Here is a 57,671-nt window from a genome sequence, read left to right as displayed (position 1 = left end):
TAACAGTTACTTTAAGTGAATTGGTAAATCATCCGGCAGAATTGGTACGTATTATTAATCCTGCTTTTCCTAAACCAGGAGATATATTGTTTGGAAATTCTAACTACACTATTACAGATGCATCTGGTAATGGATCACTTCGTATAGATAATGATGTAGAAGCAATAGTTGGTTTAGGTCAGCCTAATACTTGTACAGAAATTACAGGTGTAGTTGGTCGTTTTTATGAAACATACCAATTGTTACCAAGATCTTCAGAAGATATGCCTTGCGCAGGGGAGTATGTGCCACCAACAATTCCAGTAGAAATAGGAAAAGACAAAACGTTAGATGTGGTAGCCTGGAATATAGAGTGGTTTGGAGATGAAGCAAACTCGCCAGCAGCTGGTAGCCCAATGTCTGATGCTATACAAAAAGATAGTACAAAGGCTATAATTGCAAAGTTAGATGCAGATATTTATGCTGTAGAAGAAATTGCAGATGAGACTTTATTTGCTCAAATGGTTAGTGAACTTCCTGGGTATGATTATGTACTTTCACCAGCGGTATCTTACCCTAATGACCCTGGAGTTAGTCAAAAACTAGGATTTATATACAATACAGCAACTGTAAATGTGGTAAATACTAAGGTGTTGTTGCAAACAATTCACCCAATGTATAACGGAGGAGACGACTCTGCCTTGGTTAATTATCCAAGTGCAACAGATCGTTTTTATGCAAGTGGACGTTTACCATTTTTAATGACAGCAGACGTAACTATTAATGGTACAACAGAACAAATAAATGTTGTTGCCTTGCACGCAAGAGCAAATAGTGGTACAGATGCACAAGGCAGGTATGATATGCGTAAGTATGATGTTGAGGTATTAAAAGACACTTTAGATGTGCAATATGCAGACAAAAAACTTATTTTGTTGGGTGATTATAATGATGATGTAGATACAACAGTTGCAGATATTACAACGACTACAACGTCTAGTTTTAATGCTTATGCTACAGATGAGGTTAACTATAATATAGTTTCAAAAACATTAAGTGACCAAGATTTTAGATCGTATGTTTTTAGAGAAAATATGATAGACCATATTACAATAACAAACGAGTTAAATGACAACTATATAGCAGAATCTGCTCGTGTACATTATGAGTTTTATGATAGTGACTATCCAAACACAGTATCAGACCACTTTCCGGTATCTGCACGTTTTCAGTTAAAAGGTTTAGAGTTGGTAAATATATCTACAACAGATGTTACTTGTAGTACGGCTACAGATGGTACAGCTACAGTAGTTGTAGAAGGTGGCGCAAAACCATATGCTTATGAGTGGAGTAATGGCGATACAACAGAAACTGCTACAAGCTTAGAAGCTGGTACACATAGCGTAATTGTTACAGATGCTTTAGGCAATGAGGTTACGGAAGAATTTATAATAACAGCTCCAGAGGCAATAAACATTTCTGTTTCTGATAACACTAAGGTTTACTTAGGCTATGACTCTTGTACAACTTTAAGTGTAACTAGAGTAGAAGGTGGTGTTGCTCCTTATAGTTATGAGTGGAGTAATGGTGAAACTACACAAGACATTAAAGCGTGCCCAGAGACTACAACAACATATACCGTCACTGTAACAGATGCTAATGGTTGTTTTACAACAGCAAACGTTACTGTAGATGTAGAAGATGTTAGGTGTGGTAACGCGTACAGACCAGGAGTTGAGGTTTGTTACAAAGGAAAATCGTATTGTATGTCTAAATGGGCAGCAGCAGTTTTTGTAAAGTATTACGGTGCAACATTAGGTGCTTGTGATGCACAAGATCAGGTGTCTATTACAAATTTAAGACTGTATCCAAATCCGTTTAGAAATTATTTAAATATTCAATTAAATAGTAATTTAGATACAAATGCAGATTTTGTTATCTATAATTTTTATGGAAGAAAAGTATTTAGTTCAAAAGAGCAGTTAACAGCTGGTAAGTCTAACTTAACGTATAACTTAAGTTATTTAAGACGCGGAAAATACTTTTTAAAAGTAAGAGTAAATGGTGTAACGCAAAAAGCAAGACTGCTTATTAAGCGTTAAGCTAATAATAAAACAAATAAAAAACCCATCAATTTAATTATTGATGGGTTTTTGCTTTTTACAAGCTATAAAATAAACAGTTACTAAATACCAGTATAGTTACTTGGTGTAATAGCTTTTAGTTCAGTTTTAATAGCATCAGATACTTCTAAAGTATCAATAAAATTAGCTATAGATTTCTGATTAATTTTTTCGTTTGTTCTAGTTAAACCTTTTAATGCTTCATAAGGGTTAGGGTAAGCCTCACGACGTAAAATAGTTTGTATTGCCTCTGCAACAACAGCCCAGTTATTTTCTAAATCTTGTTCAAACTTTTCCTTATTAAGTAATAGTTTGTTTAATCCTTTTAATGTAGAGCTAAAAGCAATAATAGTATGTGCAAAAGGTACACCAGCGTTTCTAAGTACTGTACTATCTGTTAAATCCCTCTGTAACCTAGAAATAGGTAATTTAGCAGATAAGTGCTCAAAAATGGCGTTAGCTATACCTAAGTTTCCTTCAGAGTTTTCAAAATCTATAGGGTTAACTTTATGTGGCATAGCAGAAGAGCCAACTTCGCCAGCTTTAATTTTTTGTTTAAAGTAATCCATAGACACGTATGTCCAAAAATCCCTATCTAAATCTATAATAATAGTATTTATACGCTTAAGCGTATCAAACAAAGCAGCCATATGGTCATAATGCTCAATTTGCGTAGTAGGGAAAGAGTGCTGTAAGTCTAACTTTTCTTGAACAAATTTTTGTCCAAATGATTTCCAATCAATGTTAGGGTAAGCAACTTTATGCGCATTAAAATTCCCAGTTGCACCACCAAATTTAGCGGCACTTGGTATATCATTTAATAAATTAAATTGTTCTTTTAAACGAACCACAAAAACATCTATTTCTTTACCTAAACGTGTAGGAGAAGCTGGTTGTCCGTGAGTTCTGGCAAGCATAGATACTTCTGCCCACTCTTTAACCAATTCTTCTAACTTTTCAATAACATCAAAATACATAGGAACGTAAACCTCGTTCATAGCTTCTTTTATAGAAAGCGGTATAGCAGTGTTATTAATGTCTTGTGATGTTAAACCAAAGTGTATAAACTCTTTGTATTCCTCTAAACCTAACTTGTCAAATTCTTTTTTAATAAAATACTCAACAGCTTTAACATCGTGGTTTGTAACTTTTTCTATTTCTTTAATTGCTTGCGCATCATCAGTAGTAAAGTTTTGGTAAATAGCACGTAAGTTTTCAAACAATGCAGTATCAAAATCTTTTAATTGCGGTAACGGAATTTCGCATAATGCAATAAAGTATTCAATTTCAACTCTAACTCTGTATTTTATCAAAGCTTCTTCAGAAAAAAAAGAACCTAGAGCATCTACTTTGTTTCTGTATCTACCATCTATAGGAGAAATGGCATTTAATTGGTTTAAAGACATCTGTTTTTGTGTTGATTTTTAAAAGCTGCAAAGGTAGTTAAAAGTATGTTTATATGCCTATTAGTTAGCTTGTTTTATGTGCTGTTTTTTAAGAAATAGAATTAATAAAAAGTTAAATTTTTATGCAATTTTATCTAATGTTAATCTAGCTCTTGCCTTATATGCAGCAGTGCCGTAAGGGTAATTTTTTTCTAATATGCTACGTAGCTCTGGATGTATCCAAGCATACTTTTTGCCTAATGCATAGAGACCTGTCATAGAATACGCCTGTGTAGCTACTTTATGGTTGCCAATAAGCCAATCAAAACAAACGGTAGTAATTAGCTCTAAATGTTTTTCTTTTAAGTTTTTCTGAACTTGGTTTTCTTGTTTAGAGAAATATTGAAGCATTAAAATTTCGCAAATTTTAGCACAAGGTCTAATGCTAGACTCTATGGTTAACAACTTTAGTCCGTTTAAAAATTTATCAATTACAGGAAAAATAATACTATTATTTTCTTTAAAAGCAAACTCTAATACCCAAGCTGCTTTACAAGAGATAGGATCATTTACAGTAAGTACAATGTCTAGTAAGTTAGGAACTAAACCTTGTTCTTGTAAAATAACATTAGCTATTTGTTGTCTTTTTTCTCTAGAGTGGTTAACGCTACTTTGTAGCCACAAATGTAATTCTGTTTTTGTCACAAAAAGTTGTATTTTGCTTATACTAAATTGTAAAGATGAAAATACTAAAAAAAATACTACTAGCTTTATTAATTATTTTAATAGCAATGCAATTTTACAGGCCAGAAAAAAATAACGCAGAAACCGATTTAAAAACTGCCTTTTTAACAGAAACAAATCCTTCTAAGGAAGTTAAAAAAATATTAGAAACTAGCTGTTATGATTGTCATAGTAACACAACTGCGTATCCTTGGTATAACAATATAGCACCGGTATCATATTGGTTGGCTGACCACGTTAAAGATGGTAAAAAACATTTAAATTTTTCTGAATGGGAAAATTATTCAGTTAAGAAAAAAGATCATAAGCTTGATGAGGTAATGGAAACCGTAGAAAGTGGAGAAATGCCATTAAAGGAATATACGTGGACCCACAAAACGGCAAATTTAAGCAGTACACAAAAGGAAGCGCTAATAGAATGGGTAAAAAATACTAGAGCATTGTATCAATTAAATCTTTTACAAGAGTAGGCAAACCATTAACGGCAGTTTTATTTATAATTGTAAGGTTATTAAAATCACTTTGCTTAATACTAGGGTTAGGGTCTATAAAGTAAATAGGAGTGCCATTAGTAACATAATGTACCAAACTAGCAGCTGGGTATACTTGCATAGAGGTGCCAATAATTATTAAAACATCTGCTGTTTCAGTTATTTTTGCAGCTTTTTCTAATAAAGGTACTTCTTCACCAAACCAAACAATATGCGGTCTTAGTTGGTTTTTACTTTTAGATAAATCTCCTAAGTTTAAGTCTTTTGTCCATTCTAATACCTCGGTTTCATTTTGGGTACAACGTGCTTTTAAAAGTTCACCGTGTAAATGAACCACATTTTTGTTTCCTGCGCGCTCGTGTAAATCATCTACATTTTGGGTAATTACAGTTACATTAAAGTGCTCTTGTAATTTTGTAATAGCTAAATGTGCTTTATTAGGTTTTACAGTTAATAATTGTTTTCTTCTTTGGTTGTAAAAATCCAATACAAGCTCTGGGTCTGTAGCAAAACCTTGCGGAGAAGCTACTTGCATAACATCATGACCTTCCCATAAGCCATCTGCGTCTCTAAATGTTTTTATGCCGCTTTCTGCACTAATTCCGGCTCCAGTAAGGAGAACAATATTTTTCATTCGCACTAGTTTTTTATAAAATTAAACTTTTCTTTTTATATTGGTCTTTATGACAGACATTAAACTATTAACTTATTTAGAAAACATAATAAGTGAAGAACGTAAAACGCGTTTTTTAGATATTTTAAAAGACAGAACTAATTATATTACCGTTGCTATAGAAGATGTTTTTCAAATGCATAATACTAGTGCAGTTATTAGAAGCTGTGATGCTTTTGGTGTACAAACTGCTCATTTAATAGAAAGTAAATACAGTGAGCCTTTAGATAAAAATATAGCAATGGGAGCCCAACAATGGGTAACTACGCCAAGGTATAATACAACAACAGAGTGTATAGATACGCTGCGTAAAGATGGTTATAAAATTATAGCAACATCTCCGCATACAGATTCTTATTTACTAGATGATTTTAAGATAGATGATAAAATAGCGTTGTTTTTTGGTACAGAAAAAAGCGGTTTAAGTCAAGAAGTGCTAGACAAAGCAGATGGTTTTGTAAAAATACCAATGGTTGGTTTTAGTGAGAGTTTAAACATATCTGTTTCTGCAGCAATATTATTACAACACTTAACCACAGAATTAAAAAAAACAACTAAAAATTGGCAACTTACAGCTGAGGAAATATTAGCTATTAGACTAGATTGGACTAAAAAATCTATAAAAAGTATAGATGATATTTTAGAGCGTTATTATAAGGAAAACACATAGCTATAACAGAAGTATTACTTACATAAAGTTTTATTATTTTTTTGTAAATTTAAGAACCAACCAAACCTCAAAAAAAATGATGATAGCTGTTTATATACTAGCAAGCTTAGTAGTACTTGTTGTAATTTTAGCTGTAGTAGCTCCCAAGAGTTTTAATGTGTATAGGTCTATAGATATCACCAAATCTAAAGACGAAGTTTTTAACTATGTTTTGCTTGTTAAAAATCAAGAAATTTGGTCTCCTTGGGCTAAAAAAGATCCTAATATGGCTCGTAAATATACCGGTACAGACGGTACAGTAGGCTTTACTAGCTATTGGAACGGAAATAAAGAAGTAGGTGAAGGCGAGCAAGAAATTACCAATATCATTAACGGAGAACGTATAGATGGTGAGTTAAGGTTTTTTAAACCTTTTAAATCCACATCAGACTGTTACTTTAAATTTTATGACTTAGAAAATAACACTACAAGAGTAACTTGGGGTTTTTCTGGTAAAAACACATTTCCTATGAGTATTATGATGCTTTTTATGAATATGGATAAAGCTGTTGGCAAAGATTTTGAAGAAGGTTTGCTGGCATTAAAATTAGCATTAGAAAACTAAAGTTATTTTGCTTTAGCACAATCTTCAAGCTTCTTCATAGTCTTTTTTGCAATTTCTATACTTCGTAAATGATAGTATTTTTTAGCTTCAGTTAATGACTCATCCATTAGTTTAAGTTCATTTTTTTCGTAAATAGCCAAAGCAGTAGCATAAGCTTCTTTACAGTTGTCTTTTTCTACTGTCATTGCTAACATAGACTTTTCTAAAGGTATCAGAATACTATCCACAGTAGCATATACTTTTGCGTTTTCTGCACTAATTTTTTTATCAGTATTGCTAGTTGTTTTTTTACTGTAGGTAGCAATTTTATCTATACCAGAACTAATACTTTTTCTAGCATCTTCTAACATTAACTTAGCTGTAGATAAAGATGTACTGTGTGTAATATCTTTAAGTAAGTTTAGGCCTTCTGTAATTTCTTTATTAGCAGTAGAACAACCACAATCTTTTAATTGCTTATCTAATTTTTGTACTATTTTAATAGCCTTGTATGTATGAAATTTAACTGTGTTTATATCCTGAGATTTCTCAGCATTTTTAGTCTGTTTTAAAGCAAATTCTAAGTTAGAGTTTACCAAATCGCACGCGGTATTGGTAACAAAAGAAAACAACAATAAAGCTGCTAATAGTAGGGATGTATTTTTAAGTTTTTGTATCATTTTTAAGGTTTTGGGGCACCCTTAAGTACAGATTCTGTTGCAATATAGTTAGTAATGTTATCATAACCTTTTATTATCGTTAAAGCGGCAAAAAATCCTATTGATGTGCTATAAAACAAGGAAACATCAATAAAATATAGTATATTCAAGCTCTTAAAAAATAAAATAGAATAAAGTGCGTAACGTAGATATAAAAAAATATAAGGTTTTAGAAAATGTACAATTGTCTAGCAAACCAACATTAGAAACTTTTAATGAATCTGATAAGAAATTAAAAAAGGAATTAGAAAAGATTAGAGAGGAATTAGGTGATTTTCAAGACACGTTATATGCTCACGGAAAATATAGTGTTTTAATCTGCTTACAAGGTATGGACACTGCTGGGAAAGACAGTCTAATTCGAGAGATTTTTAAAGATTTTAATGCTCGTGGTGTTGTGGTGCACAGTTTTAAAGTACCAACAGAATTAGAGCGTAAGCATGATTATTTATGGAGGCACTATATAGCATTACCAGCAAAAGGAAAATTTGGAGTGTTTAATAGAACACATTATGAAAATGTTTTGGTAACGCGTGTTCACCCAGAATATATAATGGGAGAACATATACCGGGTATACACAGTGTAGATGATATAGATGATGCTTTTTGGGCAAAAAGGTTTGAACAGATTAATAATTTTGAAAAGCATATAGCAGAAAATGGCACTTTAATTTATAAGTTTTATTTACACTTATCTAAAGAAGAACAACGCCAAAGGTTATTACGTAGATTAGATTTAAAAGAGAAAAACTGGAAATTTTCTCCGGGAGACTTAAAAGAACGTAAACTTTGGGATACTTACCAAGAGTGTTATGAAGATGCTATTACTAAAACGTCTAAAAAGCACGCTCCTTGGTATGTGGTACCTGCAGACAATAAAAAGGGAGCCAGAGTAATTGTAGCATCAATTTTATTGCAAGAATTAAAAAAGTATAAAGACATAAAAGAGCCAGAGTTAGATGATGAAATTAAGGCAAACTTAAAAATGTATAAAACCCAATTAGAATCAGAATAAAAGATGAAAAAAATAACTGTAATATTCCTATTAGTTTGCACAACTATTTTTGCGCAAACAGCTGATGAAAAACAACTTAGATCAATTTATGACGCTGCATTAACAGATGGTATGGCCTACAATTGGTTAGACCATTTATCCAATCAAATTGGTGGGCGTTTATCTGGCTCTGTAGAGGCACAACAAGCTGTAGATTATACCAAAAAAGAATTAGAAAAGTTAGGAGTAGATCGTGTGTATTTACAACCAGTAATGGTGCCAAGATGGGTGCGTGGTTTACCAGAGTATGCAAACATTTTATCTGAAGACGGAACCACTACAAGTGTGCCTATTTGTGCATTAGGAGGTTCTGTTGCAACTTCTGCCTTAGGGTTAAAAGCTAATGTAATAGAAGTAAAGAGTATTAAGGAGTTAGAAGAGTTAGGTAAAGAAAAAATAGAAGGTAAAATTGTATTTTTTAACAGACCAATGAACCCTAAAGACATTGTAACTTTTACTGCTTATGGTGGGTGTGTAGATCAGCGTTACTCAGGAGCTGCAGAGGCTGGTAAGTTTGGTGCAGTAGGTGTAATTGTAAGGTCTGTTAATTTACGTTTAGATGATTATCCGCACACAGGCTCTATGAGTTACGGAGATACTCCTGTAAAAAACAGAATTCCTGCTGCGGCAATTAGTACAAATGGAGCAGAGTTATTAGCTACAGCTTTAAAGTTAAACCCAAACACAAAATTCTTTTTTAAGCAAAATTGCAAACAGTATGATGATGTACAGTCATACAACGTTATTGCAGAGATAAAAGGAAGTACTTACCCAAATGAGATTATAGTAGTAGGTGGCCATCTAGATTCTTGGGATTTAGGAGACGGGTCTCATGATGATGGAGCAGGTGTAGTACAAAGTATGGATGTATTACGTTTAATTAAAGCATCTGGTTACAAGCCTAAAAGAACTATAAGAGCTGTGCTTTTTATGAATGAAGAAAACGGTTTAAGAGGAGGTAATAAATATGCACAGGTGGCTAAAAGTAAAAATGAAAATCACATTTTTGCTTTAGAGAGTGATGCCGGAGGTTTTTCTCCTAGAGGTTTTTCTTTTGATTGCTCTACAGAAAATTTTGAACAAGTAGAAAGCTGGAGAAATTTATTTAAACCATATTTAATTCATTTGTTTGAAAAAGGTGGTAGTGGAGCAGATGTTGGTCCATTAAAAAAAGATAATATAGTTTTGGCAGGTTTAAGACCAGATTCTCAACGTTATTTTGATCACCATCATGCAGCCAATGATACTTTTGAACACGTAAATAAAAGAGAGTTAGAATTAGGGGCAGCTACAATGACAAGTTTGGTGTATTTGTTTGATAAATACGGTATTGTAACCTCAAAAAAGATAAAAGGATAATAACAAATTCTTAAACGCATTGGGTTTTGTGAACAAAAAACAATGACTATCTTTGCGGCTCATAAAAAATAAGCGATATGCAAGACGGAATTTACGCAAAATTCAATACTACTAAAGGAGAGATTTTAGTAAAATTAACGCACGATAAAACACCAGGTACAGTTGGTAACTTTGTTGCCTTAGCAGAAGGTAATTTAGAGAACTCTGTAAAACCACAAGGAACACCATATTATAACGGATTAAAATTTCATAGAGTTATTCCAGATTTTATGATTCAGGGTGGATGTCCTTTAGGAACTGGTACAGGTGATGCTGGTTATAAGTTTGATGATGAATTTCATCCAGAGTTAACACATTCTGGTCCTGGAGTTTTATCTATGGCAAACGCTGGTCCTGGTACAAACGGTAGCCAGTTTTTTATAACACACATTGCAACACCTTGGTTAGACAATAAGCACACGGTATTTGGACACGTAGAGAGTGGACAAGATGTTGTTGATGCTGTAGCACAAGGAGATACTATTGAGACTTTAGAAATTGTAAGAGTTGGTGAAGAAGCAGAAAAGTGGAATGCTGTTGAAGCTTTTAGAACTTTTGAAGGATCTAGAGAAAAAAGATTAGCAGAAGAAAAAGCAAAGGCAGAAGCACAAATGGAAAAATTAGCCGCTGGTTTTGATGCAACTGAGTCTGGTTTACGTTACAAAATTATTCAAAAAGGTAATGGAGCTAAAGCAGAAAGTGGTAAAACTGTTTCTGTACACTATGAAGGATCTTTAGTTAGCGGTCAGGTTTTTGATTCGTCATACAAAAGAAACCAACCAATAGATTTTCAATTAGGAGTAGGACAAGTAATTCCTGGTTGGGATGAAGGTATTGCATTATTACAAGTAGGAGACAAGGCTCGTTTTGTAATTCCTTCTAACTTAGCATACGGTAGTGCAGGTGCAGGTGGTGTTATACCACCAAATGCAACACTAATTTTTGATGTAGAATTAATGGATGTAAAATAGTTTGTAAAAACTACTAAGCATAATTTTTTTTAAGACCTCTCTTTTCTAAAGAGAGGTTTTTTCGTTTAGAGAAAAAACTACCATTTACACTTACAGTAAGTAAAATAATATTTACAGCAATTAGTACAGACAAAATAAGAAAAAAAGTAATCATATTTATATAGGTTAAATGTGTTTAAATTAAGGTTCTACTTACATAACAATTATGTTAACAAAAACCCTACCAACTTTTTTCATATAACTATGGGGGCACTAAATTATATGCGCTTTTACCTACTAGACTCTTATTTGTTAAAAGGGTTGCGTTAAAAGTTAATTAAATTATAAATTTTATGTACTTTAGTGCTTAACTGTAAGTAAATTAGATATTTAAAATAGCATTTGTTGGTATGAAAAGTAGTACGTTAAAATCATTGCAATATCCTATAGGTGATTTTATTTGTCCAGAAGAAATAACTAAAGAACAAATTAAAAAGTGGATTAAAACGTTGGAGTCTTTTCCTGTAAAACTCACCAACATTGTTTTAAATTTAAATAATGAGCAGCTAAATACACCTTATAGACCAAATGGGTGGACTGTAATACAATTGGTGCATCATATAGCAGATAGTCATCATAATAGTTATACTCGTTTTAAATGGGCGCTTACAGAAGAAGCTCCTATAATAAAAGCTTATGAAGAAAAAGATTGGGCCAATTTGGTAGATGCCTCTACATCACCAGTTATATTATCTTTAAATTACATAACTGCGTTACACGCAAAATTGGTTTATTTACTAAAGGGATTAACAGATGAACAGTTAAACAGGTATTTTATTCACCCCTCAGGGGAAACCAAAGTTACAGTAGCAGAAAATATAGGTAGTTATGCATGGCATAGCAATCACCATTATGCACACATAAAAAACTTATGTGAAAGAGAAGGTTGGCTTTAAATTACTTCCATTTAATATTACAACCTATGCTTGGTTTTTGCTCAGGATTCACAATTTTACCTTGTTCTAAAGCATCTAATGCACTTTTTAAGTCTTTTCCGGTCACAGGTATGCCATTTCCTGGTCTAGAGTCATCTAGTTGTCCTCGATAAACAAGTTTTAAATCAGAATCAAAAACATAAAAATCTGGTGTGCAAGCAGCATCATATGCTTTTGCAATATCTTGCTTTTCATCATACAAATAAGGAAAGCTATAGTTGTTTTCTTTTGCAAATTTAGTCATTAACTCTGGTGCATCTTGTGGGTAGTTAATAATATCATTACTAGAAATAGCAATAAATGAAAACCCTTTATTTTTGTAAAAATCTGCAATTTTTACAAGCTCTGGATTTACGTGAATTACAAAAGGACAATGGTTACAAATAAATGCTATTATTGTGCCCTTATCACCTTTGTGGTTTTCTAAACTTACCATAGTGTTTGTAGTAGTATCTAAAAGGGTAAAAGAAGGAGCAACGGTTCCTAAGGGTAACATATTACTTGGTGTGCGTGCCATTATTTTGTTATTTAAATTTAGTTGTAAAATTAACTATATCTTTGAGAGTGTAAAGGTAAAAATAATAGATATGAAACAGCAAATTACGTGGTCAGATTTTTCTAAGGTAGATATGCGTGTTGGCACTATTGTAGCGGTTAATGATTTTCCGGAGGCACGTAACCCTGCATACCAATTAAAAATAAATTTTGGTGAAGAAATAGGAATTTTAAAAACGTCTGCTCAAATAACAAAGCGTTACACAAAAGAACAATTGTTAGAAAGGCAAATTGTTGCAGTCGTAAATTTTCCAAAAAAGCAAATTGCTAATTTTATGAGTGAGTGTTTAGTTATGGGGGCAGTAGAAGATAAAGATGTTATTTTATTAAGTCCGGAAGCTAAAGTGCCGAATGGATTAAAAATAGGCTAGTAAAAAATAATAAAACCTGAGTTTAAAAACTCAGGTTTTAAATATTTACTTTTTGTTTTAATTACATTATTTTACCAAAGTAAATGGCATTCATAAGTAATTTGTTTGTGCCAAACCAAAATGCTCTAAAATTGGTATTGTCTGTAAATAAAATAACTTGCCCTTTGCCATAACCTTGAGTTTTAAATGGTACACTTTTTTTTAATACAGCTAAATTCTCTTCAGAAATATAACCACTTAACAATGGGTTACTAGTATATTGTATTGGGTTGTTGTAGCTGTTTTTGTCTGGCGTTATATATATATTGGTATTTCTAAATAATGGTAATTTATCATTTTTATACCCATAATTAATAGGATGAGAACGATCTAATTTGGCTTCAAAAATAGCACCACCAGTAACTTGTGCACCTCTAAAATCTCTACGTTTATCAAAAGGAATATTTTTGGCAACAATTGCAGAGTCTTTTTTAAAGTTAATTTTCATAATTTCATTAGAGTTTAGCCAATAAGCAGCATTTCTGTATGCAATTAAAGTACCGCCAGCTTTAACCCAATCTTTAATTTTTGCAACAGAGTTTTTATCTAAAGCATTACCGTAAATACTAGGAACAATTAGTGCTGTATACCTGCTTAAATCAACTCTAGAAAAGTAGTCTGTGTCTAACTTCGTAATTTTCATATTGTAGCGCTGATCAAATAAATGCCAAATTTCACCAGCATCTGCATAGGTTACTCCATTACCTACTAGCAAGCCTACTTGTTGTTTTTTAATAGGATCAAACTCATTACTACCTAAATCTATACCTTTGGTTAAACCAGTACCCACAGCAGTTACTTTTAAATTGTTTTCTTCTGCTATTTGAAGCATAAACTGTTGTAATTCTGCTTTGTTAAGACGTTGATTTTGTACCGGAACCATAATAGTTCCATAATCATAACTTTTACCCTCTACCGTAAAAGGCTCTTTACCAACTTTAGCTCTAAGTCCAGCTTCTAAAATAGTATTTAGTGCTCTGGGGCTATAGTACTCATTCCACTCAAATAAATAAGCATAATTACTGCTGCCAGTTAGGCTACCCGTTAAGGGTTTAAGTACTTTAACTTCTTCACCCAAATTACTTAGACTAGTAGTTTCTGTGTAATCTAAATTAAATGCTAAAGGAAATGTCCAAGCAGAAATATCATAAAATAAGCTATCTGTAAAGGTTGTTCTTTTCTCGAACATAGCATTTATAAGTTGATAGTTTTTCTGATTCATAGGAACAACATAACTAGCTCCTTTTTTATATTTCTTACCATTTAAACTTACATCGTTTTTAAGTTGATTAAATTTTATTTTATGTCTACTTAAAATTTCTGCTAAGTGCCAAGTTTTAGAGGCATCTTTACTATCGCCAAAAATTATAGCCTTTGTTTTACTTTTAGCAGCGTTAGATTTTGCATTTTTATAAAACTGCTGTTGGTAGTTTAAAATTTTAGAGCGCATATTGTAAGCAGCTTCTATAGTAGATAATGCTGCCGTAAACTGGTTTCTTATAGTAAAAGGGAAGGTAAGTATACCATTTTCACTTTCTTGAACGTGACCACGAGAGCTACCTTGCTCAAATAAAATACCAATACTACCATTAACATCTGGGAAAGTAGAACCTTTACCATAGTAGTAATCATCATAATTTTCTTCAGAATAATATAAAGATCCTATCTTGTCAAAAGCTTTAGCATGATATGTGCCAATTTCTGCTGTTAACTCTTGGTTTATACTAGGGGTTAAAGGGTGTACTCTTGTAGGTTCTCCAGGTTGAAAAAAGAATGTAGAGTTTGTACCCATTTCATGGTGGTCTGTTAAAATATTAGGCAACCATTTATGAAACGTATTAATTCTGGCTTTGCTTTCTGGTAGCTGCACAGGTAACCAATCACGGTTCATATCAAACCAATAATGATTTGTACGTCCGTTAGGCCAAGTTTCATGGTATTCTCTATCATTACCATCTGGGTTTAAATTTTTACTTTTATTGCTGTTTGCCCAATGTGCAAAGCGTTGTATACCATCTGGATTAAAAGCAGGGTCCATTAGTATAACCATATTGTTTAACATCTTTTCTATTTCTGCACCTTGTGCAGCAGCTAAATAATAGGCGTAAGCTAAGCCTGCATTTGCACCACTAGGCTCATTACCGTGAATAGAAAAACCTTGGTAAACTACTATGGGCTGGTTACTAGTGTCTACATTAGTACTTGTGTTTGCAATATGCGTTTGTCTAATACTTTCTATATTAGTCTGATTTTTAGCAGAAGTAATAGTAAGTAATAATATTGGTCTGCCCTCATAAGTTTCTCCTCTGTTTTCTATAGAAATACGGTCACTAGCTTTGGCTAGTGCTTTCATATAAAATTGTAATTTATCATGAGATACGTGCCACTCACCAACTTCATGGCCTATAATATCTATAGGCTTAGGAATATTTGGGTTATAAGTTACATTTTGTGGTAAATAATAATTTAAATCTAGTTTTTCTTGTGCTTGTATAAATTGAAGCATTAGAAAAGCTAGTAAAAAAAATCTTTTTTTCATAGGTAAGTTAGTTTTTGAAAATAAAAAAAGCGACTCTTTTTAGAGTCGCTTAAAGATACATTTTTTTTATAATTTAAATGTCGTCAAAGCTTACGTTAGTAAAGCTATTTGTAGTTGCAGTTTCTTGTACTGCATTGGTGCGTTCTTCTTTTTTAAAGTCTTTTTGGTGCCTGTCAGAAATTACTTCCTCACCTTTTTCTTTAATAATGTAGTCCATCATTTCGTTTAAAATCTCTTTAAAAGGAGTAAAATCTTCTTTATATAAATAGATTTTATGCTTTTTGTAATGGAAAGATCCATCATCATGTGTAAATTTTTTACTCTCAGTAACTGTTAAATAATAGTCTCCTGCCTTAGTGCTTCTCACATCAAAAAAATAAGTCCGTCTACCGGCTCTTAATACTTTTGAATAAATCTCTTCCTGATCCATTAATTCTTTTTCACTCATTGTTATAGTTATCTCGTTAGTGTAATGTTATCATAGTATACTTCAAAAATGAAAAAAAAATAACTAATTGACAACATTTTTCTAACTTTCTTTCTCTGAGAGTTGACTATTATAAAGAGCTTTGTAATAGCCATCTATCTCAAATAATGAGTTATGTGTACCTTCTTGAACTACTTTTCCGTTATCTAAAATAATAATTTTGTCTGCATTTTTGGCAGAAGATACTCTGTGACTTACTATAAGAGTTGTTTTGTTTTTAGAAGCAGATTTTAGGTTGTTAAGTATCTTTTCTTCAGTTTCTGTATCTACTGCAGAAAGGCAATCATCAAACAAGTAAATTTTAGGATCTTTTAATAGTGCTCTTGCAATAGATACACGTTGTTTTTGCCCTCCACTTAAGGTAATACCTCTTTCTCCTAAAACAGTGTCATATTTTTCTTTAAAGTTCATAATATTTTTATGAACCACTGCTTTTTTAGCAACAGCTATAATTTCTTCATCAGTAGCATCTTCTTTACCAAATTTGATATTGTCCTTAATAGAGTCAGAAAATAAAAAAGCATCCTGTGGTACAGCACCAATGTTTTGTCTTAGGCAATCTAAATTAACTTCTTTAATAGGAGTATTATCTATAGCAATATTACCAGAGGAAACATCATATAATCTTGCAATTAAATCTAGTATGGTAGATTTTCCGCTACCAGTTTTACCAATTATAGCTACAGTTTCTCCAGGGTTTATGGTAAAAGATACATTTTTTAAAGCTGTAATATTAGTATCATCATAGGTAAAACTTACGTTTTTAAACTCTATTTTACCATTAATCTCCATAGGAGTAGTAACAGTATTTTTAATCTCTGGTTCTTCTTGTAAAAACTCGTTTATACGCTCTTGTGATGCTTCTGCTCTTTGTATAATAGAGGTTAACCAACCTACAATTGCAACAGGCCACGTAAGCATATTTACATAAATAATAAACTCGGCAATTAATCCAATACTCTCTATTTGTCCGTTTAAGTACTGCTTGCCGCCAACATAAATAACAATAATATTACTTATACCAATTAATAGTACCATTAATGGAAAAAACCACGCATTAATACGAACAAGAGACATACTTTTATCTTTACCTTCATTAGCTAAAGACACTAATTGACTGTTAGTTTTTTCTTCAATACCGTAAGCTTTTATTACAGATATTCCAGAAAAAGATTCTTGTGCAAACGTAGAAAGCTTACTTAAAAACTGTTGTACTACAGTACTACGTTTGTGTATAACTTTACTAATGTTATAAATTAATACAGATAATATAGGTAATGGTATAAGCGTATAAAGAGCTAGAGTGGGAGCTTTAGAATACATTATAGGTATAATACAAGCAAATAATGTAAAAGTATTCATCCCGTACATTAAAGCTGGTCCGCAATACATTCTAACCTGACTAACATCTTCGCTAATCCTGTTCATTAAATCACCTGTTCGGTTTTTTTTGTAAAAGTTTAAACTTAACTTTTGGTAGTGGTCATAAACCTCATTTTTTAAGTCGTACTCTATGTGTCTAGATACATTAATTATGGTTTGCCTCATTAAAAAGGTAAAAAAACCAGATAAAAGGGCAGCACCTAAAATAATAAGAATATAATCTAGCAGGTGTCCTTTAACCACATCAATAGGTACGTTTCCTTGAGAAATAAATTCTTTTACTACGTTAATAGATTTGTTTACGTAAGGCGGCATTACTAATGAAAATACTCGCGCAACAACTGTTATAATAATACCTATGGTAAGTTTAAGCCAATATTTTTTAAAGTATTTATTAATGTGTTTTAACTCTTTCATTTACTTTTTAAGGATAGTGGTGTTGTACTAAGTTAGCAAAGATAGGTTTTTAAGCATAATCATATGTTATCATTATCATAAGATAAAAACTTGTTACAATTAGTACTTTTGAAAAATATAATAGTACTTTTGCAAAATATAATTTTTTAACAAATTAAAAGTTCTTTTTCAATGCTAACAAGAAGGCATATTAGGGTTAAAGTAATGCAGTGCATATACGCCCTTACTCATTCACAAGATGATACACTAGAAAAACAAGTAAAGTTTTTAAAGTATAGTGTAGATAGTATGTACACACTGTACTTATTAATGTTAAGTTTGTTGGTAGAACTGCAAAAAAGAGCAGAAGAGCAAGCAGACATTGCAGCAAAAAGTTATTTAGGAAATGTTTCTGATGCATATCCTGATCGTAAAAAATTTGTAAATAATAGAGTTTTACTACAAATAGCAGACAATAAATTACTACTTGAAGAATTGTCTAGCAGAAAATTAAATGATTGGTATTTAAACGAAGAATACATAAGATTAATTTATAAAGAAGTTGTAGAAAGTGAATATTACACAACATATATGACTAGCAAAACTAGTAGTTATGAAGAAGATAAAAACTTACTTGCAGATCTTTATAAAAATGTAATAGCACCTAACGAAAAAATTTACGACTATTTTGAAGACGATAAATTAACGTGGGTTGATGATATCCCTATCATAAATACATTTGTTTTAAAGCTAATTAAAAAAGCAAAGCCAGATGCTACAGAATCTTACTTTTTGCCAGAGCTTTTAAAAGAAGATGATGATATGGTGTATGCAAAGCAATTGCTAACCAAAACATTGTTAAATGATGCGGAATATGTTAAAGAAATTGTTGGTAAAACACCTAATTGGGATAAAGACCGTATAGCAGATATTGATGGTATTTTGCTTAAAATGGCAATTTGCGAACTTTTAAATTTTCCTTCTATTCCAGAGAAAGTAACTATAAATGAGTTTCTTGAGATAGCAAAAGAATACTCTACTCCAAAAAGTAGCATTTTTATAAATGGTATTTTAGACAAGCTTGTACGTGAGTATAAAAGTGAAGGAAAGTTAAAAAAAATAGGTAGAGGATTATTATAAAAAATATTCATTAATTTTGTGTGAAACAAATTAAAAATAAGAATTATGAAAAAAATTATTTTACTATTTGGAGCTGCTGTTTTTGCTATGTCTTTTACAGCTTGTAAAGACAACGCTTCTAATAAAATAATTATGGCTAATGTAGATAGCGCTGCAGAAAGAGACAACAATGCTAAAGACTTGCCTGTAATGACTTTTGATAGAACTGAGTTTGATTTTGGTACTATTGAGCAAGGAACACCACAACAAACAGTTTTTACATTTACAAATACAGGAAAAGCACCATTAATTATTACTGATGCAAAAAGTACTTGCGGTTGTACCATTCCAGAATACCCAAAAAACAAAGCAATTGCTCCAGGAGAATCTGGTGAGTTGTTAGTTAAATTTAATGGTTCTGGTCAAAACCAAGTAACTAAAGCAGTAACAGTAACAGCAAATACAGCTAAAGGAAGAGAAACTTTACGTATTAAGGCATTTGTAAACCCTAAAAATGGTGCAGCAGCATCAGTACCTTTAAAATAATAAAATGCAACAAATATTAGATCAGTACCCATTTCTACCAATGGTAGGAATATTTATAGTAGCATATTTTTTTATGATACGACCGCAAATGAAACGTTCTAAAGACGAAAAGAAATTTGCAGAACAATTAAAAAAAGGAGATAAGGTTATTACCAAAAGCGGTATGCACGGTAAAATCTTTGATTTAAATGATAAAGATATGTCTTGTGTAATTGAGACAATGGCTGGTAAAATTAAGTTTTCTAGATCTGCTATTTCTATGGAAATGAGCAAAAAATTAAATGAACCAGTAGCAGAAAAAAAGTAAACTCTTAGAGTTACTCACATAAAAAAGCATCAATTTACAAATTGATGCTTTTTTTATTTTCTATACTTATCATGTAAACCTATGCCATCCTGTATTAGTGTAATGCATTTTGCTAATCTGTTTAGCTTTGTAGCATCTCTTTTGGCCTCATTTATATAAGTAATAAATTCCTTTTGTTTGTAGGGTGTAAAGGAATTAAACTTACGCTTAAGGTCTATGTTTTTATCTAAAGCACCAGTTAATATTTCAGGTATTTTTACATCTGTATTTTTAGTAAAAGTAACTTCAATACCTTTTTTCTGATTCTCTATAGCTTCTAAAATATAATCTGTAACGGTTTCTTTGTTTATATCATTAACAGCTAAAAATTTCCAATGCCGCATAGCTTTAGTTTTTCCTTCTTGGGCATTTAATAATACTTTTTTAGGGTCTTTAAGCAAAGCACCATTATAGAACCAAATTCCAAAATGATGCTTAAAAGCCAAAATACCAATAACATTTTTGTTGTTTATAGTATAAACAGGGGCTCCCCATTTACAAGTTTCTGTGAGTTCTGTGTTTAAAGCAATTTTTCTTAAAAAGGCAATACCTTGCTTAAAAGGCTGTTCTTTATTAAAATAAGCATCAACTTTTATTTTAGCATCTGTATTGTTAGAACTCATTTATAGTTTATTTAGTAGCAGTAAGTTCACAAATTTTTACTATAACTTCTACAGCTTTTTCCATACTTTCTACAGGTACATACTCATATTTTCCGTGAAAATTATGCCCACCAGCAAAAATATTAGGACAAGGTAAGCCCATATAACTTAGTTGTGAGCCATCTGTGCCACCACGTATAGGTTTTATAATAGGAGTTATATTTAATGCCTCCATTGCTTCTTTGGCGGTTTCTACAATATGGTAAACAGGCATAACCTTTTCTTTCATATTGTAGTACTGGTCTTTAATAGACAGCTCAATGCAGTTATTGTATTTTTCATTTAGCCTAAATACTATGGTCTCTAAGGCTTTTTTTCGGTCTTCAAAAGAACTTCTTTCATGATCACGAATAATTAGGCCTAATTCAGCATTTTCTATCTCTCCTTTAATAGTATGTATATGGTAAAAACCTTCTCTACCAGATGTATGTTCAGGCACCTCTTTGTTAGGTAAAGCAGCCATAATTTCTTGCGCAATACCAATAGCATTAATCATTTTTCCTTTAGCGTAACCTGGGTGTACACTTTTACCTTGTATTGTAATGTGTGCACCTGCAGCATTAAAGTTTTCGTATTCTAACTCACCAATTTGGCTACCATCCATAGTATATGCCCATTCTGCACCAAATTTATCAACATCAAATTTATGTGCACCACGACCAATTTCCTCATCAGGAGTAAAGCCAATTCTAATTTTACCGTGTTTAATCTCTGGGTGTGCAATTAAAAATTCCATTGCGGTAACAATTTCAGTTATACCAGCTTTGTCATCTGCACCTAAAAGTGTAGTACCATCTGTGGTAACAAGAGTTTGACCTTTATATTGTAATAAATCTTCAAAATAATCTGGAGATAAAATAATGTTTTCTTCTGCATTTAATACAATGTCTTTACCATCATAATTTCTTATAATTTGCGGATTTACATTAGTTCCAGAAAAATCTGGTGTAGTATCAAAATGAGCAATAAAACCAATTGTAGGTACTTCTTTATCAATATTACTTGGTAATGTAGCCATTATGTATGCATTGTCATCTATGGTAACATCTTCCAATCCTATGTCTTTAAGTTCTGCAACAAGCTTGTTGGCTAAATCCCATTGTTTAACTGTACTTGGTGTTGTATTAGAGCTTGCATCGCTTTGCGTATCTATTTTTACATAACCTAAAAATCTATCTAATATGTCTTGCATAAGTATTTAATTTACTCAAAAGTACAGTTTATTTAGATTTTTTAAGACAATTGGCTCTTAGTATTTAGTTATAAAAATTGTAAAAACTGTTAATAAAAACCAATTGTAAAATAGTTCTACATCTAGGTAGTTTGTATTTTTGCCAAAATTTTAAAATTCTATGTACAAAGCTATTATTAGGCCGTTGTTTTTTTTGATGGATCCAGAAAAGGTGCATCATTTATCATTTTCATTAATCAAGTTTTTTTCTAAAATAGGTTTTGGAGGTTTATTTAGAGCAATGTATGTAGTAGATGATAAACGATTAGAGAAAGAAGTTTTTGGAATTAAATTTAAAAACCCTGTTGGTTTGGCGGCAGGTTTTGATAAAGATGCTAAACTTTTTAAAGAGTTGTCTAACTTTGGATTTGGCTTTATTGAAATAGGAACATTAACACCTAAGCCACAAACTGGTAACCCTAAAAAACGTTTGTTTAGATTAAAAGCAGATAGCGCAGTTGTTAACCGTATGGGATTTAATAACGGAGGAGTGTTAGAGGCAGTAGAGCGTTTAAAGGCGCAACACAATGTGTTAATTGGTGGTAATATTGGTAAAAATAAAATAACACCTAATGATGGTGCTGTTGAAGATTATTTAATTTGCTTTGAAGCATTATACCCACACGTAGATTATTTTGTTGTAAATGTAAGTTCACCAAACACACCTGGCTTAAGAGAATTACAAGACAAAGAACCGTTAACCAATTTGTTAAATGCTTTAGTTACTGAAAATAAAAAGTATGTTACGCAAAAAGGAGTAAAAGCTAAACCAATTTTACTTAAAATTGCACCAGATTTAACAAATGAGCAATTGTTAGATATTATAGACATTGTAGCAATAACAAAAATAAACGGAGTTATAGCAACTAACACAACCATAGAACGTAACAACTTAAAATCACCAGAAAGTATTACTAAAGAAAACGGAGGTTTAAGTGGTAAGCCGTTAACTAACAGAAGTACTGAGGTTATTAGATTTTTAGCAGAAAAAAGCAATAAAGCGTTTCCTATTATTGGAGTAGGAGGTATACACTCTGAAAAAGACGCGTTAGAAAAAATAAATGCAGGAGCAGATTTAATACAAATTTACACCGGTTTTATATATGAAGGTCCTAGATTAATAAAAAGAATAAATAAAGCAATTTTAGCTAACACTTAATTGCTCCAATAATCTAATACAAATACGTCTTCTAACACAGGTGTAAGTAAAGATACAAACGCTTTGTGGTCTGGGTGTGGTAAGTAAATGGCGCGGTCTTCTTCATTTTTGAAAGTTACAAAAAAGCAATGTGTAAACCCTTTGCTTAAACCTTCTGGACTATTGTTTAATCCCCACTCATAATCCATTATTTGTGCTATTTTAGAGGGTAAAGCACTAAAGGCTTTTTCTATAGTTTTAATTTGTTGTTTTGTTGCTTCTGGTTTAAATTTAAAAATAACCACGTGTCTTAATACGCTGTCTTTAGCTGTAGTCATAGAAGTTTTTAAGTTTTTATTTGTGCTAATGTTTGCGTAACTAGTTAAACATAAACACATAAAAAGTAATAAAAATATATTTTTCATTATTGGTATTTTGTTTAAAGATAACCATAAGATAGATAACTACTTTTTAAATTTGTATTTTTCATACTTTAAAAAAAATGTTTTGAATTTAGATATACTCTTGGCCTTTATTTCTGCCACTACTTTGCTAGCTTTTTTTCCGGGACCAGATAATATTTATGTGCTAACACAAAGCCTTGTTAATGGTAAAAAGTATGGTTTAGCAACTGTTGCGGGTTTAATTTCTGGTTGTTTGGTACATACAACACTTTTAGCTTTTGGTGTATCTGCACTAATAAAAGCTAATGATTATTTGTTTTTAGGAATTAAAATATTTGGAGCCTTGTACCTATTTTATATTGCCTATAAGGTTTTTAAGAGTGATGGAAGCCTTATTTTAGGGGGAGATAACGCGCCAAAAAAAAGCTTATTTTCGCTTTTTAAACAAGGGTTTATAATGAATGTTTTAAATCCAAAAGTGGCATTGTTTTTTTTAGCTTTTTTTCCTGGTTTTTTATTTAGTAATACACTTAATACTATTACACAGTTTTATGTGTTAGGAGTACTTTTTATGGTAGTTTCCTTTGTGGTATTTAGTATTATAGCCATTTTAGCGGGGTCTATATCTAGTTATATTATTAAAAATGAAAAAGTTGGATATATTTTTAAATGGTTGCAAATTGTAGTTTTTGTAGGCTTAGGAATTTATATTCTTTTATCGGATAAATAGTAGTAATTTTGAAAAAGTCAACAATTAATTTATGTCTGCTAAAGTAAAAATTACAGAGTGCCCAAGAGATGCAATGCAAGGAATAAAAGAATTTATTCCAACAGAGTTAAAAGTTAAATACATACAGTCTTTATTAGATTGTGGTTTTGATACTATAGACTTTGGCAGTTTTGTATCACCTAAAGCAATACCACAAATGGTAGATACGGCAGAGGTTTTAGCAAACTTAGATTTATCTAGAACTCAGAGTAAACTACTTTCTATAGTAGCAAACGTACGTGGCGCCCAAGATGCTAGTAAGCATAAAGAAATAAACTATTTAGGTTACCCTTTTTCTATTTCAGAAAACTTTCAGATGCGTAATACACATAAAACAATTGCGCAATCTGTAGAAACACTAAAGCAAATATTAGATATTGCTAATACTGCAAATAAAGAGGTTGTTACATACATTTCTATGGGTTTTGGTAACCCTTATGGAGATCCTTGGAATGTAGAGATAGTAGGTGAATGGACAGAGAAATTGGCAAAAATGGGTGTTAATATTATTTCATTGTCAGATACAGTAGGCTCTTCTACACCAGATGTTATAGATTATTTATTCTCTAATTTAATTCCAAAATACCCAAAAGTAAAATTTGGAGCACATTTACATACTACACCAACCAAATGGCAAGAGAAGGTTGCGGCGGCTTATAACGCAGGTTGTGTTAGGTTTGATGGCGCAATACAAGGTTTTGGAGGCTGTCCTATGGCAAAAGACGATTTAACAGGTAATATGCCCACAGAAAAAATGTTATCTTATTTTACTGCAGAAAAGGTAGATACTAATGTAAATTGGATGGTTTTTGAAGCTGCATACAATAAAGCAACAGAATTATTTTCTAAATATCATTAATTAGTTCAGGTGTAATCATCTGTTAATTAAAAATTTAACACCATTATCTTTATTTGTTCTAAATAAATATTGTTTTATATGTTTCTATTAGAGATATTTGCAAAAAAATATTTTAATAATAGTACTTATGAAAGTAAATAAATTATTTGCAGGCTTATTTTTAACAAGCGTTATTTTTACATCTTGTTCTTCAGATGATAATGGTGATGGTAACGATAATCCAAATGTTGTTGTTCCTGCTACTTATGTTTTTGAAAATAATGGGGAGAGTTCTGTAGATTTTGGAGGTCAAACTACTAGAATACAAATGGCAGAAGAATTTATATCTGCTCTTTTAGATAATACAAGCACAGAAGAAAAATTAGATGCTATGTTTGCTCATGAAGAAAACAATAACGATTTTTCTAATGCAGATTTAAACAGCTCTAACAAAAGTGTACGTAGTAAAATTGCAGCATCTGCAGATTATTTTTCAACTAATACTACAGCATCTATAGCTATAAAAGAAAATTTTGATTTGTGGATTAGTGCTCAAGTAACAGAGGTTTTTCCTAAATGGGATGATGATGCTGTTGCAGGTAGTGCCGGTAAAATTCAGCAAATAGGTGGTGGATCTACAAGATACGTAAACGGTAAAGGTTTAGAGTATAACCAAGCAATTGCTAAATCTATAATAGGAGGTTTAATGGTAGATCAAATGTTAAACAACTACTTAAGCATTGCTGTTTTAGATGAAGGTACTAACGCAGCAGATAATGATGCGGGTACTTTAGTAGATGGTAAAAACTATACAAATATGGAACATAAGTGGGATGAAGCTTATGGATATTTATATGGTAATGAAGATACTCCTGCTACGCCAGAATTAGGAAAAGACAGTTTTTTAAATAAATATTTAGCAAGTGTAGAAGCTGATTCAGATTTTACAGGTATTGCTAATGATATTTATGAGGCATTTAAGTTAGGAAGAGCGGCAATTGTAGCAAAAGATTACGAGCTTAGAGATGAGCAAGCACAAATTATTAGAGAAAAAGTTTCTAAAGTAGTAGCAGTACGTAGCGTTTATTACCTACAATCTGGTAAAGAAGTGTTAGAAAGTGATAAAGCTTCTGCTTTTCACAGTTTATCTGAAGCTTTAGGTTTTATAAACAGTCTACGTTTTACTAGAGATACTGTTACAGATTCTCCTGTATTAGATGCAGCTACTATTGATGGCTATATGGATACATTAATGTCAGGTAATGGCTTTTGGGATGTTACACCAGCAACATTAGATCAGATTTCTAATGAAATTGCTGCAGCATATGGTTTTACTACAGAAGAAACAGTAAACTAAAAGTTTTTAACTAGGAGCATTTTTTAAAAAAGTAGTCGTAAATAGTCATTTTATGACTACTTTTTTCTTATTTTTGCCCTTTATTTAGAATAAATAAAATTAAGGATAAATGAAGAGAGTGATTTTTGTTTTTATAGCTGCATTAACGGTTTATGCTTGTAGCTCATCAGATGATAGTTCTGATACCGTTAATAATGGTAAAGACGACTTTAATAGGGGAGGACTGTTAACTAATGTTGCAGATAAAATAATTATACCATCTTACGAAGATTTATCTACTAAGTTAAATGACTTACAAGAAGAAAAGGATAATTTTATAGCATCTCCTTCAGAAATTAATTTAATTGCGTTAAGAGACAAATGGCTGTCTGCTTATAAAGTTTGGCAATCTGTAGAAATGTACAACATAGGAAAAGCAGAAGAAATTAACTATGCTTTTCAAATGAATGTTTATCCTACGTCTATAGATGATATAGAAAGTAATGTAGGTTCGGGAACTTATGACTTAACGCACCCTAATAATAATGATGCTGTTGGTTTTCCTGCTTTAGATTACTTATTATTTGGCTTAGCAGAAACTAATGCGGATATTGTAGAAAAGTACACCAATACAACATCTGGAGCTGGATACAAAACTTATTTATCAGACTTGGTAAACCAAATGAATATATTAACCGAGACTGTATTAACCGATTGGAAATCTGGTTATAGAGAAACTTTTATTGCTAGTACAGAGAACACAGCAACAAGTGCTTTTAATAAGTTAGCTAACGATTTTGTTTTTTATTTTGAAAAAGGATTACGCGCTAACAAAGTAGGTATTCCTGCAGGAGTTTTTTCTACTACACCTTTACCTTCTAAAGTAGAAGCATTTTATAGTGATAAAAACTCAAAAGATTTATTAGTTGCTGCTGTACAAAATATTCAAGATTTTTTTAATGGCAAAGCTTATAACTCTACCACTACCGGAACAGGTTTTGCAGATTATTTAGATTATTTAAATGATATTACACAAGGTGAAGATTTAAACGCTATTATTAACGGCAAAATTAATGATGCTAGCGCCAAGGTGTTAGAATTAGATGCTAGCTTATCTAACCAGGTAGATGTAGATAATGTTAAAATGACAGAGGCTTATGATGCTCTACAAAAAGTAGTTGTTTTAATTAAAGTAGATATGTTGCAAGCATTTAGTGTAAATGTAGACTATACAGATGCAGATGGAGATTAATATACTAAAGAACTAATAATTAAAGATTCTCTAAAGTATTAGAGAATCTTTTTTTGTATAAAAATGACAGCTAATTTTAAAACATACTTAAGTAAAACAAGCCATATAGCGCCTTTGGTGGTATTTAGAGTTTGTTTTGGTGTTTTAATGTTTTTAAGTATTCTAAGGTTTTGGTCTAAAGGGTGGATCTATGAACTATACATTAAGCCTAAATTTCATTTTACATATTATAATTTTGAATGGATTAAGCCAATAGGAAACTACACTTATGTTTTCTTTATAATTTGCGCTATAACAGCAATATTAGTAGCAATTGGTTACAAATACAGGTTAGCAATCTTTTTATTTTTTTTAAGCTTTACTTATATAGAGTTAATGGATAAGACTACTTACTTAAACCATTATTACTTTGTAAGTATACTAAGTTTTTTAATGATTTTTTTACCTGCAAATGCGTACTTCTCTGTAGATTCTTACCTAAGAAAAAAAACATATAGTTACGTGCCAAGCTATACTATAGACAGTGTAAAACTACTATTAGGTATAGTATATTTTTATGCAGGATTAGCAAAAATAAATTCCGATTGGCTATTTAGAGCTATGCCTCTAAAAATATGGTTACCTTCTAAGTATGATGTTCCTTTTATAGGTAACTCTATTTTACAGCAAGAATGGGTTCATTACTTTATGAGCTGGTCTGGTATGTTGTATGATTTGTTAATACCGTTTTTACTACTTTATAAGAGAACTAGAATTTTAGCATTTATAGCTGTAGTTATTTTTCATTTATTAACAAGAGTTCTGTTTCCTATAGGTATGTTTCCTTATATAATGATAGTGAGTAGTCTTATCTTTTTTAGTGACAACTTTCATATTAAAATTATCAATCATATAAGAAAAGTAAGTTATAAATTGCCTATCACTATAACTAAAAATACAGCTGCGGTAAAAGATCAAAATATATACTCTATCAATAAAAAGAGATTAATATTAGGCTTTTTAGCTGTGTTTTTTACTATTCAGTTATTACTACCATTTAGGTATTTGTTGTATCCTGGAGAGCTTTTCTGGACAGAAGAAGGATATCGTTTTTCTTGGCGTGTAATGCTTATGGAAAAAATGGGCTATGCAAATTTTAAAATTGTAGATAGTAAAACTAAAAAGCAATTTTATGTAAATAACGCAGACTTTTTAACCCCTTTTCAAGAAAAACAAATGAGCACTCAGCCAGATTTTATAGTGCAATATGCACATTATTTGGGAGATCATTTTAAAAAACAAAAACATAAAAATGTTCAGGTTTTTGTAGAGAGTTATGTGGCGCTTAATGGAAGGTTAAGTAAGCCATACATAGACCCAAGTATAGACCTTTACAAAGAAAAAGATTTATTAAAACACAAAACGTGGATTTTACCATTTAACGATGAAATTAAAGGATTTTAAAATAGTATTACTACTTATATTTTGTAACGCATCTCTTTATGCTCAGTATAAAGTTTCGGGAACCGTTACATCTAAAGAAAATAACGTACCTATAGGTGGTGTAGAAATTTATAATAAAGCCAAGGGTAAGGTTTCTGTTACCAATAATAAAGGCTACTATGAGTTTATTACAGACGAGAAACAATTAGAAATTGTATTTTTTTCTTATGAGTATAACATAGAAGAAGAAATAGTAAATGTGGTAGGTAATACTGTATTAAATAAACAATTATCTGCTGTAGAAATAGAATTAACAGAAGTAGAAGTTGTAGCCAGAAAAGCTCAAATTTTTAATTTAAAACGGTTAGAAGATGTTGTAGGTACGTCTATCTATGCAGGTAAAAAAACAGAGGTTGTTTTGGTAAGTGAATCTGTAGCAAATTTAGCCTCTAATAATGCAAGGCAAATATATAGTCAAGTTGTAGGATTAAATATTTTTCAAAATGATGATGCTGGCCTACAGTTAAACATAGGAGGGAGGGGCTTAGATCCAAACAGAACATCTAACTTTAATACACGTCAAAACGGATATGATATTAGTGCAGATGTTTTAGGGTATCCAGAAAGCTATTACACTCCGCCTGCAGAAGCTTTAGAAGAAATACAAATTATTAGAGGTGCAGCGTCTTTACAATACGGAACTCAGTTTGGAGGACTAGTTAATTTTGTAACTAAGAAGCCAAATTCAACTAAAGAAATAGAAGTTTTAACAAGAAACACTGTTGGTAGTAATAATTTGTATACCAATTATACAAGTGTAAGTGGTACAAAAAATAAATTTAGCTATTATGCTAGTTTTAACTTTAAGCAAGGAGATGGTTTTAGGCCAAATTCATACTTTAATTCTAAAAATGCATTTATGCATTTGGGGTATCAATTAAGTACAAAAACTAAAGTAGAAGCAGAGGTTACATATTTAAATTATTTAGCACAACAAGCTGGTGGGTTAACAGATAATATGTTTAATGAAAACCCTTACCAAAGTAATAGAGCAAGAAACTGGTTTAAAGTTAATTGGCTTTTATATAATATAAAGTTTAAACACAATTTTACGGAAAATACCAGCTTATTATTTAACTTTTTTGGTTTAAATGCATCTAGAGATGCCCTAGGTTTTAGAACAAACAGAGTAAACCAAGTAGATACAAATGAAGAAAGAGATTTAATTACCGGAGATTTTAAAAACTTTGGTTTTGAAGCTAAGTTGTTAGACAAGTATACTTTTTTTGGAAAAAAAGCAACCTACTTAATTGGTACTAAGTTTTATAAGGCAAACAACACATCTATACAAGGGCCAGGAAGTAATAGTAGTGACGCTAACTTTTCTTCTGCAATAAATGATTATCCTAATTACCCGTCGCAGTCTAATTATAAAAATCCTAATTTAAATATTGCATTTTTTGGTGAAAATATATTTTACCTAAAGGATAATTGGTCTCTAACACCTGGTTTAAGAGTAGAATATATAAAAACAGAGAGCGACGGTTTTTTTAAAAAAATAAATACTGATGCAGCAGGTAATGTTATTTTAAATGAAACGGTAGAGAGTAATGATAGTAATGAGCGTTCTTTTATATTATTTGGTTTGGGAACAAGTTATAAGCCAAATAAGTTTTTAGAGATTTATGGTAATGCATCTCAAAACTACAGGTCAGTAACTTTTTCTGACTTAAATATTGTGAACCCTTCTTTTAGAATTGGAGATTTATCCGATGAAAAAGGATATACTTTAGATCTTGGTTTTAGAGGTAATTATAAAAACTATATCTCTTATGACGCAGGTGTTTTTGGTCTTTTTTATAATGACAGAATAGGTTTGGTTACAAAAGCCTTAGATGATGGTAGTGTGGTGCAAGAAAGAACAAATGTTGGTGATGCTCGTATTATAGGGGTTGAGTCTTTAGTAGATTTTAATTTAAAAAAGGTGTTTAAAATAAATAGTAGTTTTAGCTTTAATTATTTTATAAATACATCTTTTATTAATTCTGAGTATACCCAGTCTCAGCAAAATGGTATTGTAGGAAATAAAGTAGAATTTGTACCGGATTTTAACTTAAAAACGGGTGTAAAATTTGGGTGGAAAAATATGTTAACTAGCATACAATATACAAGCCTAACACAGCAATACACAGATGCTACTAACTCTAAAGAGCCAAGTTTAAGTGGTGTAAATGGTGTTATACCAAAATATAATGTTTTAGATTTTTCAATGTCGTACAGATATAAATTTTTAAAATTAGAAACAGGTGTAAATAACCTATTAGATGAAGAATATTTTACTAGAAGAGCAACAGGATATCCTGGTCCTGGTATAATTCCTTCGGCTAACAGAAATTACTATGCTACACTAGAAATTAAATTTTAAAATTTTATAATGAAATACAACGGACTACTTGGCACTTTTCCATCAGAAATAAAACTATTTATAGGAGCTTTTGTAGTTATCTTGTCTATTGGTTTTTATACAGGACTTATGTTTGTTAATGAAACCACCGGAGCCAAACCAGCAGGCATTACAGAAAACTATTTAGGTAATGAAGAAGATGAAGATGCAGAGGTAATGAAATTTAAAAAGAGTAAGCGAGAAATGCTTACTACAGTGCATACACATATATTGTCTATGTCTTTTATTTTCTTTTTATTAGGTGGTTTGGTGTGGCTTATAAAACTACCAAAAAAGTTAAAACTGTTTTTAACAATAGAACCGTTTTTGTCTGTATTGCTAACATTTGGAGGTATTTATTTACTATGGTCAGGTTTACTTTGGATGAAGTATATAATTATGATTTCGGGTGCATTAATGACACTTACTTTTACGTTATCTGCTCTGGTAATTTTATGGCAATTAATTAAAAAACAAGCCACAACTTAGTTATTACTGTATAGTTTAGTAGCTTTATACTACTATGCGCTACTTGGTAACTCTTATTCTATTATTTTTTTGTGTTGATAGCTTTGCTGCCGAATGGAAGAATTTTAAAGCATATCAGCAAAAAACCGGAAGAAATACACTTTTGCCTAAAGACTGGCTTAAAAAAGACCGATTGAAAAATACGGTTACTTGGCAACAAGCAAATAGCTTTAATCTAAAAAACAATTCATTTTTAGAATATCAAACCATAAAACAAAGAAGAGATTTTTACAAATGGTATGCATTATCTATAGAAAAAAAAGGGCATAAAGTTGTTTGGCCAAGGATGGCACATTTTATTTCTGCTAAATTAAACTTAGCTACTCATTACCCATATAAAATGTTTTTAAAAAATGATGTTATAGATGCTGCAAAAATAGGTAGCGAAAAAGTATTTAATTCTGCTTTTTTAAGTATGTATAATTTATACTCAAATACCACTGTTTTAAATGAAAAAGAAAGTTTAGCTTGGGATAAAGCCATATTGTATAAAGAGCAACACATTTGGGTAAAAGAAGTTTATGATACTTTAAATGAAAAAAACTTAAAAAGGTTAGCGTATATAGCAAAAGGTAAATTTGTATATGCAGTTGTAGTTCCTAAAAAAATTACGCTTTAAAGGTTGTTTAGCATCCGCACAAGAGAGGTATACGTATGCTATGCAAACGTTAAGAAAACATTGTGAAAACTCTTATTGGTAAATATGTGGTTGTTTACATTTATAAATTGTATATTTGCACGCAATTAATCCTTAATTGCTATGCAAGCTCACCTAAATAAAATTGTTGGAGAAGGTCTTACTTACGATGACGTACTCCTTGTTCCTGCTTTTTCAGAAGTGCTTCCAAGAGAAGTAAGTATAAAAGCAAAATTTACAAGAAACATAACTATAAATGTACCAATTGTCTCTGCGGCAATGGATACTGTAACAGAATCTCGTATGGCAATTGCCATGGCGCAAGAAGGCGGTATTGGAGTGTTACATAAAAATATGACCATTGCAGAGCAGGCAGCAAAGGTTCGTAAAGTTAAACGAGCAGAAAGTGGCATGATTATAGATCCTGTTACTTTGCCATTAAATTCTGTTGTGCGTGACGCTAAAGCAAATATGAAAGAGTATAGCATTGGCGGCATTCCAATAGTAGATGAAGAGGGTAAATTAATTGGTATTGTTACGAATAGAGATCTTCGTTTTGAAAAAAATAACGACAGGCCAATTTCAGAAGTAATGACTTCTAAAAACTTGGTAACTGTTAGTGAAGGTACCTCTTTAGCACAAGCAGAAGATATTTTACAAGAAAATAAAATTGAAAAACTACCTGTTGTTGATGAAGACAACAAATTGGTTGGTTTAATTACGTTTAGAGACATTACAAAACTAACTCTAAAGCCTATAGCTAATAAAGATACTTATGGTAGATTAAGGGTTGCTGCAGCTTTAGGAGTTACAGGAGATGCAGTAGAACGTGCAGAAGCGTTAGTAAATGCTGGTGTAGATGCAGTTGTTATAGATACAGCACATGGCCATACAACAGGTGTTGTTGCTGTTTTAAAAGAAGTTAAAAAGAAATTTCCAGAGTTAGATGTTATTGTAGGTAACATAGCAACAGCAGAGGCTGCTAAATATTTAGTAGAGGCTGGTGCAGATGCTGTAAAAGTAGGTATAGGTCCAGGATCTATATGTACAACTAGAGTAGTTGCTGGTGTTGGTTTTCCTCAATTCTCTGCAGTTTTAGAGGTTGCAGCAGCTATAAAAGGTAGTGGGGTTCCTGTAATTGCAGATGGCGGAATTAGATATACTGGTGATATACCTAAAGCTATAGCTGCTGGTGCAGATACAGTAATGTTAGGTTCTTTATTAGCAGGTACTAAAGAATCTCCAGGAGAAACTATTATTTACGAAGGAAGAAAGTTTAAGTCTTACCGTGGAATGGGTTCTGTAGAGGCTATGAAACAAGGTAGTAAAGACCGTTATTTTCAGGATGTAGAAGATGATATTAAAAAACTTGTACCAGAAGGTATAGTAGGCCGTGTACCATACAAAGGAGAGTTGTATGAGAGTATACATCAATTTGTTGGTGGTTTACGTGCAGGTATGGGGTATTGTGGAGCTAAAGATATTGAGTCTTTAAAGGAAAAAGGTAAATTTGTTAAAATTACAGCTAGTGGTATTAATGAGAGTCACCCTCATGATGTTACTATAACTAAAGAGTCTCCTAACTACAGTAGATAAATAATAACCTATATTATAAAAATGCAGCATAGCTTTTTAAGTTATGCTGCATTTTTTTTGAGTAAAATTTGCTTTTGTATTTATATTAATCGTAATATTGCAATAAACAAATTAAGTTATGGGTTTAGCAAAGACAGAAATATTTACAGAAGACCAAAATCAGGTAGCAATTTACGCTAAAGCTTTTAGTCACCCAGCACGTGTAGCCATACTTCAACACTTATTTAAAATAAATACGTGTATCTGTGGAGATTTAGTAGGAGTTATTGGTTTGGCACAACCAACAATTTCTCAGCATTTAAAAGAATTAAAGTTATTAGGGCTTATAAAAGGTAATGTAGAAGGTACAAGTGTTTGCTACTGTATACATAAAGAAAATTGGACAAAAATGAAAACTGTAATGAGTCAGTTTTTAGATCAAGATTTAGAAGAAAATAATAGTTGTTGTTAAGTTTAATTTAAAATAATATTTATATGAAATTATCAGAAGTTAAAGCAAATTTAAAAAGCTTAGAAAAAATAGCATTTCAATTGCCAAACGGAGAATTAGTACCTAGTCATTTTCATGTAACAGAAGTAGGTAAGGTAACTAAAAACTTTATTGATTGTGGTGGTACTGTAAGAAATGAAGAGGTTGTTAATTTTCAATTGTGGAATGAGCAAGATTATGATCATAGATTGCATCCAGAAAAATTAGTAAACATAATAGAATTGTCTGAAAAAGTTTTAGGCATTCCAGATTTAGAAGTAGAAGTAGAATATCAAGGAGATACTATTGGTAAATACGGATTAGATTTTGACGGAACTAACTTTTTGCTTACATCAAAATTAACAGATTGTTTAGCAAAAGATAAATGTGGTATTCCAGAAAAAAAAGAAAAGGTAAAGCTAGCAAGTATACAAGCATCTGGCAATAGTTGTGCTCCTAATTCTGGTTGTTGCTAAAATGGAATTTAAACCAATTTCTAAAGCTAATTACTCTAGTGTAGCCAAAATTTATCAAGATGGTATAAGCACTGGTGTAGCAACTTTTGAAACTAAAGTTCCAACTTGGGATGTGTGGAGCAAAGCTCATTTGCCATTTGGGTGTATTGCATTGTTTGCTAATGAGGGTACTATGCAAGGTTGGGCTTCTTTAGCAGCAGTTTCATCTAGGTGTGTTTATGGCGGTGTAGCAGAAGTTAGTGTTTATGTGGCAGCTAATGCCAGAGGCAAAGGTTATGGTAAATTACTGCTAAAACAGTTAATAACTATTAGTGAGCAAAATAATATTTGGACGTTACAAGCTGGTATTATGAGAGCTAATAAAGCTAGTTTACACTTGCATAAAGAATGTGGTTTTAGAGAAATAGGTTACAGAGAAAAAATTGGTAGACTTAACGGTAAGTGGCTAGATAATATAATTTTAGAGCGCAGAAGCGCAATTGTGGGAATTTAAAAAGTTTAAAAAATGATTTTTGAAGAAATTAACTCCTTTATTGGTGATTTAAAAAAAGTAGAAGTTAGTAATGAGCGTAAGGCAATTTTACAACCTTTAGCAGATTATGTACAAGAAAAAGCAACTAAAAATGAAGACATTCGTTTAAATTTTATTTGTACACACAACTCTAGAAGAAGTCACTTGTCTCAAGTATGGGCGCAAACAATGGCAGCTTATTTTAATGTTAAAAATGTTGCTTGTTATTCTGGTGGAACAGAAGCAACAGCTCTTTTTCCTATGGTAGCAACCACATTAAGTAACACTGGCTTTAAAATAGAAAAACTAGCAGGTACAGACAATCCTGTTTATAGTATAAAATATGGTGTAAATGCAGCACCAATTATTGGTTTTTCTAAAAAGTATGATGCAGAATTTAATCCTGCTTCAGAATTTGCTGCAATTATGACTTGCTCGCAAGCAGATGGTGGTTGTCCTTTTATAGCAGGTGCAGAAAAACGTGTTCCTATAACTTTTGAAGATCCAAAAGCTTTTGATGGTACACCACAACAAGCAGAAAAATACCAAGAAAGAAGCACGCAAATTGCTGCAGAAATGTTTTATATCTTTTCAAATATTAAGAAATAATGGCGGGTAAAAAATTAAGTTTTTTAGATAGTTACTTAACATTGTGGATTTTTATTGCAATGTTACTAGGTGTAGGTATAGGTTATTTTGTACCAAGTTTTCCGGGCATTATAGATTCTTTTAGTAGTGGAACTACAAATATTCCAATAGCAATTGGGCTAATAGTAATGATGTACCCACCACTGGCAAAAGTGAATTACGCACTCTTACCAAAAGTGTTTAAAAACACAAAAATATTATCTATTTCTTTAATTCTTAACTGGATTATTGGACCTGTATTAATGTTTTTCTTGGCTATAATTTTTTTACAAGATTATCCAGAGTATATGGTTGGACTTATTTTAATAGGTTTGGCACGTTGTATAGCAATGGTTCTTGTATGGAATGATTTGGCAGAGGGTAGTAGTGAGTACGGAGCTGGTTTAGTGGCTTTAAATAGTATTTTTCAGGTATTTGCGTATAGTTTTTATGCTTGGCTATTTATTACTGTTTTGCCTCCTTACTTTGGTTTTGAAGGTGCTATTGTAGATATATCTGTTAGTGCTATAGCAGAAAGTGTTGCTATATATTTAGGAATTCCTTTTTTATTAGGTATTTTAAGTAGATTAATACTTGTAAAATTAAAAGGAGAAGAGTGGTACAATACTAAGTTTATATCTACTATTTCACCATTAACTTTAATAGCATTGCTGTTTACTATTGTGCTAATGTTCTCTTTAAAAGGAGAGTTAATTGTAGAAATACCTATGGATGTTGTAATTATTGCTATACCATTATTAATATACTTTACATTAATGTTTATTATAGGGTTTTTCTTTACAAAAGCAACAGGAGCAAGTTATGATAAAACAACTGCTGTAGCATTTACCGCTGCAGGTAATAATTTTGAGTTAGCTATTGCTGTAGCTATTGCTGTTTTTGGATTAAATTCTGGTCAGGCTTTTACAGGTGTAATAGGACCTTTAGTAGAAGTACCTGCTTTAATATTGTTGGTTAGAGTATCATTCTGGTTTAAGAAAAAGTATTTTAGTAAGGCATAATAGTATAGATAAAATTTATTTTTATGTAACTTAGTCTTTCAAACAAATTATAATGAGAAGCTTTGTTTTATTACTAATATTTGCTGTTGTTTCTTGTACAGAGCACAAGGATGTTAATACTTTAAGTACGGTAAACTGGGATAAGAGAAGTGTAGGGTTTAAAATCCCAGATTCTTTAAAAACAGGTAAAACTTATTTATCTGTTTATTCACAAGTTTATAGTCAGTCAGAGCATACAACGCATGACTTAACAGCAACAATAAATATGCGTAATACTAGCAGTACAGATACTTTGTATATTATAAAAGCAGAGTATTTTAATACCGTAGGTAAGTCTATTCGTAATTATGCAAAAAAGCCAATATATATAGCTCCTATGGAGAGTGTAGCTATTGTTATAGATGAGCATAATAAAGAGGGTGGTACTGGAGGTAATTTTATTTTTAATTGGAAGATAAGTAAGTTATCAAGTAATCCGCTTTTTGAAGGTGTTTTTATATCTACCAAAGGTCAGCAAGGTTTGTCTTTTGTGACGCAAGGAAAAGTAATAGACTAAATCTTAAATTTAAGTATAAAAAAATCGCTCTAAACTAGTTTAGAGCGCTTTTTTTATACTATATGTGGGCTTATTCTGTTTTAGAGTCATATTCAGCCCATTTTTTTGTTTTGTGTATATCTTCACCAAAATATTTGGCAATTTTTAAAAATGGTTTAGGTTTTTGGTAGCCAGGTACAGGAGATAACATTTGTTGTTTTTCATCTAAAAAAATAGTAGTTGGGTAACTCATTTTACCTTGCATTAATGCAGCAGCAAACTCGTGGTAACCACTTCTTCCAGACGCAACAAATTTATAAGTTTGTCCTTTGTATTCTAATGGCTCTTTACGTTCACCATCTAACTTTACCATATAATAGTTTTTTGCCATATATTCAGCTACTTCAGGATTTTGGAATGTATCTGCATCCATTTTTTTACACCATCCGCACCAATCTGTGTAAACATCTATAAACATTTTTTTAGGCTCTTTATCTTTTGCAGCTAGCTCTATAGCTTCTTCCCAGCTAAGCCATTTTACTTCTTGAGCATTTGTTGTAAAAGATGTAAATGCTAAAAAGAATATAGCACAAATCTGTAAAGCGTTTATAGATTTTAATTTCATAGTAAATATTTTAGTTTTTAGTCCATCAACCTTAACAAAGCTAACGAAAAATATAAAAAATTATTTTACAAATATACTATACTCCCTGTTTACCGTGATTGGTTTTTACTAAAACAAGGGTAGTATGGGTGTTCTAATGCTTATAATTTTGCTGTATAAATTAAAATAGTATAAGATGAATATACAAAAACTTTTTCCATCTTTATTGGTAGAAACTCCAAGAGTTATTTTAGATAAAATTGTAGAACATAATACAATTATTAATCAAAAAAGTAAAGCTGTTGTTTCTTTGCATTTAACTACAGGTTTGTTTTTAGAAGGGAGTCCAATAAAAATAAATGTAGAAAATAGTATTGTGGTGCTGGTTTCTGGTGAAAAAATTAGTTATGTTAAAATTGCAGATATAGCGTGTATTAGCATTATAAATTTTGTGCGTTTTGTAGATATTTTAACAGATGATACATATTTTGAAGTTAAAGATGAATTGGTGCCAACACCTTTAGAGCTAAAAAGAATACAGAGGGAAATAGAAGAGTATTTAAAAAACACTTTTAGTGTTACATTGGTAAATACAGCACTCGAAGAGGTAAAAGATTCTAAAATAGAAAAATTTCAGATGCAGCAATTTTTTTCTAGTTTACTACAAAGTCTTAAAAATATTGGAAGTTATAAATCAGGTAAAGAGGCACTAGAAACTGTTAGTGTATTAACAATTGCATCAACCATAAACAAATTAAATGTAAAGAAAAATGCAGAAGGTAATTTAGAGTTGGAGGTTAATTTTAAAGAAAAATTTGAATCAGATTTTAATAAACAATTAGAAAATAAGTTAGAAGAAAGTTTGTAAGTTTAGTTAGTTAAAGGCAAAAGCCACTGCTTATTTAGCAGTGGCTTTTTCTTTTTTCATTTCTTTTTTCGAAAATAAATTTTTTACATCTATTTGGTTTTTAATAAGATCATCAAAAGTTTCTCTTTCTCTTATTAAAATTGCCTCGCCATTGTGCCATAATACCTCTGGTGGTCTAAATCTAGAGTTGTAATTGCTAGCCATAGTAAAGCAATAAGCACCTGCGTTGCGGAAACATAAAATATCTCCTTCAGATATTTCATTAATTCTGCGGTTGCTAGCAAAAGTATCCGTTTCACAAATGTAACCTACAACAGAGTAGTAACGTTCTCTTCCTTCTGGATTAGAAATGTTTAAAATTTCATGAGATGATCCATAAAGCATAGGTCTAATTAGGTGATTAAAACCAGAATCTATACTAGCAAACACTGTAGATGTAGTTTGTTTAACTACATTTACTTTTGCTAAAAAGAAACCAGATTCACTCACTAAAAACTTACCAGGTTCAAATGCTAAGGTTAATTCTTTACCATATTCTTTACAAAAGTCATTAAACTTTGCACTTAATTTCTGACCTAATTCTTCTACGTTAGTTTCTATATCACCAGTTTTATATGGTACTTTAAATCCGCTACCAAAGTCAATAAAGTCTAAGTTTTTAAAGTTTTTAGCAGTTTCAAAAAGTATTTCAGAAGCGTATAAGAAAACGTCAATATCTAAAATGTCACTACCAGTATGCATATGTATACCATTAATATTCATTTTAGTTAGGTCTACAATACGTAATAAATGTGGTATTTGATGAATACTAATTCCAAATTTTGAATCTATATGACCAACAGAAATGTTAGAGTTACCTCCGGCCATAACGTGTGGATTAATTCTAATACAAACAGGAATATTTGGGTGTTTACTACCAAATTGTTCTAATACAGACAAGTTATCTATATTAATACGTACACCTAAAGCAGCAGCTTTTTCAATTTCTTCTAAAGATACTCCGTTTGGTGTATATATAATAGATTCTGGTTTAAAACCAGCTAAAAGCCCTAATTCTACTTCTTGTATAGACACAGTGTCTAAACCACTACCTAAAGAATTCATTAGGCGTAATATAGATATGTTAGACAACGCCTTTGCGGCATAGTTTAATTTTAATTTTTTAACACCCTTAAATGCATTAGTTAATCTTTGGTATTGGGAAACTATTTTTTCCGAATCATATACATAAACGGGATCTCCGTATGTTTTTGCAATTTTTAATAAATCGGATGCTTGCATAAGTATATTGTTTATATTTTATTAGACAAAACTAAGATAGTTATTTATAGCTTCAAAAAATATAGTTGCAATATTATTAAAAAATAACAATTTGTTATAAATAAAACATTTTTACGATTCATTTAGGAGTATACACTATAATTATAGTAAGCTAACTTAAAATTAATTAGAGAAATTGACCTTGGTTTCTTATTTTTGTACCAGAACAAAATATACCTAATATATATGAACCTTCACGAATATCAAGGAAAAGAGATTTTAGCAAGCTTTGGCGTACGTATACAACGTGGCATTGTTGCTCATAACGCACAAGAAGCTGTAACTGCTGCAAAGCAACTTACACAAGAAACTGGCACTGGATGGCATGTAATAAAAGCACAAGTACATGCTGGTGGTAGAGGTAAAGGTGGGGGAGTTAAACTTGCCAAAAATTTAAACGAAGTAGAAGAAATTGCAGGTAACATTATAGGGATGAACCTAATTACACCGCAAACTTCTGCAGAGGGTAAAAAAGTTCACCAAGTTTTAGTAGCTGAAGATGTATACTACCCAGGTGAGAGTGAAACATCAGAATTTTATATGTCTGTTTTATTAAACAGAGCTACTGGTAGAAATATGATTATGTATTCTACAGAGGGTGGTATGGATATAGAAGAGGTTGCAGAAAAAACTCCACACTTAATTTTTACTGAAGAAATAGACCCAGCAACAGGTTTACTAGGTTTTCAAGCACGTAAAATTGCTTTTAACTTAGGCTTATCTGGTTTAGCATTTAAAGAAATGACAAAATTTGTTGCTTCTTTATACAAAGCTTATGTAGAGAGTGATTCTAGTATGTTTGAAATTAACCCAGTGTTAAAAACATCAGACAATAAAATAATGGCTGTAGATGCTAAAGTATCTATAGATGATAATGCACTTTACAGAAGAAAGCAATACGCAGAAATGAGAGATTTGCGTGAAGAAAACCCAATTGAGGTTGAAGCGGGTGCATTAGGGTTAAACTATGTAGACTTAGACGGTAACGTTGGTTGTATGGTTAACGGTGCTGGTTTAGCAATGGCAACTATGGATTTAATTAAGCAAGCAGGTGGTGAGCCAGCTAACTTTTTAGATGTTGGTGGTACTGCAGATGCTGCACGTGTAGAAGCTGCTTTTAAAATTATACTAAAAGATCCTGCTGTTAAAGCAATCTTAATAAATATTTTTGGAGGTATTGTACGTTGTGACCGTGTTGCACAAGGTGTTATAGATGCTTATAAAAATATGGGTACTATAAACGTTCCAATTATTGTACGTTTACAAGGTACTAATGCAGATATAGCTAAAGAATTAATAGATAATTCTGGTTTAGATGTACAGTCTGCTGTACAATTCCAAGAAGCTGCAGATAAAGTAAAGGAAGTATTAGCTTAAGCTACATACAATTAAATATACTAAAAAAGGGACAATCTAAGTGATTGTCCCTTTTTTTGTACCCAACAAAAAATTATTTCTTTTTGTTCTTGTATTTTACAGTACTTAAGTCCTGATTTTTATTTTTTTCTCTAACCTTATCTTTATAAATAGGTTTAGGTTTGTTATTGTTGTATATCTTTTTTTTAGGTAAAGTAGTTTTTCCTTTTTTAGCCAAAGCCTCAGCAGGTGTAGTTGGGTTGTCCTTAGAACCGCGTAAATATATAACCAATCCGTTTAAAAAATTACGTAATATTTGATCACCACACTCCATATATTTAGGATGATCTTCTTTTCTAAAAAAAGCACCAAGTTCACTTGTTGAAATTTTAAAGTCTACCAATTTTAATATTTCCACAATATCATCATCACGTAGCATAAGTGCTACTCTCAATTTTTTTAGGACATCATTATTCGTCATATATAAATATATTATTTTGTACAAAGTTACTATAAATATACCATTGATACATAGATATGTATCAGTTATACAATTTATGAACCATTTCTTGGATGTTTTTTATAAAATGCAGTATATTGCCGCTAATAAAATTAGCTATGTCTGTAAAAACCAATTATTTAAAAAAACTAAGTATATTATTAGATTTAATTGATTTGGCAAAGGTTGACGGCCTAGTACAATCTGAGTATGACTTTTTAGTAGAAGTTGCAGAAGATTTGGGTGTAGATGCTGTTGTTTTAGACTCTCTTTTTGAAGCAAAAATAGAACGTATAAAACCAGGTACAGAAGCAGAAAAAATTAGTCATTTTTTTAACCTAGTTAAATTAATGAATGTAGATGAAAAACAATCTATATTAGAAATTAATAAACTACATAAATTAGGTTTAGGTATGGGCTTATCTCCAATGGCCATACAACAAGTATTATCTATAATGCATAATTACCCTAATAAAGAGGTTCCATTAAATGTTATAGAGCAAGCTTTTAAAGCACAGCAGAACTAATACAACTCCTTTATTACTATTTTTTTCATAACTGTGTCTCCTTTTTTAATTAGGTACAGCATAATTTGGCGTGTATAATATTTAAATCCTGTCCTTTTGTCATATACACACCAGTTATTTGTGACAAAAAGTCACTAATTTATGGTTGGTATATAATTTGAAAAGTAACATAACAAGAATAATTATTAAAATTTAAAATTGTTAGTTATGAGTTTAGTTAAAAGAAATACAGTTTTTCCTTCATTATTAAATGAAATATTAAATACAGATTGGTATGGTGGCTTAGAGAATAATACATCTAATACAGCACCAGTAAATATTAAGGAAAACGAAAAAGATTACACTTTAGAGTTATTAGCTCCAGGTAGAGAAAAAGAAGATTTTAATATAGAAATAGATAAAAATATTTTATCTGTATCTGTGTTAGATGAAAAAGTTAAAACAGATGTAAACGAAAAGTTCTCATTAAAAGAATTTAGTGTAAAAAGTTTTAAAAGAACCTTTAGTTTGCCAGATACTATAAATGAAGATAGTATTAATGTTACCTATAAAAATGGAGTTTTAAAATTTACGTTACCTAAAAAAGAAGAAGCATTACCTAAGCCAAAAAGGTTAATAGAGATTGCATAATAAGTTTAAAATATTGTTTTATACGCTAGGATAAAGCAATATTAGATTTGGTTGGTTAGTTTTTGTAAAGTGCCCTAAGTAAAATTACTTAGGGCATTTTTTATTTTTCCTGTAAAGCTTTTATTTCATCTCTTAATTTAGCGGCTTCCATAAAATCTAATTCTTTAGCAGCTTTTTCCATAGCTTTACGTTTTTCACGTATCATTTTATCCTTTTGGTCTGTAGTTAAGTAAGCCATATCTGGTTCTGCAGCTCTTGCTTCTTCTTTTTCAAAATGGTAAGTAGAAACTGAATTTTGTGACAAAGCACTATCCAAACTTTTATTTAAAGCCATAGGCTTTTTGTTATGTTTAGTGTTGTAAGCAATTTGGCGTTCTCTTCTGTAGTTTGTTTCATCAATAGTTTTTTGCATACTAGCTGTAATTTTATCAGCATACATAATGGCTTTACCGTTTACATTTCTTGCAGCTCTACCTACAGTTTGTGTTAAAGAGCGTGCACTACGTAAAAAACCTTCTTTATCCGCATCTAAAATAGCAACTAAAGACACCTCAGGTAAATCTAATCCCTCTCTTAAAAGGTTAACACCAATAAGTACATCAAACAAACCTTTACGCAAATCTTGCATAATTTCTACACGTTCTAAAGTATCTACATCACTATGTATGTAACGGCAACGTACACTAATTCGGTCTAAATATTTAGCTAATTCTTCCGCCATACGCTTAGTAAGTGTAGTAACTAAAGTGCGCTCATCTTTTTCTATACGTAAGTGTATTTCCTCTACCAAATCATCAATTTGGTTTAAACTAGGTCTTATTTCTATTATAGGGTCTAGTAAGCCTGTAGGTCTAATTACTTGCTCTACATACACACCACCACTTAGCTGCAATTCATAATCTGCAGGTGTAGCACTTACGTGTATTACTTGGTTTTGTATCATTTCAAACTCTTCAAACTTTAATGGTCTGTTATCCATTGCAGCTGGTAATCTAAAACCATATTCTACTAAGTTTTCTTTTCTACTTCTGTCACCACCATACATAGCGTGTACTTGTGGTACAGTAACGTGACTCTCGTCTATCACCATTAAATAATCATCCGGAAAATAATCTAATAAACAAAAGGGTCTAGTTCCCGGTAGTCTACCATCTAAATATCTAGAGTAGTTTTCTATACCAGAACAATAGCCAAGTTCACGTATCATTTCCAAATCAAAAGTAGTACGTTCCTCAAGACGTTTAGCTTCTAAATGTTTTCCAATTTCCTTAAAATAATCAACCTGTTTTACCATATCTGCTTGTATAGCGTGTATGGCATTTTGTAAAATATCTGGCGATGTTACAAACATATTAGCAGGGTAAATATTTAAATTTTCATATACCTCTAATACTTTGTTGTGTAATGGGTCAAAAGCTTCAATTTCTTCTATTTCATCACCAAAAAAATGAATTCTAAACGCATGATCTGCATAACTAGGAAAAACATCTACCACATCTCCTTTAACTCTAAAATTACCATTTCTAAAATCTTCAGTAGTTCTAGAGTATAAACTCTGTACCAATTGATGTAAAAATTTGGTTCTAGATATTACCTGGTCTCTTTTAATAGAAATTACATTTTTCTGAAACTCTACAGGGTTACCAATACCATATAAGCAAGACACAGATGCAATAACAATCACGTCTCTACGGCCAGACAATAGGGAAGAAGTGGCACTTAAACGCAATTTTTCTATATCTTCATTAATAGATAAATCCTTTTCTATAAAAGTTCCCGTAGTAGGTATATAAGCTTCAGGTTGGTAATAATCATAATAAGACACAAAATACTCCACAGCATTCTCAGGAAAAAACTGCTTAAACTCAGAGTACAATTGCGCAGCCAAGGTTTTATTATGTGCTAAAACCAAGGTAGGTTTTTGTACCTTTTCTACCACATTTGCCACCGTAAACGTTTTTCCAGAGCCTGTAACTCCTAGTAAAGTTTGGTGTTTTTCTCCTTCATTTACCCCTTTAACCAACTCTTTAATTGCTTGTGGTTGGTCACCAGTAGGTTCAAATTTTGATACAACTTTAAATTTCATAGATTAAAAGTAACAAATACCGCAATAAAAGCATACAAATAAGCAATGTATTTTGGGCGCTCGGGCGGGCTTTACGCTATACTCCGTTTTGCTTTAGGGCAAATACGTGGTGCCGCTTCAATCCCTAGCGCAGCTTATCGTTTTAAAGAAAAATGACCATTAAAGTCTCTGCCATTTTCTAATTTAGCTCTAAACCAATAATCAGACTCAGGAGCAGGAATACCTTTGCTGTCACCATCCCAACCATTAGAGCTAGGATCTATTTTAGCAACAAGTACACCATACCTATCAAAAATATAAATATCACTTTTAGCTAAAAAAGTAGTGCTTATACCGTTAATTTGCCACGTATCATTAATAGCATCTCCATTAGGAGTAAACATTTTAGGGTAACCAATTACAGAAACACTATAAGGAGCTGTAGTTCCACATCCTTTTTTATCTCTAACAAATACCTCTAAAATACCAGCAGGCACATTTGTAAAAGTGTTGCTATCTTGGTAAGGTCCACGGGGATCTAAAATAGCATACTCATAATCACCATCTCCAGTAACAATAATGCTAATGCTATTATTGTTACTTAAATCTTTAACTTCTACATTAGTAATAGTAGCAATGTTAGATGGCGTAACAACAAATTGTTTAGAGTTTGTGCAGTTTTGTGCGCCGCCATTATAACTGTATCCAAGTTCTAATCTGTAGTTTCCTATAGTATTAATAACAGTATTAGCAGAGCTAGATATTAAATTTTCTGTGCCATTAGCTTCAATTTTAAACCATTGGTAAATATCATAACCTGGTTCTGCATTAAGCTCTAAAATAGGATTATCTGTGCACAAATAATACTCATCATTAATAATAACTTGTGGTGTTGGCTGTACAATTAAAGTAATTTCTTCTACACCTTGGCATTGGTTGCTAGCTTCTAATCTTGCATATAATGTAGCACTAGTAGAAATGTAATTTTCACCAGAAATTGGGTTTAATTCTAAAGATGCATCTGTGATAGATGCATAAAAATTAACTTCTAAGCCTGGGTAGTCTAAAGTTTTTATATCTTCTAAATTAAAAGATCCAGTAACCTCTGTATCTAAAGGATTAATATCACAAGCATAATAAGGTAATTTAGTTGGTAAGCTGCTAGTGGTGGGTTGTACCTCTAAATAAAGTTCTGCATACACAACACAGTCATTTTCATTAGTAACACTAGTATAAATTGTTTGGCTTTTAAAGTTTGTGTTTGTAAAACCAACAGGGTTTGTTATAGGTAAATTGGCATCTCTGTCTGCAACAGAAGCATAAAAGTTAACCGTATTCTCTGCAATACCGTTAGAGATATCAAAACTAGCTTGCTCTAAATTAAAGCTAGCAAAACCATCTGTAGAATCACTGTCTAAATCGCACTGTGTTAAAGTGGTATTTATAGCAATAGGTAACGGATTTATATTTACTTGTGCTTCACCAATTATGGGACATTCAGCTGGGTCTGCAGGAGTCACTTCTAATGCATATTTTCCTGCATCTGCTAATGTAGCATTAGTAACATTTAATACATTACTATTATTTGTTATTGGAACTCCATTTAAAGACCAAGTGTAAGTTGCTCCAGGAAGATTGTCTACTTCTAGCGTAAAGTTATCTGCCTCACAAATAGTTAAAGACGGACTGGTACTACCGTCTGTATTTTTAACCAAATCTTCTTTAGCAAAAAAAGACTGTATAAAAGGTGGCAAGCCTTGTGTTGCTAATTTACCTTGTAAATTAACGGCATTATGTTGGTAACCAGCTGCTGTTCCAATTTGGTTAGGGTTATTAATTACACCTAAATACTGTGTGCCTTGGTCATAATTAGTAGCAATGGTTCTGTATATTTTGCCATTTTCACCTAACTGTAATGCGCCACGGTATATATCTCTGTCATCTAAAACAACTTCACTAGCAGAAATACTAGGAGCCATTAAATTGTATTGTAAAAGGTTAGATGTTTCTGTGGTTAATCCTTGTTGAGCATTGTAGGTGTGTACGTAAAGCAACTCGTTGTTAGGCGAAAACTCTAGACCGTATGGATCTTTATTTGGAGCATTAATGTTTATGCGTTGTTCATTTGTAAGTACACCAGTGTCAGCATCAAAATCATATAAATATAATCCCTGGCTAACGTTAGCCGATGCCATTTTAGTACCATCTGAAGATAGTTTTAAGTAACCTCTTTTATCAGAAATTAAACTACTTACTTTAGATTTTACAGATGTGGTTACCACGCCAGTATCATTAACTTCAAAGGCGTGAAAAGTATCAAAAATACCTTCACTACCATCATTAGTTGCATAGGTAATAACCCAAACAGACTTATCAAAACAATCTTTAAGAACTGCTGTAATTTTCTCAGAACAGTAATCTAACAGTCTAACGTTTTTAGAGGTTACCGCACCTTTTCCTCCATCTAAAGACATATCTACAGTAGAGTAATTAAGGCCATAATCAGGGTCTGCTTCAAAAACACTAGTATCTACAGTAAAAATGTAAAAAATATTAGTGTCTTTTTGGTTGGGAACAATCAATGCAGATTGCGAGCTAGAAGGATCACCATACAAGCCCGTACCATTCTGCATTATTGTATGGTCTTTTGTAAAAACACGTATGCCATCAGTATAAAATAATAAGTTCCCAGTATCATCAGATATTGTTGCGCAACCTTCTGTTGTATTTAATTTACCATCTGTAACGGCAGTAACACTACCATCATTATTAAAGCGTAAGCCAGCACCTTCTCCAAAATACCAATTAGAAGCCTGAGTTTGACCAAAAGAGAGTAGGGGCAATAGCATAGCTATTGCAAGGAGTAGTTTTGTGGTTGATTTCATAAAAGCGTTCTCTAAAACGCTTAAATATACTTATAAATCTCGTTTTTTTAACATAAAATTATATATTAATTATATGAATGGTTTGATTTTTGTAAGAAATTTATAGTATTATTAAAATTATTAAAAATAGTCATTATGAAAAAATCAATAACCAAATTAAAAACACTATTTATTGTATTATTTATAGGTGTTCTACATTTAGAGGCTCAAGTTTCTGATGTTAATTTAACAAACTTGTATAGTAGAATGACTGTTGCGTCTTTTGATAGTTCTTCATCAAACGATATTAAAGGAGATAGTTATATAGTAGATGATTTTAGGCCAGCTAAATTGGCAAAGGATAAAAAAACATTTTTTGTAAGGTATAATGCTTATAAAGATGAAATGGAAATTCAGCGAGGTAATGATGCTTATTATTTATCTCGTTTTTATGACTTACCTATTACTTTTATCGGTACAAATGAAGTATATAAGATGTTTGATTATGATAAAGGAAAAAGAACAGGTTACTTTCTTTTGCTAAATGAAGGAGATAAAATTTCTTTATTATTAAAACAAACAATTAAATTTTATGAAGCTCATAAAGCCAAAACTGGTTATGGTAAATCTGAGCCAAAAAGATTAGAGAGAGAAGATGATGCTTTATATTATTCAAATAAAGAAAACATTGCAGTTAAGTTACCAAAGAAGAAAAAAGATATTATGGGATTATTTGACAGCAAAGAGAAAGATATTGAAAGCTATATAAAGCAAAATAATTTAAATTTGAAGAAAAAAGAAGATTTAATTAAACTTTTTTCTTTTTACAATTCGTAAATTAAAAAAGCGAGATTATAAATCTCGCTTTTTTAGTAATATGTATGATAAATATATAAAAATAGCGGTCCAACATAACACAATTAGTAATTGTAAAGGTTGCACACTATAATCTCTAGAGATATCCTCACCAACTTGCTTTGCGGCAGATTTTATAACATTTAACCTGCTAAAAGGTTCAGTTATTGTACTCCACATAGATCCAAAAGGGAAAAAACTAGTTACATTATCTGCTAATTCTTTAGAATATTTAGAGGCTAAATAAGTGTAAGGGATAATTTCCGCTCCAATAAACCAGATAAATAAAAAGCCTAGAGCAAAAGCAGAGCGTTTTACCAAGATACCTACAAAAAAGCAAAAAGAGAAAAAACCAATAAGCTTTATAAAGTAGGCAGCTAAGTACTCTAAATCAGAAAATATAATAGAAAACTCATTAAAATCAGAATATATTAATCCTAATAGCAAGGATATTAAAAATATAAATATTGTAGAGGCTAAAGAAAATACTCCTATTGTTAAAAATTTAGAAAGTATCAACTCTTTTTTTGATAAGCCGTCTATTAGGTTTTGTTTTATAGTCTTATTACTGTACTCATTAGCTATCATAGAAACTATAACAATAGCTAAAAATACCTTAAGAAAAGCAGCCATAAAGGTGTTAAAATGCCAAATGTATGGGAAATTAAAAATACCAACATCTGCTATATGAAATTTTAAAGGGCCAAAATCTACTTTTATCATAGAAATACCAGCAATGAGTATCATTAAAATAAAATAAGATAGTATAAGAATTTTACTAGCTCTGTTGTTCCATAGTTTTATAAATTCTATTTGTAGTAAACGTAACATATTTTTAAGTTTTTTTTGATTGTTGTAATTAGTTAGATTGGTTTTTTGTAAGCTCTAAAAATTGCTCTTCTAAGCTTTCTTTACGTTTTACTAAATGAGATAAAATTATACCATTATTATGCAGCTCTTTATTTAATTCTGAAGCATTCATTTCAGCTTTTAAATCTGCTATAATTAAACCATTTTCTTCTCTAACATTACTAAAATTAGGATTTAGTTTTAAAAATGATAAAAGTGCTTCATTGTCCTCTGCTTTTAGTTCAAAAAAGCCATAACTAACAATCATTTCATCAACCCTGCCAGAATATAATTTTTCTCCTTTTCTTAAAATTACTACGTGGCTACACACTTTTTCTACTTCATCTAATAAGTGAGAAGCTAGTAATATGGTGGTGCCTTGAGCAGCAATAACCTTTATAATTTCTCTAATCTGGTGAATTCCTTGGGGGTCTAAGCCATTTGTTGGCTCATCTAAAATAAGTATTTCAGGATCATTAAGTAGGGCAGAGGCTATAGCTAAGCGTTGTTTCATACCTAAAGAATAGGTTTTAAACTTACTGTTTTTACGATCTAAAAGTCCAACTAACTCTAGTTTTTCTTCAATTTTAGACTCATCTACTTCTTTAATTTTACAAACTAGCTTTAAGTTTTGTACAGCCGTCATATATGGGTAAAAGTTAGGCCTTTCTATAATGGCTCCAACTTTTTTTAATGCTTGGTGTGTATTTGTATTCCCATCAAACCAACTAAAATCTCCAGATGTTTTATTTACTACATTAAGTACAATACCAAGAGTAGTAGATTTGCCACTTCCGTTTGGACCTAATATGCCATAGACATTGCCTTTTTCAATAGTAAAAGATAAGTCTTTTACAGCGGTTAAATACCCGTATTTTTTTGTTAGATTTTGAACTTTAAGAATTGTTTTCAAAAGTAGTTGGTTTTATGATTGTTATGGTCATATGACGAACTACTATAGAATTTGTTACAAAGTCTTACAAAAAAGGTTTGTAAAATTTAGTTTAGCTTTACTCTGTGGGTAATTTTTCTGTTTGTGATTACTGTTTTAGGTCTTCCTAAAATTACAATAGTAACATCATCTGGTTCACCATCACTATTAGCATCAAAATTAGTACTATCACTTGGGTCATCAGAGGTATCTGAAATACTAAAACCATTTGGTAATTCTGCTTGAGCTGTAGCACTATTTGTTACCATTAAAGCCATTAGCTCTGAATTATTTATACTATGTGTTAATGTAAACCTTGCAGATGCAGATGGGGCTAATGTAGCAACAGATGCCGGACTAATACTACCAGAATCTGCAATAGGGTCTGATATAGTTACATTAGTTAGGGTGTTTGGTCCATTATTGGTTACAATTAGTAAATACGTAATTTGCTCGTTTAAAGAATCATACGATCCGTCTGGTGCAGGTAAAGCAACTTTTGTAACAGTAACTTCATTATTAGTAATGTTAATTGTTTCAGACATATCATCACTAGTAGTATTACTATCTACTTGGTCTTGGGAGTTGGTAACTGTATTGGTGTAAGATGTTGTACTAGAATTAAAAGGTAATTCATCTGCCCTAACTTCTAAAATAATAGATACCAATTCTCCTTGACTAAGAGTTCCTATTGTCCATTCTGGAGCAGACCAACTTCCTACGCTAGGACTAGCGGATAGTAATGTTAAACCAGCGGGAATAACATCTGTGATTTTTAAGTTGGTAACATCATTAATACCAAGGCTTTCTACTGTTACTTTAAACTCAAAAACATCACCTTCTAAAACAAAATTTACATTGGCTGTTTTTTTCACAACAATATCTGGTAAACAGTAATAAGCAGCTATTGGCTGAGAGTCATAGGTACAACCACCTTTGGTTACCCTAACAAAATAATCTCCTGCTTCATTAGGTGTGTAGCTAGAGAATATTGCACCAGGCACAGCTGTTCCGTTTTGAAACCATTGATATGCATCAAAATTTGCATCAACAACTTGTATTATAGAACCAGGTAAACAGCCACCACCAGTTACTTGTAAGTCTACTTCTGGGACAGTATCAAAACCAGAAAAATAGCCTGCAATACCTCTTGCACCATTAAAACCTAAAAAACCTACGGCAATAGGTCCTGTAGATTGTACAGAAACATTACCTGTTAAGTTAGGAACATAAAAGGTTTTCCAATCTGCAGATCCGGTAACAGTTGTGGCAGCAGGTAAGGTAACATTTCCATTACCATCTGTTACAGTAATATTACCGTCTGGAGTAGAGGTAGAAGCAATTATTGTAACACCACCATTCATAGTAATACCAGCGGCATCTTTTATATCTGGAATATTATCTAGACTATCTGGAAGCAAACAGTTTACTGGAGCAACAAAGTTTAAACCTACTGTAACTATAGAGGTACCACCAGCTAAAGATTGATAAGCATATGCATCTTTAGAAGTTGTTACAAACATATTGCCACCAGCTGCATTACTAGAATAATAGCTATCTGGAATTTCAAAATAATCTCCGTTGTTTATAGTAGCAATAGGTGTTGCAGATCCATTAACAAATATATCAGTACTATTTTGTGTACCAATAATTATTGGTTTTTCTGTTTCGTTATTACCATTACCACGAATAAAAACATATTCTTTTCCTATTTTATTTTGGGGTACAGGCTGGTCTATTGCAGCATCTCTACTAGAATTATTGTTTCTAACACCAATGTTAAGTCCACCGTTACTTATAACAATATCTTTGGTAGATTGTAAGGTAGCACCTAACCAACCATCAACATTTGCAGTAGTTTGTTTAGTGTATGCTTCAAAAACAAAAGATTCATTTGCGTTTAAAGTTATTTGGTACGTATCATCTGTAATGCCTCCAGCATTATTTCCTAACCTAAATTCACTGTTAGGGTCATAGCCAGACAAGGTTATTACTGTGTTATCTTCAGTAGCCATAATACCTAATGTACTTGTTAAACTATTATGGTTTCCTCTATTGGGTATACCTCCCCATTTAAAAATTTGTCCCATTGCTTGCCTACCTTTACTTGTAAGCGAAGTAGATTGAGAGTTAGAACTACCTCTATAATTTACATAAAATTTTTCTCCTCCAGGAGATTCAAAACGTAAACCACTTTGAGTTAATACAATACCTGTATTTGCATTTTTTACTAACGTAATGTTATTATCCCCATTTGTTAAGTTGTATGTTACAGGAGCGCCATTAGAAAGGGTTAAAGTAGCTATGGGCGCAGCAATTGTACCTTGGTAAACGTTTACCGTAAAGGCAGCAGTTTCTGGAGTAGATAAATACACAGCCTGTTCCCTAACAGCTTGGTTATTTCCTCCTTGTTTTAAAGGTGGTAAATAGTGTAAATCACTTAATTGAGCGAAACCAAAATAGTTAAATGTTAAAAATAATAGTACGCTTAGTCTTTTAAAGGATTTAATATAATTCATTATCTATATTGTAAGTAAAACAAATAAAGCTATTGTATTCCTAATTTCTAAATATATGTTGTATATATGCTGCTAGTTGTTGTAATATGTTAATATTGATAGTTAATAAATGCTAATTATTTCTTTTTTATCTCAACTTATTTCCTATTTTTATTAAAAACGAAAAGTACATGTCAGATGAAAAATTAATGTCTAAAAAAAAACCTGCTTACCCGGTAAGTAGTAATTTAGACGCCTATTTAGAACACTATAATAGAAAAATGAAAATACCTATCTTCTACGAAGATTTGTTGCGTTTTGCTGGTTCTGTAGTTGTTTATGATTCAGATGATAACGATACTTTATGGGTACGTGTATATTATTCTGAGTTTGATAGGGCAGAAATAGATTTGAGCTTAAAAAAGGTGTATTCTATTTTACTTTCTGATGGTGGAGATAACATAATTCAGTACTTAAATATTGATGCTGTAGATTTTTGCACTTTTGGAAACTCTAAGCCTTTTAGAATAAAAGTGCGTAATATTTTAAATGATAATTTCACATATTTTTATATTAAGAAGACTGATGCATCTAGAATTTACGGCTTAGAATTGGAGCACATGCTTTCTCCATACAATTTAAACTTTTTAGTATACAAGGACACCTTAATAGAAGAACACATATCTGGTATTCCAGGAGATGTTTTTATAAAAGATATGCTGCCAAAATGTACAGAGTCAGAAAAAGCACAACTAGCTAAAGAATTTGTGAAGTTTAATGAACGTTGTATGATTAGGTTGTTGGGAGATATGAGATCTTACAACTACGTAATTGTTCCTGTGCATGATTTTGACCATGTTGTTTACAGAATAAGAGCAATAGATTTTGACCAGCAATGTTTTGAAGGAAAATTAAAAGTATATAGACCACAGTTTTTTAAAGAAAACTTTCAGATGGTAGAATTGGTGCGAAAAAAACTTTTAGTAAGCTCTGTAGACCAATACAAGTTAGAAGAACGATCTATAGTAGCAAAACGAATTAAAAGTTCTGGAAATAGAATTAAAAAACTTAGAAGTATTTGTAAAAAAGATACAATTTCTACTCCAGAAAATATAAAACTTTTAAGAAAAGAAATTTATGAATTAACCCTAGATATGCAGTTTAAAAAATGTCGTAAAATGGGAAGGGTTTTAGATTTAGCTCTGGATTTTGTTAAGCGTAATTATGAAGATGTAAGTATGAAACAAATAATGGAGAATAGGATTAAAATAGATTAATCTTATACCCCATTATTAGTAATGTTATGGTAAGCTAAAAACTACGCTATTAGTGGTTTTTAGTTTTTTTCTTCTTTATTAAAATATACCAGGTAGTAGTACATTTGGCGTTCTTCATCCCAACCTTTTTCTACAAATTTCTCTGCAGATTCTGGGTTAATAAAGTCCATTTTTATTTGAATGTTAGTATCTAAATTAATAACATTTTTAATTTTTTTACGAACATCAGAAACTGCTTTGTTTGCAATATTAAAGTTTGATACGTCTTCTACACTAAATTTAGGCCCCTTTTCTACTTTATAGTGCTTAAACTCTGGTATTAACTCAGGGTTTTCCATTACCTCATTTAAAAACTCTGTTTCTTCAAAGTTATCATTTTTAGCAAAGTGGTTAACAGCCTTATTCATAAACAATACCTCTTGTTGTTTATCTTCTGCAGGTAAAACAACATCTTTAGCAAAGTTTTGACAAAATTTTAAATAGTTTTTAGTGTAAAATGTTTCATCTGCTAAAGCATCTACACCTAAAAAGTTTTCTAACCAATATTTGGTGTCATAACGGTTACTATCTACAGATAAAACTTTGTAACCTTCCTCTTTATGAGAGTTAAAAATAAGGCAACCCTTATCTAATTTATTAATATTTATACCTTGTAATATATTAATATCTATATTTTCACCATTTTCTATTAACTGAAGAAAATCGTGCTTAAGCTCGCTTTTAAAAATACCAATAGCATCTATTTTCTTATTGTCTAATAACACATCTGTTAGGTGTGTTACGTATAACTCTCCGCTTTTTATATGTGGGTGGTTAGACTGTTCAAAAAGATGAGTAGCAACTTTTTTAGAAACCGCATGACAACTTTCTGGAGCATCAAAAATTTCTGCTGCCAGCTTGTATATTTCATTAAACTCTACATCTACTTCATTTGTAAATTTAAAATAGTTTTCTTCTTTTTCTCTAAATGGTTTAAAAAAGTACTCTTTTAAAAGACCAGTAGTTTCATCATTTAAAGTAAACGGTTGGTTAGATAAAAATGCACCTTCGCCTTTATTTTTATTACCAACACGGTGTATAGAAATACTTTCTATTTGAGTAGAATATAAATTTATCAATGGTATCTAGTTTTATAATTAGTATTTGTAAAAGTATGTTATTTGTATTTAAAATTAGTTCCAATTTTCATCAAAATCTAAATCTTCATAACTACCTAAATCATCTGTGTAATTGTCATCAAAATTTTCACCTTCTGGGTTATCAGATTCAAAGTTTTTTTCAGGCGGACTATCAGGTAGTTCTCCAAAACTAAATAGCACATTTGGGTAGGTAACACCGTCTTCATTATCAACAATATCTGCTAGTTCTACAAAGAAAGTCCACATACTAAAAAAGTCGTACACATAAATAAGTTTAGGTGTTTTTTCAGTAAGTATATCTTCTAAAAATATTTCATTCATCAATTTAACATCAGAACCATTTTCACTCATATCAAAAAGAGCAATTTCTTCATCTTGGTTCCAATCTTCATCACAAGTATAAAAAGATGCCATTTCGCTTCCTAAAAAACCAAAAGCCTGTGTAATGGCATTGTGTAAATCTTCTAGTGTGTTGCTGTCTTCAATTTCTAAATCTCGGAACACATCATCTTTAGCATCTAAGATAATTCTAATTTTATAAATCATTTTTTAAATTTTGCGGGTTGCAAAGTTACAAAGTTTTATCTCTTTTAGTTGTATTTACTAGTTCTAATACCATATAATATTGAACTCCAAACAGTAGAGAAGCTAAAACCAGGTGAAGTGTTTGGCTACCAAACGGAAAATGAACATAATTCATTGCTACACCAGTAACAATCTCTAACAATAACAGTGTTAGAACCCATTTTATTTTAGTTAATCCTAATTTTAATTTTTGTATTCTAAAAAATAAATATGCGTTTAATAAGAGAACAAGAATAGAAAATGACCTATGTATATAAAAAGTAACTGTAACATTTTTTAACCACAGGTGTTTTGCTGTTTCGCCAACAATATCTGCTTGGTCATCTACCATTTGCCTAACTTGTGTACCTAAAACTATTTGTAGTAAAGTTAATACCAGGGCAACAATAATTAGCTGTTTTGTTTTTTTGTCTTTGGCTATTACAATTGATGTTTCTTTTACGGAATATATTAAATACAATAACATGGCAACAATTGCTAAAGCCATTACCATATGTACCGTAATTTTTATAGGGTTTAAAACAGAATAGACTACTGTGGCACCCAACCAAGCCTGAAAAACCATAGCAAATACTATTGCCCAAGAAAGTATGGTAACTGTTTTTCTTGTTTTCCAGTATTTTAATGATAAAATAGCTAAAACTAGTGTTGCTAAGCCTGCTAAAGCACCAAAAAGCCTATTAATATACTCTATCCAAGTATGTGTAGCATTAAAGGTTGCATAATCATGTTTAGTGTAAGTTTCCCAATTTGCAGTATTAAATTGTGCAGTAGAGGTAAAGTCTTTAGCAGCAATTTGCAATGTTTTATCTACTATAATTACTTCTCCTTTTTTAAAGAAAGAAAAAGGTTGCCATTGCAGTTCTGTAATATTGGTTGGTGGTATATATTGTCCAAAGCATTTTGGCCAATCTGGACATCCCATTCCACTACCTGTCATTCTAACTACTGCACCAGCAATAATAACTAAGTAAACTAGTATTAAAGATAATTTAGCTGTTTTTATAAATGTTTTTTGCATTTTTTTGGAAGTCTATAATGTACTGCAAAAATACGCCTCTTTTGGTTTTAAATAAAGTTTAAATAACTAATAAAATCATCTATTTACAGGTATTAGTAAATATATTCATTATTAATTTTTATTCACTATTAGGTTATTCACTGTATTTATTATAATAATAAAAATGATTTTTAAAAGCTTTTTTTTAACACAACTAAACTTGTATAGTTAACGTTTGTTCATATATTTGACCTATGATATAATATTGTAATTATTGTTACAAAATAATTATCCCCCATATTAACAACCTATTTACTATGAAAAAATTAACCAAAAAAGAATTATTTTTTGAAAAGACACTTA

Annotated in this window: 57 protein-coding genes (1 of these 57 running past the window's edge); 34 read left to right on the top strand and 23 right to left on the bottom strand. The window is 31.3% G+C overall.

Annotated features, from left to right (window positions below):
- Window positions 1–2,081 carry the final stretch of an endonuclease gene (locus tag KLA_RS05650; RefSeq protein WP_034644529.1) on the top strand. It extends 3,589 nt beyond the left edge of the window, so 2,081 of the gene's 5,670 nt are visible here — the last part of the coding sequence; the start codon falls outside the window, past its left edge; it ends in the stop codon at window positions 2,079–2,081.
- Between the two features lie 83 nt (window positions 2,082–2,164).
- Here the strand turns inward: KLA_RS05650 and purB are convergent, their stop codons facing one another.
- Both purB and KLA_RS05640 read right to left on the bottom strand, forming a co-directional pair.
- Window positions 2,165–3,508, bottom strand: a complete 1,344-nt coding sequence (gene purB / locus KLA_RS05645; protein WP_034644528.1) for an adenylosuccinate lyase — start codon at window positions 3,506–3,508, stop codon at window positions 2,165–2,167.
- A gap of 120 nt (window positions 3,509–3,628) precedes the next feature.
- Entirely contained in the window at window positions 3,629–4,192 is a 564-nt protein-coding gene (locus tag KLA_RS05640) for a hypothetical protein (RefSeq protein ID WP_034644527.1), read from the bottom strand.
- A 35-nt stretch (window positions 4,193–4,227) separates the two neighbouring features.
- Between KLA_RS05640 and KLA_RS05635 the strand changes: the two genes are divergently transcribed.
- Window positions 4,228–4,701: a heme-binding domain-containing protein gene (locus KLA_RS05635; protein ID WP_013619726.1), complete on the top strand. Its 474-nt coding sequence runs from the start codon at window positions 4,228–4,230 to the stop codon at window positions 4,699–4,701.
- On the opposite strand, the gene KLA_RS05630 is transcribed toward KLA_RS05635, so the two are convergent.
- The gene (locus KLA_RS05630; RefSeq protein ID WP_034644526.1) at window positions 4,664–5,356 is read right to left on the bottom strand and encodes an SIR2 family NAD-dependent protein deacylase; all 693 of its coding nucleotides are present in this window, start codon (window positions 5,354–5,356) and stop codon (window positions 4,664–4,666) included. The two genes, KLA_RS05635 and KLA_RS05630, sit on opposite strands and share 38 nt — an antisense overlap.
- 49 nt (window positions 5,357–5,405) lie before the next feature.
- Here KLA_RS05630 and KLA_RS05625 point away from each other — a divergent pair, with 49 nt between their 5' ends.
- Together KLA_RS05625 and KLA_RS05620 are read left to right on the top strand one after the other, a co-directional pair.
- On the top strand, window positions 5,406–6,065 hold the full coding sequence (locus tag KLA_RS05625; protein WP_034644525.1) for a TrmH family RNA methyltransferase: 660 nt from the start codon (window positions 5,406–5,408) through the stop codon (window positions 6,063–6,065).
- A gap of 79 nt (window positions 6,066–6,144) precedes the next feature.
- Window positions 6,145–6,669, top strand: coding sequence for an SRPBCC family protein (locus tag KLA_RS05620; RefSeq protein WP_013619723.1), 525 nt, complete (start codon window positions 6,145–6,147; stop codon window positions 6,667–6,669).
- 2 nt (window positions 6,670–6,671) lie between these two features.
- Here the strand turns inward: KLA_RS05620 and KLA_RS05615 are convergent, their stop codons facing one another.
- Window positions 6,672–7,328 (bottom strand): hypothetical protein, encoded by a 657-nt coding sequence (locus KLA_RS05615; RefSeq protein ID WP_013619722.1) that lies wholly within the window; start codon window positions 7,326–7,328, stop codon window positions 6,672–6,674.
- A gap of 175 nt (window positions 7,329–7,503) precedes the next feature.
- Here KLA_RS05615 and KLA_RS05610 point away from each other — a divergent pair, with 175 nt between their 5' ends.
- The 3 genes from KLA_RS05610 to KLA_RS05600 all read left to right on the top strand — a co-directional run bounded on the left by KLA_RS05610 (window position 7,504) and on the right by KLA_RS05600 (window position 10,790).
- Window positions 7,504–8,382 carry a PPK2 family polyphosphate kinase gene (locus KLA_RS05610; RefSeq protein ID WP_034644524.1) on the top strand — a complete coding sequence of 293 codons (879 nt, stop codon included), beginning with the start codon at window positions 7,504–7,506 and terminating at the stop codon, window positions 8,380–8,382.
- A gap of 3 nt (window positions 8,383–8,385) precedes the next feature.
- On the top strand, window positions 8,386–9,780 hold the full coding sequence (locus KLA_RS05605; protein ID WP_013619720.1) for a M28 family peptidase: 1,395 nt from the start codon (window positions 8,386–8,388) through the stop codon (window positions 9,778–9,780).
- Window positions 9,781–9,857: 77 nt separating this feature from the next.
- Window positions 9,858–10,790, top strand: coding sequence for a peptidylprolyl isomerase (locus tag KLA_RS05600; RefSeq protein WP_034644523.1), 933 nt, complete (start codon window positions 9,858–9,860; stop codon window positions 10,788–10,790).
- 13 nt (window positions 10,791–10,803) lie between these two features.
- On the opposite strand, the gene KLA_RS18075 is transcribed toward KLA_RS05600, so the two are convergent.
- Entirely contained in the window at window positions 10,804–10,944 is a 141-nt protein-coding gene (locus KLA_RS18075; RefSeq protein WP_156099824.1) for a hypothetical protein, read from the bottom strand.
- 235 nt (window positions 10,945–11,179) lie between these two features.
- Here KLA_RS18075 and KLA_RS05595 point away from each other — a divergent pair, with 235 nt between their 5' ends.
- Window positions 11,180–11,725, top strand: coding sequence for a YfiT family bacillithiol transferase (locus KLA_RS05595; RefSeq protein ID WP_034644522.1), 546 nt, complete (start codon window positions 11,180–11,182; stop codon window positions 11,723–11,725).
- A gap of 1 nt (window position 11,726) precedes the next feature.
- Here KLA_RS05595 and KLA_RS05590 read toward each other — a convergent pair whose 3' ends face one another.
- The gene (locus KLA_RS05590) at window positions 11,727–12,281 is read right to left on the bottom strand and encodes a thioredoxin family protein (RefSeq protein WP_034644521.1); all 555 of its coding nucleotides are present in this window, start codon (window positions 12,279–12,281) and stop codon (window positions 11,727–11,729) included.
- A gap of 70 nt (window positions 12,282–12,351) precedes the next feature.
- Between KLA_RS05590 and KLA_RS05585 the strand changes: the two genes are divergently transcribed.
- Window positions 12,352–12,690 (top strand): tRNA-binding protein, encoded by a 339-nt coding sequence (locus KLA_RS05585; RefSeq protein WP_013619716.1) that lies wholly within the window; start codon window positions 12,352–12,354, stop codon window positions 12,688–12,690.
- 61 nt (window positions 12,691–12,751) lie between these two features.
- Here KLA_RS05585 and KLA_RS05580 read toward each other — a convergent pair whose 3' ends face one another.
- From KLA_RS05580 to KLA_RS05570, 3 genes are all read right to left on the bottom strand, one after another.
- Window positions 12,752–15,268 (bottom strand): M14 family metallopeptidase, encoded by a 2,517-nt coding sequence (locus tag KLA_RS05580; protein ID WP_034644520.1) that lies wholly within the window; start codon window positions 15,266–15,268, stop codon window positions 12,752–12,754.
- 73 nt (window positions 15,269–15,341) lie between these two features.
- A complete protein-coding gene (locus KLA_RS05575; RefSeq protein WP_013619714.1) occupies window positions 15,342–15,716 on the bottom strand; it encodes a PUR family DNA/RNA-binding protein in 375 nt (124 codons plus the stop codon).
- A gap of 81 nt (window positions 15,717–15,797) precedes the next feature.
- Window positions 15,798–17,555, bottom strand: a complete 1,758-nt coding sequence (locus tag KLA_RS05570) for an ABC transporter ATP-binding protein (protein ID WP_013619713.1) — start codon at window positions 17,553–17,555, stop codon at window positions 15,798–15,800.
- A gap of 171 nt (window positions 17,556–17,726) precedes the next feature.
- On the opposite strand from KLA_RS05570, the gene nusB reads away from it, so the two are divergent.
- Genes nusB through yajC form a run of 3 tightly spaced genes read left to right on the top strand, consistent with a single transcriptional unit; the run spans window position 17,727 to window position 19,506 of the window.
- Complete coding sequence (gene nusB / locus KLA_RS05565; protein ID WP_013619712.1) at window positions 17,727–18,674, top strand: transcription antitermination factor NusB; 948 nt, start codon at window positions 17,727–17,729, stop codon at window positions 18,672–18,674.
- A gap of 45 nt (window positions 18,675–18,719) precedes the next feature.
- Window positions 18,720–19,199, top strand: coding sequence for a DUF1573 domain-containing protein (locus tag KLA_RS05560; RefSeq protein WP_013619711.1), 480 nt, complete (start codon window positions 18,720–18,722; stop codon window positions 19,197–19,199).
- 4 nt (window positions 19,200–19,203) lie between these two features.
- Window positions 19,204–19,506 (top strand): preprotein translocase subunit YajC, encoded by a 303-nt coding sequence (gene yajC, locus KLA_RS05555; protein WP_013619710.1) that lies wholly within the window; start codon window positions 19,204–19,206, stop codon window positions 19,504–19,506.
- 53 nt (window positions 19,507–19,559) lie between these two features.
- Here yajC and KLA_RS05550 read toward each other — a convergent pair whose 3' ends face one another.
- Both KLA_RS05550 and pepT read right to left on the bottom strand, forming a co-directional pair.
- Window positions 19,560–20,168 carry a YdeI/OmpD-associated family protein gene (locus KLA_RS05550; protein ID WP_034644519.1) on the bottom strand — a complete coding sequence of 203 codons (609 nt, stop codon included), beginning with the start codon at window positions 20,166–20,168 and terminating at the stop codon, window positions 19,560–19,562.
- 7 nt (window positions 20,169–20,175) lie between these two features.
- Complete coding sequence (gene pepT, locus KLA_RS05545; RefSeq protein ID WP_034644518.1) at window positions 20,176–21,399, bottom strand: peptidase T; 1,224 nt, start codon at window positions 21,397–21,399, stop codon at window positions 20,176–20,178.
- Window positions 21,400–21,559: 160 nt separating this feature from the next.
- Here pepT and KLA_RS05540 point away from each other — a divergent pair, with 160 nt between their 5' ends.
- Window positions 21,560–22,597, top strand: coding sequence for a quinone-dependent dihydroorotate dehydrogenase (locus tag KLA_RS05540; RefSeq protein WP_013619707.1), 1,038 nt, complete (start codon window positions 21,560–21,562; stop codon window positions 22,595–22,597).
- Here KLA_RS05540 and KLA_RS05535 read toward each other — a convergent pair.
- A complete protein-coding gene (locus KLA_RS05535; protein ID WP_013619706.1) occupies window positions 22,594–23,001 on the bottom strand; it encodes a Dabb family protein in 408 nt (135 codons plus the stop codon). The genes KLA_RS05540 and KLA_RS05535 overlap by 4 nt on opposite strands.
- An 82-nt stretch (window positions 23,002–23,083) precedes the next feature.
- Here KLA_RS05535 and KLA_RS05530 point away from each other — a divergent pair, with 82 nt between their 5' ends.
- The 15 genes from KLA_RS05530 (at window position 23,084) to KLA_RS05460 (ending at window position 37,462) form a co-directional block, all read left to right on the top strand.
- The gene (locus tag KLA_RS05530) at window positions 23,084–23,710 is read left to right on the top strand and encodes a LysE family translocator (RefSeq protein WP_034644599.1); all 627 of its coding nucleotides are present in this window, start codon (window positions 23,084–23,086) and stop codon (window positions 23,708–23,710) included.
- Window positions 23,711–23,741: 31 nt separating this feature from the next.
- The gene (locus tag KLA_RS05525; RefSeq protein WP_013619704.1) at window positions 23,742–24,608 is read left to right on the top strand and encodes a hydroxymethylglutaryl-CoA lyase; all 867 of its coding nucleotides are present in this window, start codon (window positions 23,742–23,744) and stop codon (window positions 24,606–24,608) included.
- A 127-nt stretch (window positions 24,609–24,735) separates the two neighbouring features.
- Window positions 24,736–25,944: a DUF4856 domain-containing protein gene (locus KLA_RS05520; protein ID WP_034644517.1), complete on the top strand. Its 1,209-nt coding sequence runs from the start codon at window positions 24,736–24,738 to the stop codon at window positions 25,942–25,944.
- Window positions 25,945–26,053: 109 nt separating this feature from the next.
- Window positions 26,054–27,175 carry an imelysin family protein gene (locus KLA_RS05515; RefSeq protein ID WP_013619702.1) on the top strand — a complete coding sequence of 374 codons (1,122 nt, stop codon included), beginning with the start codon at window positions 26,054–26,056 and terminating at the stop codon, window positions 27,173–27,175.
- A gap of 63 nt (window positions 27,176–27,238) precedes the next feature.
- Complete coding sequence (locus KLA_RS05510; RefSeq protein ID WP_034644516.1) at window positions 27,239–28,618, top strand: HTTM domain-containing protein; 1,380 nt, start codon at window positions 27,239–27,241, stop codon at window positions 28,616–28,618.
- Complete coding sequence (locus tag KLA_RS05505; RefSeq protein WP_034644515.1) at window positions 28,599–31,022, top strand: TonB-dependent receptor domain-containing protein; 2,424 nt, start codon at window positions 28,599–28,601, stop codon at window positions 31,020–31,022. The genes KLA_RS05510 and KLA_RS05505 overlap by 20 nt, the downstream gene beginning before the upstream one ends.
- A 9-nt stretch (window positions 31,023–31,031) precedes the next feature.
- Window positions 31,032–31,529, top strand: coding sequence for a hypothetical protein (locus tag KLA_RS05500; protein WP_034644514.1), 498 nt, complete (start codon window positions 31,032–31,034; stop codon window positions 31,527–31,529).
- 34 nt (window positions 31,530–31,563) lie between these two features.
- Entirely contained in the window at window positions 31,564–32,187 is a 624-nt protein-coding gene (locus KLA_RS05495) for a hypothetical protein (protein WP_034644513.1), read from the top strand.
- A 141-nt stretch (window positions 32,188–32,328) separates the two neighbouring features.
- Window positions 32,329–33,801: an IMP dehydrogenase gene (guaB, locus tag KLA_RS05490; RefSeq protein WP_034644512.1), complete on the top strand. Its 1,473-nt coding sequence runs from the start codon at window positions 32,329–32,331 to the stop codon at window positions 33,799–33,801.
- 118 nt (window positions 33,802–33,919) lie between these two features.
- A complete protein-coding gene (locus KLA_RS05485; protein WP_013619696.1) occupies window positions 33,920–34,252 on the top strand; it encodes an ArsR/SmtB family transcription factor in 333 nt (110 codons plus the stop codon).
- A gap of 23 nt (window positions 34,253–34,275) precedes the next feature.
- On the top strand, window positions 34,276–34,746 hold the full coding sequence (locus KLA_RS05480) for a DUF6428 family protein (protein WP_034644511.1): 471 nt from the start codon (window positions 34,276–34,278) through the stop codon (window positions 34,744–34,746).
- A gap of 1 nt (window position 34,747) precedes the next feature.
- A complete protein-coding gene (locus KLA_RS05475; protein WP_034644510.1) occupies window positions 34,748–35,239 on the top strand; it encodes a GNAT family N-acetyltransferase in 492 nt (163 codons plus the stop codon).
- Between the two features lie 12 nt (window positions 35,240–35,251).
- Window positions 35,252–35,866, top strand: coding sequence for a low molecular weight phosphatase family protein (locus KLA_RS05470; protein ID WP_034644509.1), 615 nt, complete (start codon window positions 35,252–35,254; stop codon window positions 35,864–35,866).
- Window positions 35,866–36,906 carry an ACR3 family arsenite efflux transporter gene (gene arsB / locus KLA_RS05465; protein ID WP_034644508.1) on the top strand — a complete coding sequence of 347 codons (1,041 nt, stop codon included), beginning with the start codon at window positions 35,866–35,868 and terminating at the stop codon, window positions 36,904–36,906. Before KLA_RS05470 ends, arsB begins: the two co-directional genes overlap by 1 nt.
- A 52-nt stretch (window positions 36,907–36,958) precedes the next feature.
- On the top strand, window positions 36,959–37,462 hold the full coding sequence (locus tag KLA_RS05460; protein WP_034644507.1) for a DUF3124 domain-containing protein: 504 nt from the start codon (window positions 36,959–36,961) through the stop codon (window positions 37,460–37,462).
- Between the two features lie 70 nt (window positions 37,463–37,532).
- Here KLA_RS05460 and KLA_RS05455 read toward each other — a convergent pair whose 3' ends face one another.
- A complete protein-coding gene (locus KLA_RS05455) occupies window positions 37,533–38,066 on the bottom strand; it encodes a thioredoxin family protein (protein ID WP_013619690.1) in 534 nt (177 codons plus the stop codon).
- Between the two features lie 175 nt (window positions 38,067–38,241).
- Here KLA_RS05455 and KLA_RS05450 point away from each other — a divergent pair, with 175 nt between their 5' ends.
- Window positions 38,242–38,913: a hypothetical protein gene (locus tag KLA_RS05450; RefSeq protein WP_013619689.1), complete on the top strand. Its 672-nt coding sequence runs from the start codon at window positions 38,242–38,244 to the stop codon at window positions 38,911–38,913.
- A 30-nt stretch (window positions 38,914–38,943) separates the two neighbouring features.
- Here KLA_RS05450 and lysA read toward each other — a convergent pair whose 3' ends face one another.
- Window positions 38,944–40,194: a diaminopimelate decarboxylase gene (gene lysA / locus KLA_RS05445; protein WP_013619688.1), complete on the bottom strand. Its 1,251-nt coding sequence runs from the start codon at window positions 40,192–40,194 to the stop codon at window positions 38,944–38,946.
- A gap of 225 nt (window positions 40,195–40,419) precedes the next feature.
- On the opposite strand from lysA, the gene sucC reads away from it, so the two are divergent.
- Entirely contained in the window at window positions 40,420–41,610 is a 1,191-nt protein-coding gene (gene sucC, locus KLA_RS05440; protein ID WP_013619687.1) for an ADP-forming succinate--CoA ligase subunit beta, read from the top strand.
- Window positions 41,611–41,683: 73 nt separating this feature from the next.
- Here the strand turns inward: sucC and KLA_RS05435 are convergent, their stop codons facing one another.
- Window positions 41,684–42,070 (bottom strand): DUF1456 family protein, encoded by a 387-nt coding sequence (locus KLA_RS05435; protein WP_013619686.1) that lies wholly within the window; start codon window positions 42,068–42,070, stop codon window positions 41,684–41,686.
- Window positions 42,071–42,186: 116 nt separating this feature from the next.
- Here KLA_RS05435 and KLA_RS05430 point away from each other — a divergent pair, with 116 nt between their 5' ends.
- Both KLA_RS05430 and KLA_RS05425 read left to right on the top strand, forming a co-directional pair.
- The gene (locus KLA_RS05430; RefSeq protein WP_232228770.1) at window positions 42,187–42,615 is read left to right on the top strand and encodes a TerB family tellurite resistance protein; all 429 of its coding nucleotides are present in this window, start codon (window positions 42,187–42,189) and stop codon (window positions 42,613–42,615) included.
- A gap of 207 nt (window positions 42,616–42,822) precedes the next feature.
- Complete coding sequence (locus KLA_RS05425) at window positions 42,823–43,245, top strand: Hsp20/alpha crystallin family protein (protein ID WP_013619684.1); 423 nt, start codon at window positions 42,823–42,825, stop codon at window positions 43,243–43,245.
- Window positions 43,246–43,345: 100 nt separating this feature from the next.
- Here the strand turns inward: KLA_RS05425 and uvrB are convergent, their stop codons facing one another.
- Both uvrB and KLA_RS05415 read right to left on the bottom strand, forming a co-directional pair.
- On the bottom strand, window positions 43,346–45,331 hold the full coding sequence (uvrB, locus tag KLA_RS05420; protein ID WP_013619683.1) for an excinuclease ABC subunit UvrB: 1,986 nt from the start codon (window positions 45,329–45,331) through the stop codon (window positions 43,346–43,348).
- A gap of 134 nt (window positions 45,332–45,465) precedes the next feature.
- Entirely contained in the window at window positions 45,466–48,195 is a 2,730-nt protein-coding gene (locus KLA_RS05415; protein ID WP_034644506.1) for a T9SS type B sorting domain-containing protein, read from the bottom strand.
- 135 nt (window positions 48,196–48,330) lie between these two features.
- Between KLA_RS05415 and KLA_RS05410 the strand changes: the two genes are divergently transcribed.
- A complete protein-coding gene (locus KLA_RS05410; RefSeq protein ID WP_013619680.1) occupies window positions 48,331–49,011 on the top strand; it encodes a hypothetical protein in 681 nt (226 codons plus the stop codon).
- 15 nt (window positions 49,012–49,026) lie between these two features.
- Here KLA_RS05410 and KLA_RS05405 read toward each other — a convergent pair whose 3' ends face one another.
- The 3 genes from KLA_RS05405 to KLA_RS05395 form a co-directional block, all read right to left on the bottom strand.
- The gene (locus KLA_RS05405; protein ID WP_013619679.1) at window positions 49,027–49,860 is read right to left on the bottom strand and encodes an ABC transporter permease; all 834 of its coding nucleotides are present in this window, start codon (window positions 49,858–49,860) and stop codon (window positions 49,027–49,029) included.
- A 28-nt stretch (window positions 49,861–49,888) separates the two neighbouring features.
- Window positions 49,889–50,791: an ABC transporter ATP-binding protein gene (locus tag KLA_RS05400; protein ID WP_013619678.1), complete on the bottom strand. Its 903-nt coding sequence runs from the start codon at window positions 50,789–50,791 to the stop codon at window positions 49,889–49,891.
- Window positions 50,792–50,877: 86 nt separating this feature from the next.
- Complete coding sequence (locus tag KLA_RS05395) at window positions 50,878–53,328, bottom strand: DUF11 domain-containing protein (protein ID WP_084470682.1); 2,451 nt, start codon at window positions 53,326–53,328, stop codon at window positions 50,878–50,880.
- A 170-nt stretch (window positions 53,329–53,498) separates the two neighbouring features.
- On the opposite strand from KLA_RS05395, the gene KLA_RS05390 reads away from it, so the two are divergent.
- A complete protein-coding gene (locus tag KLA_RS05390) occupies window positions 53,499–54,584 on the top strand; it encodes a hypothetical protein (RefSeq protein WP_034644505.1) in 1,086 nt (361 codons plus the stop codon).
- A 59-nt stretch (window positions 54,585–54,643) separates the two neighbouring features.
- Here the strand turns inward: KLA_RS05390 and KLA_RS05385 are convergent, their stop codons facing one another.
- The 3 genes from KLA_RS05385 to KLA_RS05375 are packed head-to-tail and all read right to left on the bottom strand — an operon-like array spanning window position 54,644 to window position 57,329.
- Window positions 54,644–55,702: a nucleoid-associated protein gene (locus tag KLA_RS05385; protein WP_013619674.1), complete on the bottom strand. Its 1,059-nt coding sequence runs from the start codon at window positions 55,700–55,702 to the stop codon at window positions 54,644–54,646.
- 54 nt (window positions 55,703–55,756) lie between these two features.
- Complete coding sequence (locus tag KLA_RS05380; RefSeq protein WP_013619673.1) at window positions 55,757–56,269, bottom strand: IS1096 element passenger TnpR family protein; 513 nt, start codon at window positions 56,267–56,269, stop codon at window positions 55,757–55,759.
- Between the two features lie 25 nt (window positions 56,270–56,294).
- Entirely contained in the window at window positions 56,295–57,329 is a 1,035-nt protein-coding gene (locus KLA_RS05375) for a COX15/CtaA family protein (protein ID WP_034644504.1), read from the bottom strand.
- Window positions 57,330–57,671: the final 342 nt, after the last annotated feature.

The sequence above is a fragment of the Cellulophaga geojensis KL-A genome (assembly GCF_000568425.1).
Classification (GTDB): Bacteria; Bacteroidota; Bacteroidia; order Flavobacteriales; family Flavobacteriaceae; genus Cellulophaga; species Cellulophaga lytica.
This window is presented reverse-complemented; position numbering and strand designations above follow the sequence as displayed.

What these genes read in the sequence shown, in the direction of transcription:
- KLA_RS05605 (WP_013619720.1), top strand. Translation starts at nt 8,386, where the DNA reads ATGAAAAAAATAACTGTAATATTCCTATTAGTTTGCACAACTATTTTT.
- KLA_RS05460 (WP_034644507.1), top strand. Translation starts at nt 36,959, where the DNA reads ATGAGAAGCTTTGTTTTATTACTAATATTTGCTGTTGTTTCTTGTACA.
- KLA_RS05620 (WP_013619723.1), top strand. Translation starts at nt 6,145, where the DNA reads ATGATAGCTGTTTATATACTAGCAAGCTTAGTAGTACTTGTTGTAATT.
- KLA_RS05535 (WP_013619706.1), bottom strand. Translation starts at nt 23,001, where the DNA reads ATGAAAAATATATTTTTATTACTTTTTATGTGTTTATGTTTAACTAGT.
- guaB (WP_034644512.1), top strand. Translation starts at nt 32,329, where the DNA reads ATGCAAGCTCACCTAAATAAAATTGTTGGAGAAGGTCTTACTTACGAT.
- KLA_RS05510 (WP_034644516.1), top strand. Translation starts at nt 27,239, where the DNA reads ATGACAGCTAATTTTAAAACATACTTAAGTAAAACAAGCCATATAGCG.
- KLA_RS05525 (WP_013619704.1), top strand. Translation starts at nt 23,742, where the DNA reads ATGTCTGCTAAAGTAAAAATTACAGAGTGCCCAAGAGATGCAATGCAA.
- KLA_RS05475 (WP_034644510.1), top strand. Translation starts at nt 34,748, where the DNA reads ATGGAATTTAAACCAATTTCTAAAGCTAATTACTCTAGTGTAGCCAAA.
- KLA_RS05580 (WP_034644520.1), bottom strand. Translation starts at nt 15,268, where the DNA reads ATGAAAAAAAGATTTTTTTTACTAGCTTTTCTAATGCTTCAATTTATA.
- KLA_RS05590 (WP_034644521.1), bottom strand. Translation starts at nt 12,281, where the DNA reads ATGGCACGCACACCAAGTAATATGTTACCCTTAGGAACCGTTGCTCCT.
- nusB (WP_013619712.1), top strand. Translation starts at nt 17,727, where the DNA reads ATGCTAACAAGAAGGCATATTAGGGTTAAAGTAATGCAGTGCATATAC.
- pepT (WP_034644518.1), bottom strand. Translation starts at nt 21,399, where the DNA reads ATGCAAGACATATTAGATAGATTTTTAGGTTATGTAAAAATAGATACG.
- KLA_RS05600 (WP_034644523.1), top strand. Translation starts at nt 9,858, where the DNA reads ATGCAAGACGGAATTTACGCAAAATTCAATACTACTAAAGGAGAGATT.
- KLA_RS18075 (WP_156099824.1), bottom strand. Translation starts at nt 10,944, where the DNA reads ATGATTACTTTTTTTCTTATTTTGTCTGTACTAATTGCTGTAAATATT.
- KLA_RS05435 (WP_013619686.1), bottom strand. Translation starts at nt 42,070, where the DNA reads ATGACGAATAATGATGTCCTAAAAAAATTGAGAGTAGCACTTATGCTA.
- lysA (WP_013619688.1), bottom strand. Translation starts at nt 40,194, where the DNA reads ATGCAAGCATCCGATTTATTAAAAATTGCAAAAACATACGGAGATCCC.
- KLA_RS05585 (WP_013619716.1), top strand. Translation starts at nt 12,352, where the DNA reads ATGAAACAGCAAATTACGTGGTCAGATTTTTCTAAGGTAGATATGCGT.
- KLA_RS05455 (WP_013619690.1), bottom strand. Translation starts at nt 38,066, where the DNA reads ATGAAATTAAAATCTATAAACGCTTTACAGATTTGTGCTATATTCTTT.
- KLA_RS05575 (WP_013619714.1), bottom strand. Translation starts at nt 15,716, where the DNA reads ATGAGTGAAAAAGAATTAATGGATCAGGAAGAGATTTATTCAAAAGTA.
- KLA_RS05495 (WP_034644513.1), top strand. Translation starts at nt 31,564, where the DNA reads ATGCGCTACTTGGTAACTCTTATTCTATTATTTTTTTGTGTTGATAGC.
- KLA_RS05415 (WP_034644506.1), bottom strand. Translation starts at nt 48,195, where the DNA reads ATGAAATCAACCACAAAACTACTCCTTGCAATAGCTATGCTATTGCCC.
- KLA_RS05500 (WP_034644514.1), top strand. Translation starts at nt 31,032, where the DNA reads ATGAAATACAACGGACTACTTGGCACTTTTCCATCAGAAATAAAACTA.
- KLA_RS05410 (WP_013619680.1), top strand. Translation starts at nt 48,331, where the DNA reads ATGAAAAAATCAATAACCAAATTAAAAACACTATTTATTGTATTATTT.
- KLA_RS05390 (WP_034644505.1), top strand. Translation starts at nt 53,499, where the DNA reads ATGTCAGATGAAAAATTAATGTCTAAAAAAAAACCTGCTTACCCGGTA.
- KLA_RS05480 (WP_034644511.1), top strand. Translation starts at nt 34,276, where the DNA reads ATGAAATTATCAGAAGTTAAAGCAAATTTAAAAAGCTTAGAAAAAATA.
- KLA_RS05560 (WP_013619711.1), top strand. Translation starts at nt 18,720, where the DNA reads ATGAAAAAAATTATTTTACTATTTGGAGCTGCTGTTTTTGCTATGTCT.
- KLA_RS05625 (WP_034644525.1), top strand. Translation starts at nt 5,406, where the DNA reads ATGACAGACATTAAACTATTAACTTATTTAGAAAACATAATAAGTGAA.
- KLA_RS05550 (WP_034644519.1), bottom strand. Translation starts at nt 20,168, where the DNA reads ATGAGTTCTAACAATACAGATGCTAAAATAAAAGTTGATGCTTATTTT.
- sucC (WP_013619687.1), top strand. Translation starts at nt 40,420, where the DNA reads ATGAACCTTCACGAATATCAAGGAAAAGAGATTTTAGCAAGCTTTGGC.
- KLA_RS05635 (WP_013619726.1), top strand. Translation starts at nt 4,228, where the DNA reads ATGAAAATACTAAAAAAAATACTACTAGCTTTATTAATTATTTTAATA.
- uvrB (WP_013619683.1), bottom strand. Translation starts at nt 45,331, where the DNA reads ATGAAATTTAAAGTTGTATCAAAATTTGAACCTACTGGTGACCAACCA.
- KLA_RS05630 (WP_034644526.1), bottom strand. Translation starts at nt 5,356, where the DNA reads ATGAAAAATATTGTTCTCCTTACTGGAGCCGGAATTAGTGCAGAAAGC.
- KLA_RS05395 (WP_084470682.1), bottom strand. Translation starts at nt 53,328, where the DNA reads ATGAATTATATTAAATCCTTTAAAAGACTAAGCGTACTATTATTTTTA.
- KLA_RS05425 (WP_013619684.1), top strand. Translation starts at nt 42,823, where the DNA reads ATGAGTTTAGTTAAAAGAAATACAGTTTTTCCTTCATTATTAAATGAA.
- KLA_RS05595 (WP_034644522.1), top strand. Translation starts at nt 11,180, where the DNA reads ATGAAAAGTAGTACGTTAAAATCATTGCAATATCCTATAGGTGATTTT.
- KLA_RS05380 (WP_013619673.1), bottom strand. Translation starts at nt 56,269, where the DNA reads ATGATTTATAAAATTAGAATTATCTTAGATGCTAAAGATGATGTGTTC.
- KLA_RS05405 (WP_013619679.1), bottom strand. Translation starts at nt 49,860, where the DNA reads ATGTTACGTTTACTACAAATAGAATTTATAAAACTATGGAACAACAGA.
- KLA_RS05485 (WP_013619696.1), top strand. Translation starts at nt 33,920, where the DNA reads ATGGGTTTAGCAAAGACAGAAATATTTACAGAAGACCAAAATCAGGTA.
- KLA_RS05515 (WP_013619702.1), top strand. Translation starts at nt 26,054, where the DNA reads ATGAAGAGAGTGATTTTTGTTTTTATAGCTGCATTAACGGTTTATGCT.
- KLA_RS05450 (WP_013619689.1), top strand. Translation starts at nt 38,242, where the DNA reads ATGAATATACAAAAACTTTTTCCATCTTTATTGGTAGAAACTCCAAGA.
- KLA_RS05375 (WP_034644504.1), bottom strand. Translation starts at nt 57,329, where the DNA reads ATGCAAAAAACATTTATAAAAACAGCTAAATTATCTTTAATACTAGTT.
- KLA_RS05505 (WP_034644515.1), top strand. Translation starts at nt 28,599, where the DNA reads ATGAAATTAAAGGATTTTAAAATAGTATTACTACTTATATTTTGTAAC.
- KLA_RS05520 (WP_034644517.1), top strand. Translation starts at nt 24,736, where the DNA reads ATGAAAGTAAATAAATTATTTGCAGGCTTATTTTTAACAAGCGTTATT.
- purB (WP_034644528.1), bottom strand. Translation starts at nt 3,508, where the DNA reads ATGTCTTTAAACCAATTAAATGCCATTTCTCCTATAGATGGTAGATAC.
- yajC (WP_013619710.1), top strand. Translation starts at nt 19,204, where the DNA reads ATGCAACAAATATTAGATCAGTACCCATTTCTACCAATGGTAGGAATA.
- KLA_RS05470 (WP_034644509.1), top strand. Translation starts at nt 35,252, where the DNA reads ATGATTTTTGAAGAAATTAACTCCTTTATTGGTGATTTAAAAAAAGTA.
- KLA_RS05540 (WP_013619707.1), top strand. Translation starts at nt 21,560, where the DNA reads ATGTACAAAGCTATTATTAGGCCGTTGTTTTTTTTGATGGATCCAGAA.
- KLA_RS05570 (WP_013619713.1), bottom strand. Translation starts at nt 17,555, where the DNA reads ATGAAAGAGTTAAAACACATTAATAAATACTTTAAAAAATATTGGCTT.
- arsB (WP_034644508.1), top strand. Translation starts at nt 35,866, where the DNA reads ATGGCGGGTAAAAAATTAAGTTTTTTAGATAGTTACTTAACATTGTGG.
- KLA_RS05615 (WP_013619722.1), bottom strand. Translation starts at nt 7,328, where the DNA reads ATGATACAAAAACTTAAAAATACATCCCTACTATTAGCAGCTTTATTG.